This window comes from Williamsia phyllosphaerae, assembly GCF_014635305.1.
Lineage (GTDB): Bacteria > Actinomycetota > Actinomycetes > Mycobacteriales > Mycobacteriaceae > Williamsia_A > Williamsia_A phyllosphaerae.
Genome location: NZ_BMCS01000002.1, coordinates 632,673 through 690,343 on the forward strand (window position 1 = coordinate 632,673; position 57,671 = coordinate 690,343).

The 57,671-nt window shown below is 63.5% G+C and carries 57 protein-coding genes (1 of these 57 only partly in view); 23 read left to right on the forward strand and 34 right to left on the reverse strand.

The window, feature by feature from the left end; genetic code table 11:
* Positions 1-794 precede the first annotated feature (794 nt).
* Positions 795-3,905, forward strand: coding sequence for an RNA-dependent RNA polymerase family protein (locus IEV93_RS16820; RefSeq protein WP_188491095.1), 3,111 nt, complete (start codon positions 795-797; stop codon positions 3,903-3,905).
* Positions 3,906-4,141: 236 nt separating this feature from the next.
* Here IEV93_RS16820 and msrA read toward each other — a convergent pair whose 3' ends face one another.
* The 4 genes from msrA to IEV93_RS16840 form a co-directional block, all read right to left on the reverse strand.
* Positions 4,142-4,687 (reverse strand): peptide-methionine (S)-S-oxide reductase MsrA, encoded by a 546-nt coding sequence (gene msrA, locus IEV93_RS16825; RefSeq protein ID WP_188491096.1) that lies wholly within the window; start codon positions 4,685-4,687, stop codon positions 4,142-4,144.
* A complete protein-coding gene (gene msrB, locus IEV93_RS16830) occupies positions 4,684-5,169 on the reverse strand; it encodes a peptide-methionine (R)-S-oxide reductase MsrB (protein WP_188491097.1) in 486 nt (161 codons plus the stop codon). The genes msrA and msrB overlap by 4 nt, the downstream gene beginning before the upstream one ends.
* Positions 5,170-5,249: 80 nt before the next feature.
* Positions 5,250-5,588: a DUF1801 domain-containing protein gene (locus IEV93_RS16835; protein WP_188491098.1), complete on the reverse strand. Its 339-nt coding sequence runs from the start codon at positions 5,586-5,588 to the stop codon at positions 5,250-5,252.
* 56 nt (positions 5,589-5,644) lie between these two features.
* Positions 5,645-6,091: a helix-turn-helix domain-containing protein gene (locus tag IEV93_RS16840; RefSeq protein WP_229705255.1), complete on the reverse strand. Its 447-nt coding sequence runs from the start codon at positions 6,089-6,091 to the stop codon at positions 5,645-5,647.
* A gap of 207 nt (positions 6,092-6,298) precedes the next feature.
* Here IEV93_RS16840 and IEV93_RS16845 point away from each other — a divergent pair, with 207 nt between their 5' ends.
* From IEV93_RS16845 to IEV93_RS16855, 3 genes are all read left to right on the forward strand, one after another.
* Positions 6,299-6,763 (forward strand): hypothetical protein, encoded by a 465-nt coding sequence (locus IEV93_RS16845; RefSeq protein ID WP_188491100.1) that lies wholly within the window; start codon positions 6,299-6,301, stop codon positions 6,761-6,763.
* Positions 6,764-6,861: 98 nt separating this feature from the next.
* Positions 6,862-8,079, forward strand: coding sequence for a TY-Chap domain-containing protein (locus tag IEV93_RS16850; protein WP_188491101.1), 1,218 nt, complete (start codon positions 6,862-6,864; stop codon positions 8,077-8,079).
* Positions 8,069-8,845 carry a hypothetical protein gene (locus IEV93_RS16855; protein WP_188491102.1) on the forward strand — a complete coding sequence of 259 codons (777 nt, stop codon included), beginning with the start codon at positions 8,069-8,071 and terminating at the stop codon, positions 8,843-8,845. The genes IEV93_RS16850 and IEV93_RS16855 overlap by 11 nt, the downstream gene beginning before the upstream one ends.
* A gap of 646 nt (positions 8,846-9,491) precedes the next feature.
* Here the strand turns inward: IEV93_RS16855 and IEV93_RS16860 are convergent.
* Complete coding sequence (locus IEV93_RS16860; protein WP_229705256.1) at positions 9,492-10,133, reverse strand: GNAT family N-acetyltransferase; 642 nt, start codon at positions 10,131-10,133, stop codon at positions 9,492-9,494.
* 381 nt (positions 10,134-10,514) lie between these two features.
* On the opposite strand from IEV93_RS16860, the gene IEV93_RS16865 reads away from it, so the two are divergent.
* The 3 genes from IEV93_RS16865 to IEV93_RS16880 all read left to right on the forward strand — a co-directional run bounded on the left by IEV93_RS16865 (position 10,515) and on the right by IEV93_RS16880 (position 13,597).
* Entirely contained in the window at positions 10,515-11,228 is a 714-nt protein-coding gene (locus tag IEV93_RS16865) for a PAS domain-containing protein (protein ID WP_188491103.1), read from the forward strand.
* Positions 11,229-11,382: 154 nt separating this feature from the next.
* Positions 11,383-11,535, forward strand: coding sequence for a hypothetical protein (locus IEV93_RS16870; protein WP_188491104.1), 153 nt, complete (start codon positions 11,383-11,385; stop codon positions 11,533-11,535).
* Between the two features lie 760 nt (positions 11,536-12,295).
* Positions 12,296-13,597, forward strand: coding sequence for a DNA cytosine methyltransferase (locus IEV93_RS16880; RefSeq protein WP_188491106.1), 1,302 nt, complete (start codon positions 12,296-12,298; stop codon positions 13,595-13,597).
* Here IEV93_RS16880 and IEV93_RS16885 read toward each other — a convergent pair whose 3' ends face one another.
* Positions 13,598-14,299 carry a KpnI family restriction enzyme N-terminal domain-containing protein gene (locus IEV93_RS16885; protein ID WP_188491107.1) on the reverse strand — a complete coding sequence of 234 codons (702 nt, stop codon included), beginning with the start codon at positions 14,297-14,299 and terminating at the stop codon, positions 13,598-13,600. It lies immediately after the preceding gene.
* Between the two features lie 141 nt (positions 14,300-14,440).
* On the opposite strand from IEV93_RS16885, the gene IEV93_RS16890 reads away from it, so the two are divergent.
* From IEV93_RS16890 to IEV93_RS16910, 5 genes are all read left to right on the forward strand, one after another.
* The gene (locus tag IEV93_RS16890; RefSeq protein ID WP_188491108.1) at positions 14,441-15,850 is read left to right on the forward strand and encodes an SPFH domain-containing protein; all 1,410 of its coding nucleotides are present in this window, start codon (positions 14,441-14,443) and stop codon (positions 15,848-15,850) included.
* Positions 15,847-17,679, forward strand: a complete 1,833-nt coding sequence (locus IEV93_RS16895; protein WP_188491109.1) for a DEAD/DEAH box helicase — start codon at positions 15,847-15,849, stop codon at positions 17,677-17,679. Before IEV93_RS16890 ends, IEV93_RS16895 begins: the two co-directional genes overlap by 4 nt.
* Positions 17,663-18,496, forward strand: a complete 834-nt coding sequence (locus IEV93_RS16900; RefSeq protein WP_188491110.1) for a protein NO VEIN domain-containing protein — start codon at positions 17,663-17,665, stop codon at positions 18,494-18,496. Before IEV93_RS16895 ends, IEV93_RS16900 begins: the two co-directional genes overlap by 17 nt.
* Positions 18,497-18,740: 244 nt before the next feature.
* A complete protein-coding gene (locus tag IEV93_RS16905; protein ID WP_188491719.1) occupies positions 18,741-20,609 on the forward strand; it encodes a DUF2075 domain-containing protein in 1,869 nt (622 codons plus the stop codon).
* Positions 20,610-20,690: 81 nt separating this feature from the next.
* Positions 20,691-21,557: an HNH endonuclease gene (locus tag IEV93_RS16910; protein WP_188491111.1), complete on the forward strand. Its 867-nt coding sequence runs from the start codon at positions 20,691-20,693 to the stop codon at positions 21,555-21,557.
* 88 nt (positions 21,558-21,645) lie between these two features.
* Here the strand turns inward: IEV93_RS16910 and IEV93_RS16915 are convergent, their stop codons facing one another.
* Together IEV93_RS16915 and IEV93_RS16920 are read right to left on the reverse strand one after the other, a co-directional pair.
* A complete protein-coding gene (locus tag IEV93_RS16915) occupies positions 21,646-22,341 on the reverse strand; it encodes a GIY-YIG nuclease family protein (protein WP_229705257.1) in 696 nt (231 codons plus the stop codon).
* Positions 22,328-23,131, reverse strand: a complete 804-nt coding sequence (locus tag IEV93_RS16920) for a hypothetical protein (RefSeq protein WP_188491112.1) — start codon at positions 23,129-23,131, stop codon at positions 22,328-22,330. Before IEV93_RS16920 ends, IEV93_RS16915 begins: the two co-directional genes overlap by 14 nt.
* Before the next feature lie 156 nt (positions 23,132-23,287).
* Between IEV93_RS16920 and IEV93_RS16925 the strand changes: the two genes are divergently transcribed.
* Complete coding sequence (locus tag IEV93_RS16925; protein WP_188491113.1) at positions 23,288-24,574, forward strand: hypothetical protein; 1,287 nt, start codon at positions 23,288-23,290, stop codon at positions 24,572-24,574.
* Positions 24,571-25,641: an HNH endonuclease gene (locus IEV93_RS16930; protein ID WP_188491114.1), complete on the forward strand. Its 1,071-nt coding sequence runs from the start codon at positions 24,571-24,573 to the stop codon at positions 25,639-25,641. The genes IEV93_RS16925 and IEV93_RS16930 overlap by 4 nt, the downstream gene beginning before the upstream one ends.
* Positions 25,642-25,726: 85 nt before the next feature.
* Here the strand turns inward: IEV93_RS16930 and IEV93_RS16935 are convergent, their stop codons facing one another.
* The 6 genes from IEV93_RS16935 to IEV93_RS16960 form a co-directional block, all read right to left on the reverse strand.
* Entirely contained in the window at positions 25,727-26,137 is a 411-nt protein-coding gene (locus IEV93_RS16935; protein WP_188491115.1) for a hypothetical protein, read from the reverse strand.
* Position 26,138: 1 nt separating this feature from the next.
* Positions 26,139-32,252, reverse strand: coding sequence for a putative T7SS-secreted protein (locus tag IEV93_RS16940; RefSeq protein WP_188491116.1), 6,114 nt, complete (start codon positions 32,250-32,252; stop codon positions 26,139-26,141).
* Between the two features lie 9 nt (positions 32,253-32,261).
* Positions 32,262-32,798 carry a hypothetical protein gene (locus tag IEV93_RS16945; protein ID WP_188491117.1) on the reverse strand — a complete coding sequence of 179 codons (537 nt, stop codon included), beginning with the start codon at positions 32,796-32,798 and terminating at the stop codon, positions 32,262-32,264.
* A gap of 53 nt (positions 32,799-32,851) precedes the next feature.
* Positions 32,852-33,214 carry an SseB family protein gene (locus tag IEV93_RS16950; protein WP_188491118.1) on the reverse strand — a complete coding sequence of 121 codons (363 nt, stop codon included), beginning with the start codon at positions 33,212-33,214 and terminating at the stop codon, positions 32,852-32,854.
* 79 nt (positions 33,215-33,293) lie between these two features.
* Positions 33,294-33,575, reverse strand: a complete 282-nt coding sequence (locus tag IEV93_RS16955; protein ID WP_188491119.1) for a hypothetical protein — start codon at positions 33,573-33,575, stop codon at positions 33,294-33,296.
* Between the two features lie 622 nt (positions 33,576-34,197).
* Complete coding sequence (locus IEV93_RS16960) at positions 34,198-35,385, reverse strand: hypothetical protein (protein ID WP_188491120.1); 1,188 nt, start codon at positions 35,383-35,385, stop codon at positions 34,198-34,200.
* Positions 35,386-36,288: 903 nt separating this feature from the next.
* Between IEV93_RS16960 and IEV93_RS16965 the strand changes: the two genes are divergently transcribed.
* The gene (locus IEV93_RS16965; RefSeq protein ID WP_188491121.1) at positions 36,289-36,657 is read left to right on the forward strand and encodes a DUF4234 domain-containing protein; all 369 of its coding nucleotides are present in this window, start codon (positions 36,289-36,291) and stop codon (positions 36,655-36,657) included.
* A gap of 252 nt (positions 36,658-36,909) precedes the next feature.
* Here the strand turns inward: IEV93_RS16965 and IEV93_RS16970 are convergent, their stop codons facing one another.
* Positions 36,910-37,665, reverse strand: coding sequence for an SIR2 family NAD-dependent protein deacylase (locus IEV93_RS16970; protein WP_188491122.1), 756 nt, complete (start codon positions 37,663-37,665; stop codon positions 36,910-36,912).
* Positions 37,666-37,803: 138 nt separating this feature from the next.
* Positions 37,804-38,010, reverse strand: a complete 207-nt coding sequence (locus IEV93_RS22550; RefSeq protein ID WP_229705258.1) for a hypothetical protein — start codon at positions 38,008-38,010, stop codon at positions 37,804-37,806.
* 4 nt (positions 38,011-38,014) lie between these two features.
* On the opposite strand from IEV93_RS22550, the gene IEV93_RS16975 reads away from it, so the two are divergent.
* Together IEV93_RS16975 and IEV93_RS16980 are read left to right on the forward strand one after the other, a co-directional pair.
* Entirely contained in the window at positions 38,015-38,608 is a 594-nt protein-coding gene (locus IEV93_RS16975; RefSeq protein WP_229705259.1) for an RsiV family protein, read from the forward strand.
* Between the two features lie 49 nt (positions 38,609-38,657).
* A complete protein-coding gene (locus IEV93_RS16980) occupies positions 38,658-38,981 on the forward strand; it encodes a hypothetical protein (protein WP_188491124.1) in 324 nt (107 codons plus the stop codon).
* Positions 38,982-39,015: 34 nt separating this feature from the next.
* Here the strand turns inward: IEV93_RS16980 and IEV93_RS16985 are convergent, their stop codons facing one another.
* Positions 39,016-39,498: an HD domain-containing protein gene (locus IEV93_RS16985; RefSeq protein ID WP_188491125.1), complete on the reverse strand. Its 483-nt coding sequence runs from the start codon at positions 39,496-39,498 to the stop codon at positions 39,016-39,018.
* Complete coding sequence (locus IEV93_RS16990) at positions 39,479-39,952, reverse strand: hypothetical protein (protein WP_188491126.1); 474 nt, start codon at positions 39,950-39,952, stop codon at positions 39,479-39,481. The genes IEV93_RS16985 and IEV93_RS16990 overlap by 20 nt, the downstream gene beginning before the upstream one ends.
* 122 nt (positions 39,953-40,074) lie before the next feature.
* Between IEV93_RS16990 and pnuC the strand changes: the two genes are divergently transcribed.
* Genes pnuC through IEV93_RS17005 form a run of 3 tightly spaced genes read left to right on the forward strand, consistent with a single transcriptional unit; the run spans position 40,075 to position 42,496 of the window.
* Positions 40,075-40,713 (forward strand): nicotinamide riboside transporter PnuC, encoded by a 639-nt coding sequence (gene pnuC / locus IEV93_RS16995; RefSeq protein ID WP_188491127.1) that lies wholly within the window; start codon positions 40,075-40,077, stop codon positions 40,711-40,713.
* Positions 40,714-40,715: 2 nt separating this feature from the next.
* Positions 40,716-41,804, forward strand: a complete 1,089-nt coding sequence (locus IEV93_RS17000; protein WP_188491128.1) for an AAA family ATPase — start codon at positions 40,716-40,718, stop codon at positions 41,802-41,804.
* Entirely contained in the window at positions 41,801-42,496 is a 696-nt protein-coding gene (locus IEV93_RS17005) for an NUDIX hydrolase (RefSeq protein ID WP_188491129.1), read from the forward strand. The genes IEV93_RS17000 and IEV93_RS17005 overlap by 4 nt, the downstream gene beginning before the upstream one ends.
* A gap of 11 nt (positions 42,497-42,507) precedes the next feature.
* Here the strand turns inward: IEV93_RS17005 and IEV93_RS17010 are convergent, their stop codons facing one another.
* Positions 42,508-42,789 carry a hypothetical protein gene (locus IEV93_RS17010; protein WP_188491130.1) on the reverse strand — a complete coding sequence of 94 codons (282 nt, stop codon included), beginning with the start codon at positions 42,787-42,789 and terminating at the stop codon, positions 42,508-42,510.
* A 172-nt stretch (positions 42,790-42,961) separates the two neighbouring features.
* Between IEV93_RS17010 and IEV93_RS17015 the strand changes: the two genes are divergently transcribed.
* Positions 42,962-43,381, forward strand: a complete 420-nt coding sequence (locus tag IEV93_RS17015; RefSeq protein WP_188491131.1) for a nitroreductase/quinone reductase family protein — start codon at positions 42,962-42,964, stop codon at positions 43,379-43,381.
* A 9-nt stretch (positions 43,382-43,390) separates the two neighbouring features.
* Here the strand turns inward: IEV93_RS17015 and IEV93_RS17020 are convergent, their stop codons facing one another.
* The 7 genes from IEV93_RS17020 to IEV93_RS17050 form a co-directional block, all read right to left on the reverse strand.
* On the reverse strand, positions 43,391-44,836 hold the full coding sequence (locus IEV93_RS17020) for a signal peptidase I (protein WP_188491132.1): 1,446 nt from the start codon (positions 44,834-44,836) through the stop codon (positions 43,391-43,393).
* Between the two features lies 1 nt (position 44,837).
* Positions 44,838-45,410, reverse strand: coding sequence for a hypothetical protein (locus IEV93_RS17025; protein WP_229705260.1), 573 nt, complete (start codon positions 45,408-45,410; stop codon positions 44,838-44,840).
* A complete protein-coding gene (locus IEV93_RS17030; protein ID WP_188491133.1) occupies positions 45,407-46,003 on the reverse strand; it encodes a signal peptidase I in 597 nt (198 codons plus the stop codon). Before IEV93_RS17030 ends, IEV93_RS17025 begins: the two co-directional genes overlap by 4 nt.
* On the reverse strand, positions 46,000-46,566 hold the full coding sequence (locus IEV93_RS17035) for a hypothetical protein (RefSeq protein WP_188491134.1): 567 nt from the start codon (positions 46,564-46,566) through the stop codon (positions 46,000-46,002). Before IEV93_RS17035 ends, IEV93_RS17030 begins: the two co-directional genes overlap by 4 nt.
* Positions 46,567-46,568: 2 nt before the next feature.
* Positions 46,569-47,105, reverse strand: coding sequence for an alternate-type signal peptide domain-containing protein (locus IEV93_RS17040; RefSeq protein WP_188491135.1), 537 nt, complete (start codon positions 47,103-47,105; stop codon positions 46,569-46,571).
* 241 nt (positions 47,106-47,346) lie between these two features.
* Positions 47,347-48,117: a hypothetical protein gene (locus tag IEV93_RS17045; protein ID WP_188491136.1), complete on the reverse strand. Its 771-nt coding sequence runs from the start codon at positions 48,115-48,117 to the stop codon at positions 47,347-47,349.
* Positions 48,118-48,248: 131 nt separating this feature from the next.
* A complete protein-coding gene (locus IEV93_RS17050; RefSeq protein WP_188491137.1) occupies positions 48,249-49,232 on the reverse strand; it encodes an NAD-dependent epimerase/dehydratase family protein in 984 nt (327 codons plus the stop codon).
* Between the two features lie 64 nt (positions 49,233-49,296).
* Between IEV93_RS17050 and IEV93_RS17055 the strand changes: the two genes are divergently transcribed.
* Complete coding sequence (locus tag IEV93_RS17055) at positions 49,297-50,046, forward strand: alpha/beta hydrolase (protein WP_188491138.1); 750 nt, start codon at positions 49,297-49,299, stop codon at positions 50,044-50,046.
* On the opposite strand, the gene IEV93_RS17060 is transcribed toward IEV93_RS17055, so the two are convergent.
* The 7 genes from IEV93_RS17060 to IEV93_RS17090 form a co-directional block, all read right to left on the reverse strand.
* Positions 50,026-51,246 (reverse strand): kynureninase, encoded by a 1,221-nt coding sequence (locus IEV93_RS17060; RefSeq protein WP_188491139.1) that lies wholly within the window; start codon positions 51,244-51,246, stop codon positions 50,026-50,028. The genes IEV93_RS17055 and IEV93_RS17060 overlap by 21 nt on opposite strands.
* 73 nt (positions 51,247-51,319) lie before the next feature.
* A complete protein-coding gene (locus IEV93_RS17065) occupies positions 51,320-52,195 on the reverse strand; it encodes a ParA family protein (protein ID WP_188491140.1) in 876 nt (291 codons plus the stop codon).
* Positions 52,196-52,287: 92 nt separating this feature from the next.
* Positions 52,288-52,875, reverse strand: a complete 588-nt coding sequence (locus tag IEV93_RS17070; protein ID WP_188491141.1) for an ATPase — start codon at positions 52,873-52,875, stop codon at positions 52,288-52,290.
* Positions 52,872-53,246: a TA system antitoxin ParD family protein gene (locus IEV93_RS17075; protein WP_188491725.1), complete on the reverse strand. Its 375-nt coding sequence runs from the start codon at positions 53,244-53,246 to the stop codon at positions 52,872-52,874. The genes IEV93_RS17070 and IEV93_RS17075 overlap by 4 nt, the downstream gene beginning before the upstream one ends.
* A 70-nt stretch (positions 53,247-53,316) precedes the next feature.
* Positions 53,317-54,570: an FAD-binding domain-containing protein gene (locus IEV93_RS17080; RefSeq protein WP_188491142.1), complete on the reverse strand. Its 1,254-nt coding sequence runs from the start codon at positions 54,568-54,570 to the stop codon at positions 53,317-53,319.
* A 2-nt stretch (positions 54,571-54,572) separates the two neighbouring features.
* Positions 54,573-55,094, reverse strand: coding sequence for a GNAT family N-acetyltransferase (locus IEV93_RS17085; protein ID WP_229705262.1), 522 nt, complete (start codon positions 55,092-55,094; stop codon positions 54,573-54,575).
* A gap of 4 nt (positions 55,095-55,098) precedes the next feature.
* On the reverse strand, positions 55,099-56,103 hold the full coding sequence (locus IEV93_RS17090) for an aldo/keto reductase family protein (protein ID WP_188491144.1): 1,005 nt from the start codon (positions 56,101-56,103) through the stop codon (positions 55,099-55,101).
* A 341-nt stretch (positions 56,104-56,444) separates the two neighbouring features.
* Here IEV93_RS17090 and IEV93_RS17095 point away from each other — a divergent pair, with 341 nt between their 5' ends.
* Entirely contained in the window at positions 56,445-56,699 is a 255-nt protein-coding gene (locus tag IEV93_RS17095; protein WP_188491145.1) for a WhiB family transcriptional regulator, read from the forward strand.
* Positions 56,700-56,708: 9 nt separating this feature from the next.
* Here IEV93_RS17095 and IEV93_RS17100 read toward each other — a convergent pair whose 3' ends face one another.
* Positions 56,709-57,671, reverse strand: the end of a protein-coding gene (locus tag IEV93_RS17100) for a DEAD/DEAH box helicase (RefSeq protein ID WP_308691328.1). The gene runs 2,433 nt beyond the window's last position; only the last 963 of its 3,396 coding nucleotides appear in the window; its start codon lies beyond the right edge, outside the window; the stop codon is at positions 56,709-56,711.

The following is a 57,671-nucleotide window of genomic DNA, read 5'->3' on the forward strand; positions in this document are numbered from 1 at the left end:
CGGAATGTAATTGACGTCAGGATGCAAGAAATACCTGCACGGTCCCTAGCGAACGAGCCCGAGGACGCCTGCGCTGTAGCAATCGAAAGGCGATGCCACAGACGCCCGGACTACGTACGCGGCTAAATGATCTGTGGACTTCGGCTGGGCGAGAGCACCTCAGTCCGCCCCCAATGCTGGACTCTGCGAAAGCGGGACGCGCAGCGTCTTCAGGTCACAACCGCCCTGGGTGGCGGATCCGGTCTGGCAGGCAACTGACAAGGTTGGATTAATCAAACCAAGAGGTTCACCTGCGGCAACCCGCCGACGGGGCTGCGCGAGTTCGGGCAAGTAATCAGTAGACCGTCAGACGAGCGCGAGGCGCCCGTTCTCCGCAGCGGCTTCTGACTGGAATAGGCAGCGTGTCGGCATCGGCCTCAGCGGAGATACGGGTCTCCAGCGCCTCAGCGCGTCCGATGATTCGGAGAGTGGCCCTGCTCGCCATGGATCACGAACGCCCCGACAGGCAGTCATGGGGCGAGACCGTTGGGCCGGCCTCACGTCGTCGGCCGACGTTGAACCGGTAACATTGGCGATGCCACGCGACCACCATCAAAGCTTCGGTAGGCGAAGATTTCATTCTCGAGAAAACTCCGAACCCTCGAAGTAATCTACTTCCATGCAAATCAAAAGCAATGCATGCCTGCCGCGTGAATGGCCGGTAATCAAATTAAGCGCGCAACCTTGACAAGACTGGGAATCGTCGATCAGCAATCAAAACTTCCATTCCCTCTAGGCTGAACGGACAGCAAGTTATGGCCGAACAAAACAATCTATCACTAGCCGACCTGGTTCTCGCATACCGCAAATCGAAGATCGATATGTACTACTCCACAAATATCCGTCGACAAGATATTGCTCTATACGAAATGCAAATCGAAGCAAACCTCACCAATTTAATGTCTCACATCGTCGATAGTGATGTTAAGTGGTTCTCTGACGTTGACTTCTTGGGATCATATTCCGTAGTTCCCAAAAGCCTCTGTTTTTCCGCGCCCGAACACGAATTCTTTTACTCCAGCGGGCCACGCAGTTGGCAAGCAATTGTGTCCGCCAATAGCCCAAAGAAACCAGTTGCCGACTTTCGAATCATGTCAAAGTGCAGCGTCGACCTTCACGTGCTTTCTACTTTATGGATGGAACGGATCGGAACGAAGTATGACGCCCTCCTCGGACGCAGCGCACATGGAGGACGCCTTCGTAAGAGATTGAGAGAAGACCAGCCGGATCTGAGGCTCGGGAGTTTTGTGCCTTACGCAGCAGGATACCGTGAGTGGCGAGACTCCGCCATGTCTGTAATGCAGGACGCGGTAGACGCCGATCAAGAAATTATTGTTATGACCGCGGATGCCAAAGGCTATTACCACAACTTGGACGCAGGATTCATGCTCGATGAAAAATTCGAGGACGAGGTCGGCGCTGTCCAGCTGGACACGGTGGATTATCAGCTACATAAACTCTTCATCGGAGCACTGCTCGCATGGTCCGAACTAGTGGGCCAGCAACTTGGAGTTTCTCGCGCCGGCCTTCCGGTCGGACTGCCCGCGTCCGCAGTCGTAGCCAATATGGCATTACTCGGATTAGACAACCTTGCGAGGGACCACCTCAAGCCGATGCACTACGGCCGATACATCGACGATATAGTCCTTATCATTCAAGCGAGCCCAAATATCGCGAATCCATCAAACCTTCGAGATTGGATCGTTGAGCGCTCCGGGTCGAACATTATCGTCGACACTGAGAATGGTAATAGCTATCTGCGCTTCGCGCCTACCTACCTGGATGCATCCAAAGTTATTTTTTCAAACACAAAGAATAGGTCTTTCCATCTAGAAGGACAGTCGGCCCAACACCTCATTAGCACAATTAAAAAAACCATCACAGATCGAAATAGTGAGTGGAGATCCCTCCCGGAGATGGCCCCCGACCTAAAATCTATTGGCGCAGATATCGCATCGGTGACGGCTACCGACGGGAACGAGGCATCCACCATCGGTGATGTCAGCGGCGTTACCGCGAAACGAGCCGAATTTGCTATTCGATTGCGAAACTTCGAGACATATGCGCGCGATTTGAACCCTAACGAATGGGCCGAGCAGCGCGGCGCGTTTTTCTCTACTGTAGCGCTGCATATTATCTCGCTTCCAAATACGTTTGACTTTTTCCAGTATGTTCCCCGGTTAATCAAACTTGCGGCAGATTGTGGCGATATCAGCGCACTACAGCTTATCGTGGAGAGTGTGTGTGAATCTATCGACCGTGTGGCTCAGGATTGCGAGATCACAATTTCGGGTCTGCTGGAATCTTCAGATCAAGCCATTGCACAGACATCTGAGATCAAGAAAGGCTTTCGGTTAGCCAGTTTGTCCGGCGATTGGTTTCGCCAGTTCGTAAAAGATTTCAACGAGAATCTAGCTGCCGGATACGATGGCCCGATTCAGGATGAGGTGCTTCAACGCTTCCAGGCCCACATGCGAAGAAATACCTGCGCGCTTGAGGAGCGAGTCGACGTGTTCTCAAACGAAGATCTACTCTTTTGGCACTCTCAATTCTATCTCCGCGATCTTGCCCATGTGCCATATCGCTATTCAGTTCTCCCAACTGAGATACAGCCGCATTCGCGACCCGCTGCTGGCGAAGTCTCTTCGAAGGGATTTATAGTGACGCTTCCGCTTTACGAGAAGCATCGCCTGGGGTCGAATCTTCTGTTCGCAAATTTAGGCGGCGATACAATCGCAAGGGTCAGTCCCGATCTGTTCAAGACATGTATTATTCCAAGTCGTGCTATCGGATTCATATTTCCAACACGCCCCGTTAATCTACTCGAGACATGCTTAATTTTCAGCCAGAGCAGCGAATCCGTCGTAGGAATTCCGTCGCAGCAAGCAGTCTCGAAGGTCTTGGCCAGTATGCGGGGAAACGCCAACCACCCTGGATTTCCTTCGATCATTAAACAGAATTCTGGGGAAGTCACTATCTCGATCCCGCGGTCCGGGCTCGAAAAACACGTGAAAGTTTCCGTAGCTATGGTGATGACAACCTTCCAAGACTTTATTCGCGCCGCGCACGAGAAGCCTAATGTTAGCTACGCCCGTTACAATGAATTAACTGCAGCCATGAACGAAGCGATGACCCCGGAGAAACGCGGAGATTATCTAGTAATGGGTGAGTTAAGTTTCCCCTCGCGATGGTTCCTCTCATTTGCGGCGCGTTTAAAGACTGTCGGAGTGGATCTTATCGCTGGCGTCGAGTACCAAACCTATTGCAAGAATATTAAAAGAAACCAAGTCTGGGCAGCGCTGAGTGTCGGCCGCACGGGCCCCCATCAACAGCAAATTGTCTATCGCCAGGACAAGCAGACGCCAGCGATGTTCGAGGAGCGTGTATTGCGAGAGCAAGTTGGAGCTCGGCTAGAACCCCAATTCGCCTGGACCTCCCCGCCTGTAATCTCGCATGGCCGATTCAGCTTCGCGATACTGATCTGCAGCGAACTGACGAATATCAGCCATCGAGCGTCGCTTCGCGGACGTGTTGACGCGGTTCTCGTACCGGAGTGGAACCAAGATCTCCATACCTTCGACGCATTGGTCGAATCGGCGGCAAACGATATCCACGCATATGTAGTGCAGGTCAATAATCTGATGTATGGGGATTCGAGGATTCGAGTACCGAGGAAAAAACCCTACGAGCGCGACGTTGTTCGGTTGCGTGGAGGTCTACACAACTACGTTGTAACCGGGCAGCTTGACCAGTTGGCGTTGCGCGACCACCAATCGCGCCATCGTTATCAAGACGGAGATTTCAAACCCGTTCCAGACGGCTTCGTCATACACGAAAGCCGACGCTTCCTATTTGGTGAGGACTAACTATCCGGTCAGCGTCCGAGACCATACATACCGAATACTCGATAATAACGACAACACTGTGCCGAGCAACCGACATCGTCGGCCCCCTACGACTGCCGACCCTGCATGTTCTTGGCATCGCTAGCTGAATCGGCATAGCCTGCACCAGATGGGATTGTGCGGCCCCGAACCGACGTGGACTGCACTCGCCGTCGGCAGCCACCGATCCGGAGAATCGGTGGCGCCGCGGATAGGACCTAGTTGCCGGCCTCGGCGCGCTTGGGGAGAACCCAACCCGGCCGCACGAAGTGGCAGGTGTATCCGCCCGGGAAGTTGAGCAGATAGTCCTGGTGCTCCGGCTCGGCCTGCCAGAACGGGCCCGCGGGCTCGATCGTGGTGACGGCCTTGGCGGGCCACAGTCCCGACGCGTCGACATCGGCGATGGTGTCGCGTGCGACGCGCTCCTGCTCGTCGGTCACCGGGAAGATCGCCGACCGGTAGCTCGACCCCACATCGTTGCCCTGACGGTCCTTCGTCGACGGGTCGTGGATCTGGAAGAAGAACGCCAGGATGTCGCGGTAGGTGGTCTGCGACGGGTCGAACACGATCTCCACGGCCTCGGCATGGCCGCGGTGGTTGCGGTACGTGGCGTGATCGTTGCTGCCGCCGGTGTAGCCGACTCGGGTGTCGAGCACACCGGGCTGCTTGCGGATGAGGTCTTCGACGCCCCAGAAGCACCCGCCGGCCAGAACGGCGGTCTCGGTGCCCGGGCGTGAGGTGATCTGTCCTGTGTCAGTGGTCATCGTGAATGCTCCTCGGTGGTGGTCGAACCTGGGGTGGTCGCGTCGAACAGGGTGCGGTACTCGCCGTAGCCCTGGGCCTCGAGCTCGTCGACGGGGACGAAACGCAGCGCCGCGGAGTTCATGCAGAACCGCTGGCCGCCGGCATCGCGGGGGCCGTCGTTGAAGATGTGCCCGAGGTGGCTGTCGGCACCTGCCGAGCGCGCCTCGGTGCGCTTGATCAGCAACTTCCGGTCGCTCTTGGTGGTCACCGCGTCGACCTCGATGGGCCGGGTGAAGCTCGGCCAGCCGGTGCCGCTGTCGTACTTGTCGAGCGAGGAGAACAGTGGTTCGCCCGAGACGACGTCGACGTAGATGCCCGACTCGTGGTTGTCCCAGTACTCGTTGGAGAAGGCGGGTTCGGTCCCGTCCTTCTGGGTGACGCGGTACTGGACGGGTGTCAGCCCATTCACGGCGTCGGCGGTCTTCTGGTATTTCGTGGTCATCGATACCTCCCTTGACGCCGCTGGCTGCGACATCAATTACTCCAACGCACGAGCGCCACGATTTGGTCCCGAGACGGGGCTCAGCTCCGGTTGGCGGCCACGGCGGCGCTGATCAGAGCGGTGAACGCGTCAGAATCGAGCGAATCCGATTCCTTGATGTCGATGGCTCGGCGCGTGCCAGCGGCGAGGCTGGCGTTGAACAGCGACTGCGGGTCGGGCAGCGACGCCCCCTTCGCGAACGTGAGCTTCACCTTGTCCTTGTAGGTCTCCAGGGTGCAGATGAGTCCATCGAGCGAGAAGGTCGGCACACCGTCGGGGTTCGACGGTTTGCGCCACTTGATCTCCTCGACGATGCCGTCCTCGGCACCCAGGATCAGGCCCCGCAGTTTCTCCACGGTGTCTTCGCGCCAGTCAGCCATGCCGGGTGACGATACTCGCGTGGGAGGACACGTCACGGGGTCTCACGGCCGTTTACTCAGGTTGTCTTCTTGCTCTGCGCCCTGTGCGACGGCCCCTTCGTCGCGATTTGCGCCGCGATCACCACTGCCCTGTCGGCGTCCTGCTGGGCGGCCTTGTTCGATGTCGCGAAGGCACGGATGATCATGTCGACCGACGCCCGCTGCTCCTTGGTCAGCAGCGCTGACACAGCCGGCGGGCTGTAGGGCTCCAGTTCGGCCCACGCAGCGCCGGCCCACTTCCCCAGCTCCTTCGCCGGCTTGCCCAGCGCCTTCGCCAGTGTGGCGATGACGTCGTGGGTCGGCCCCTTGAGGTTCTGACCCTTGATGATTCGCGAGATGGTCGATACGTGGATGCCAGTCGCCTCCGACAGCCGGTTCATGCTCGGCGTGTCCCATGGGCTGATAAAGCCGGCGTCGGTCAACGCGGTGGCCCACGGTTCAGGGATTCCGTGTTTCAAGTTCACCGACCAAGCTTCTCTCATGAGACATGCAAAATCAAGGGTCGGGTCGTTTGTCAGACCCTGCCGCTACCGTCACCAGTGAAGGGTCAAGATCAGCGGCGGACGACTCGCCCGCTCTCGCTCGCACAGAGCCGAAACCCTTTCCATCACTCGCTCCGACCCTCGTTTGGGTGCGCGCGAGCGTGCCCGCTCAGCGAATCAGGAGGAGCCATGAACGGATCCCAGACAATCGGTCTCGACGAGCTCGTCGACGGCTATCTCAAGACCCGGGACGTCACCAGCGAAGAGCACGACTACTGGAACGAATTCGTCGACGCCGTAGCCGGCGAACTGACCGGCATCGATGGTTCGCTCGAGCTTAACCTTCCGCCGATGTCGGAAGAACGCATGCTCGACGACGCCATCCGGGACGCACTGGCGGCACTCCCCGACCGCCCGTCCCCGTGGGCCGGATTCGCCGAGGCGCCCGAGTGGGCGATCCGCCATTCCCAGACGCACGGGCGCGAGATCGCTGCCGCGCAGACGGTCCTCGAAGCGATTGTCGGCAAGTACCTGAGGACTCTGCTGATCATGCGCTGGCCGGGTATCGAGTCGCGGCGGGTCAGTTGGTCTGAGCTGCAGCGACTCGGCATCGAGAGCGAGCCACCACCGCCCCGCGAATGGGACGAATGGTGACCGGCTCGCCTCCCCGAATCTGTCACACCCCAGCCGTACTCTTCCCTCCCTACCGGTCGACCGAGCTGCTCGCCGACCGCCCAGCGAAAGGAGCCGCCATGCTCACCGATTTTGATTTCGACGTGTCCGTCGAGGACGCCTGGCGCGCCTTTCGCATCGATCTGGCCGACCAGCTGTCGCAGCTCGACCAAGGTGATGAGCACACCGTCGTGCAGTCCACCGACGAGTTCCCCGACGGCCCGCACGGGAAGCTGACGTTCACAGTCACCGGATCACGCCGGGTGCGCTGTTCAGTGGCCGTATCGGACCTGCACACCACCGACGACTGCCGGCTCGACCAGATGAGCCAACTGTTCGGAATGGGGTTTCGTCCGCTACAGGCCCGCGACCGGCCGATCATCATCGAGTGCGGTCGACGGCGCATCGACGAACTGGCGGCCACCGCGGTGCGCGCGCTGCGCGAGATCTGGGAGGTTGTCCACCCGACGTTCCTCGTGGGTGGTGAGCGGGTGGGTGGCCGCGAGCCGTCGATGCCGGTCGGCGTCACGCCACACGATCCGGATGACCTCCGTCGTCTGGTGCTCGAATCGCTTGCGCGACAGGTCAGTCACCCCGTCATCGTCGACGACGACGGTGACATCCGTGTCCCCACCGGCGAGGTCTCGTCCTGGATGCGCATGTGCACCGACGAGCCGGCCATCGAGTTCTTCGCGTGCATCGTCTCGTCGGTTCCGGACGCATTCGAGGCCGCGCACTTCATCGCGACGCGGGCCGCGCGCTGGCCCTGCATCACGCTGCGGCTCATCGAGAGCAATGTGTACGCGTCGCTGCGCCTGGAGTGCTCGGTGTTCTACGACGCCAACCTCACCTCGGCCGCGAAGAAGTGGATCGCCTTCGTCATCGACGACGTCCCGCAGATTCGTGAAGAGCTGGCCACTCCCCGACTGGCGTGGAAGCCCGAACCCGCAGCCGACGAAGAGGATTCGCCGGCTCTGCCCGATCAGTTGATGGCCGTGCTGCATCTGATCGACGACGGTCCGACCACTCCGGACGAGGTCGCGCAGGTCTGCGACCTCAACCGGCGCACCCTCATCGACTGCATCAAGGTCTGCAACCGCGAACGCGGGAAGTGGGGCCGGTTTGGCGAGGAGGCCGACGATCCCGATGAGGTCGAGGCGTGTTCCCGCGAGACCGACAAGTGGTTGTCGACGATGAAGCTGCTGCTGGCCGCGCTGCGGCTGGTGTTGAAGTTCGATCGTCGACGCCGTTACTACGCCGAACTGCAGGCCAGAAAGGCGGCGACCAATGACCATTGATCCGCACAGGCCTGTCCACGTCGTGTTCGCCGCACCGTGGGAGGCGGTGTCGCGGAATCGCGACACCGGGGAAGAAGATCGCACGTGGTGGTCGTTCCCCGACCACGTCACCGACGGCGACACCGTGATCACGGTGGTCGATGCCCGCGAGCCCGCGATCGTCGACGTGTCCGTCCTGCGAATGGCTTCCGACGATGATTGGGATCTCTCGCCTGCGGAACCACATCTGTTCGAGGCGATCGCCGTTGCCGCGATCGAGAAGCGCGTCGAGTTCCCGTTCTCGATCGATCCGCGCACGCTGCATCGGACCGAAGGCGCTGCGGTGCTGGAAGCCATTGACGCTGAGTCGAAAAGTCCGACGCCCTGGTACGACGTATCGAATGCGTGCTCCGGCGCCGACCGCATGGACACGACTCGGGAGGGCCGTCTCTGGGGATGTACCGCCTGCGGAAAGGACTGGGAGGGCGGCTTCCGACCGCGGCACCAGCAGCACGTGAGCGCGGGCTGGCCGTTCGACGCCGAGGACGAGCCGGTGGTGGTCTGTCCCAGCTGCCACGACATCCTGCACCAACCGCTCGGCCCGACGTTCGACGAGTTGATGTTCAGTCACCGCCCGGCCTGCCCGAGGTGCAACGCTCGCCGGACCTACAAGCGGTTGATGGGGATGCCGCCTGGCCCGCCGCCATACGGCACCATCGCCGACGGCTGCGTCGTCACCGGCGAGGATGATCGGTTCCTCTGCGGAGTCTGCGATCACGGGTGGTGAATATCAGCCGGCTCCGATAACAGCGCGAGCATCGCGGTCGGAGGCCACTGGTTCGACATTCTTACCGAGAAGGTGTCCAGCACTTCCAGGAGTAGGCGTTCCAGCGGTCGTAGAGCATGGCCCATGCCGTCGACCCGTACTGCCGCCTACAAGCGGCGTCCATGTTCACGTTTCGGGCCGGCACACCGAGGTAGGTGCACTTCCAAGTCAAGGCATCTTTCGGGTTCACGGTGGTACCGACTGCGTAGGTCGCCGAGAACTGGGATTTGCACCATCCCTGAATGTCGACACCCCCAACCGGGTAGGCGTTGGCCGTAGGCGCCTGGATCTGAGCGATCGTTATGCTGACAAAGATCGCGGCGGCCGCAATCATTCCTCGTGACGTCTGCCTGAAACTCATACTGATGCACCCCTGTTTTGAATTCAAGCTCCCAACCATGTTCGACAGCTTGACGATTCGCACACTTTGACATGAAAAGCTGGTCGAAGTTGACTCGTGGCGCCAGAATCATATGTTTGGAGGACGTTACGTCGACTAGGAGCAAATGCGTTGTCGTGCTCCAAAATTCGAACACAACTGCTTAGTGTTCAAGATCAACTTGCTGGCGCAGAGCCGGCGCACGGATAGACATGTCGGATCAGCTGATCACGCGAGGCGATTTGGACGGTCCATCGACCACAGCGGGACACCCGAGGCGAGTGCGAACTGGTCGGACACCTCGAATCCGAAACGGCGATACAGCGCAACGTTGTCCGCTCGGGTGCACACGAGATGGGCTGGGAGCGGATTCGCGTCGATGTGAGCCAGCCTGTGCTCGAGCAGCGTGCGTGCGTGACCCTGCTTCTGCGCGACCGTGGCGACACCCAGGTTGACCAGCGTCCAGTGCGGATCGGTCGGCTCGTGGTCGTCGAGGCGTTGCCGGACGCTGATCCCGGACAGGAGCCGGCCGCGTAGTGCGCCGAGCATGCCGGGCGCGGCTCGCGCTGTCCGGACGAGGCCGGCCACCGTGCCGCCACGATTCGGGCCGTCCCACGCGGCGACTGCGATCGGGTGCCCGGCATCGTCGACGAGGTAGTCGACCACGCCGATGCGACTGTGTTCGTGACGCATCGACGCCGTGAAGTACCCGACGAGCGCGATGCGGCGGCGCTGGTCGTCGGGCCATATCGACGCCATCAGCGGGTCTCGCGCGAACGCCTCGGCAAGCACACGTGCGCAGGCGTCGAGCTCGGAACGGTCAGTGGCGGTGCGCACCTGCAGATGGGGTCCGGGCGCAGGCGTCGTCACGGTGCAGATTCTGCCGCAGCCCGCCGCGGGTGCGGAAGCCCAGTCCACGTCGCGATGCCGTAACTTTTAGCCATGGTAAGTAGCGACGGGTGGACGTTGGTGGACCTGCGGGAACCCGGGTCTCCGACGGTCCTGTTCCGAGGCGGTCGCGTCCGACAACGGACGTCGTTGAGCCGCGCGCTGGTCGATGCCGTGGGCACCCGGCGGGCCAGGGAGATCGCCGGCGCAGTCAATCGATGGGCCGACGCAACAGCAGACACGAGTGCGCTTGATCTCGAGGTTGATGGCATTCGGTGCCGCCCCGTCGCCGGGCCGGCCGGTCGGTTACGAGCAGCGTGGTTGTCAACCGAGGATGCTGCCGACTCGGATCCCCCGTCCGCAATGGCTTTCGACTGGGATACCGACGAGCGCGTTTTCTGCGTGCCGGATGGCGCGGGGGCTCTGGTCGGTCGGCCGCAGGTCGAGGTACGCGAAGCGGGGATCACCAGCGCCGACGCGCTGCGGTTCGTCGAGGTCGACGACACCCTGGGGCTGGTCCAGGCGATGCTTGCCGATGTACCGACGGAATGGTCGGGTTCGGCAACACTGCGTCGTCCTACCGGCCCGGTCGCCGTCGTCGCGAATCTCATCCCGGCAACGGAGCACCGGGGTCTGTCGGGCGTGCTGTTCGAGGTGCCCGGCGCGCCGGCGACGGCACCGGTCGAGTCGGTGGCGATGTCGACGGTGGCGCGGATGTCGAACGTGCACGTCGTGGTGATGGACGTGTCGAAGATGCGTCTGCTGCGGTGGCTGACCGATCCGCCGGCGGGTGTCGCGTGGAAAGGTCAGCGCGACAACCGGGATACTCCGCATCCCGACGATGTCGCGCGGATCTTCGCGGTCGCTGCGGCCGTGCTAAATGGATCCAGTCGACGCGGCGACCTGGACGGCATCCGGCTGCGACGGCAGCAGGGTGGGTGGCTGGTGGTTGACGCCGTCGGAGAGTTGGTCGAGGGTTCCGATCCGCCGTTGCTGATCATCTCGATGATCGAGCGCGGGACGTCGGACGAGCCCGACCCCGTCCCTGTCGACGATGACGGGCATCCAGGGCTGTGACACTCGCAATATCCTTTGCGATGCCGCAGCCTGCCGTCTTACGGTTGTAGACCCTTCCCGGTGCCAGTCCCCGACGGCTCGGACGACACGATCTGCTCGACCACGCCACCGGTACCGATCCGGCGGCGTCCGACATGCGATTCGAGGTCTACCGATGTCCACCGCCCTGGAAACCCGCACGGATGACTGCAGCGACGACACCGAGGCCACAGCCGAGTACGTTCGCCGACTTCGGCTCGCGCTGACAGCGCTGCACGCCGACCCGTTGTCGATCGATGCGGCGCGAGACGTGTCCGCGCTGCTGTAGAGGCTTACCCGAACCGTCCGCGCGTCACAGCTACAGCCGCGAGGCGAGCTCGGGTCCACCGACCTCACGCACGAACTCCGGGTCGCCGCAGATCACCAACTGGTCGCGGGCACGCGAAAGCCCGACATACAGGCGTTCTTTCGATCGGTCGCGCGGCGTGGACTCGTTCAGCGCAAGGATGATGACCCGCCGTTCGAGTCCTTTGAACCCAAGGACGTGTCCGTAAAAGATGTCGTCGTTGTCCAGAACGCCCTCGAGTACGACTCGTTGCCCTCCTCCTGACACTCAAAACGGCATCTCGTCTCGGCTTCCCGTGAACAGCGGCGCGATGGCCTCGCGGCCTCAACCGACGTCGGACACTTCCTCGACCTGGTCCTCGGGGACTCCGAGTAACCGGTCGACGATCGGGCAACGAATCGCATGTCGGTTCCGTCTCCGCTAAGCCGCTGCATCCGCTCGCCGACCAAGAACCGAACGTCTCCACGAACTGCTCCAGTATTGCGAGGCTCTTCGCTAATCTTCGGCTGGGCTCGTCATCCGATACAGGGGATCGGACAACGCCGACGTTAAATGGGAGCAAAGTTACAAGTGCGGAGCCCGGGCCTCCCTGAGCGGGACGACCTCGGTCGTCGCAACCGAGGAAGACGTGGCGGCGCGGACAGACACCCACGGTCAGATCCGCGCGCAATGCCCCCTGGAACCCACCAGGAGGCGTGTCGTCTGAAGTCCCTGTCATGATGGACTGATCATGGAGTTGGAGATGGCTACGAAGGACCTGACTACGGTCGAGATTTGCGCTGGCGCCGGCGGGCAAAGTCTCGGACTTCATCTGGCCGGTTTCCGGCACACTCTTGCAGTTGAGCTGGACCGTGACGCCGCTGGGACGCTAGAGCGAAATTTGGCGCGGCTCGCGCGCACAACGGGCCAAACCGCACCGGTCGTCGCCGTCGGCGATGTTGCTGACCAATCTGTATGGGAACCTAGCGACCACACTGGCATTGCTCTCCTAGCCGGCGGTGTTCCATGCCCACCGTTTTCAATCGCGGGTAAGCAATTAGGCTCGTCCGATGAGCGTGACCTGTTTGCGTGGGCTGTTGAGACGGCCGGTGTCATGCAGCCCAAGGCAGTACTTCTCGAAAACGTTCGTGGTCTGTCCATGCCACGCTTTGCTGGCTATCGCCAGGCTGTGCTCGATCGCTTCGCAGAGCTGGGGTATTCCGCAGATTGGCAACTGCTAGAGGCGAAGGATTTCGGAGTACCGCAGCTCCGCCCGCGATTTGTTCTAGTTGCGTTGCAGGAAGAATACGCCCCCTTTTTCCGGTGGCCCGAGCCAATAGGTGGTGTCAATACCGTTGGCGACGCATTATACGAGCTTATTTCAGCTAATGGCTGGACGGGCGCTGCAGCCTGGGCCGAGCGAGCAAATCGTGTTGCACCCACGATCGTTGGTGGGTCGAAGAAGCACGGAGGCCCCGACCTCGGACCGACGCGCGCCAAACGCGAGTGGCGCTCCATGGGCGTCGATGGACTTGGGATTGCGGACGCTGCGCCCGGTCCGGAGACACACCACGACGCCCTGCCGCGCCTTACAAATGAGATGGTAGCGCGCCTGCAGGGGTGGACGGGTGCGGAATACGCTTGGGAGTTTCAATACGGAAAGGGGCACAAGACATCGACGTATCGTCAGATCGGAAACGCCTTTCCCCCGCCAGTTGCCCGTGCAGTCGGTCTGGCGATCGCGGCCGCACTCCGGCAGGACGCCGCGGCAACCGGGCGGACCGGCTTTAAACCTGAATTTCACGACGAAGTCTACCGGGCTCTCCGAAGCCATGGCGGTTTTATATCCGTGATCCGCCTTCATGAAATTCTCGGCGGCGCCCTCTCGGTAGATGACATCGCGCGTCGCATCAACTTCATGACCAGGGACTTCGAGATGGAAGTACGCGTTCGTGCAGGTGTCGATAGTTACCGACTCGGTGAGTGGCGCGCGTTCAGAGGTCAGGATGACCACGTCCGGCATGAGGCATTCGCCGCCCCGCAGAAGCGTTCTAAGATCAGCTGATTAGGTTGCGCTCGCGGGCCCATCTCGAGTTGATGCGGATGTGCCTTCTTTGAGCCGGTTGACAGCGTCCTGCCGCAATGCCACGGGCAACCGGAGGTAAGCACTCCAAACACGATCGATTTCAGTTGCGCCTCGTCGACCCCTCACTGCCCATCGAAGCAGACGACGTAGATCGCTCGGTGAAAGATCCAGTCCCTTCTCTATGAACTTAGTAACGTTACTGTCGCTGTCATTTCGGCCGGCTCTGCATCGCTTGCACTCGGTTATAAGCTCCTGCGCCTCACTCCCGTCCAGATGAGTAGTGTGGATACGTGTAACGGCCACAACAGCCGTCATTAGCGTGTCGTCCGGGTACTCCTCACCCCCGGAAATGCCGCAGAGCGTGCACATAAAACTGTCGCGCTGGAGAACGGCCAGTCGTTCCTTGTTGGTGACAGACTTCTGAGGCGCCGCCTCACGCCGCGCTTTCGTATCCCACACGGGGGCACCAGCCTTGACGAAGCGCTGATCCTCAGCGAGTAGGCTGGCGTCTTCGCTGTTGGTGTACAAGACCCACCCGTAGTCCCTGAGGTCGCGAATGCGCCGATCGACCTGGGAGATGTTCGGGAAGGCGTTCCGCAACTCGTTCTTGGTGAACGTGTTGCCAACGCCCACGACTTGGAGCAACCACAGCGCCCCTCTCACCATCGTTCCTGCAGACAAGGCCGGATCGTCCCATCTGGGCTGCTGCAACTCGAATCCTCTCGTAGACTCACTAAAGAGTACAGATGTACATCCAATGTCGGGGGAGTTTGCAATAATGAACTCGCTCGACCCCCCGGCTGCTGTCAAAGGATCACATACATGTCGAACTTCGGAATACCGCCGAAAGGCGAGGAAATCAGGGGCGTTATCGAACAACGCCTCAAACAAGCTATGCGTGAGAACGGGGCCAAGGTAACGATCGACTGGCGCGGCGAGCCGCGGCACCTCTATGTGATAAAGATGCCGGTCGAGATGTTGTATCTGAATCCTGACACTCACAGGATCCGCGCACAGCGGACGCTAGATGCGGATCGAAATAGAGCAATAGAAGAAAATCCATGGGGCCAGGAGGCTCAACAGTACCTTCACGATCTCCTGCGCCAGCGCCCCGCTAATCCGGACCAGACCGATCCCGACTACACCGCGCTCATGGACGAATTAGACGATGCCGGCCAACGCGAGCCCGGTATTGTGAGCCCAGACGGTATCCTGGTCGACGGGAACACGCGAGCCGCCGCTCTTATTGATCTTGGGGAGCAGATAATTAAAGTCGGGGTTTTACCCGACGACACTTCGCGACGGGACATAAACGCGGTTGAGCTGTCGCTTCAGCTAAGAAAAGATCGGAGGCGCGACTACTCCTACATAAACAGACTGATTGCGATTGACGAGGAGCTAAGTCGAGGACGCTCAGAAAGCGACGTGGCGAAAGACTTCAACATTAAACCGACTACTCTACAACGAGATAGGTGGGTTTACGCGCTGATACTAAACGCGATCGATCGTAGCAAAGATGCCGAGGGCGCTAGCCTTCGATTAATAGACTTTGAACAGCATCAAGAGAAGCTGCGCGAACTCCATCGCGACTACGCAACCCTCGCTAAGACGGATTCGGAGGCCGCCAATCGATTGCTGCAATCGCGTCTGGCAATGGTTCTCCTCGACTATCCAAAAACATCGCTTCGATTAGCTGAATCGGATTTCTATTCGCGGTATCTTGAAAGCCGTCTCCCTGATAAACTCAAGAATCCTGCTTCTGTCCAAGAAGAAGAACTCGGCGTTCCGGGAATCTCTGAAGCAGTTTTACCCGCTAAGAGCGGCGACTCCGCGGCTGCTGAAGCTCTTACTAGTCAGCTTCTGCGCGCAAAGGCAATTGCCGGCGATAAAGAATACGGCACCCCGGAACAGGTCGCCGAAGCCTCCTCAATTATGAAGCACGCCCGGACTACATTCGACATCGCGGTCAAGCTGGCCGGCCAGAATGCAGAGCTGGTGAAAAGGCAAACTGCCGTGCCAGAACGTCTCACTGACGCTGCCGATTATATAACGCAGTGCGGTAATGAATTTTCCGAAGCTCGCGCGAAACGCGCCCTCGACGATGAAGCTTTCGACGATGCACTTATAGTGCTCCGAGACAGTCTGGAAACACTTGCACGAAGAGCTGGTCGGGTTTACCCTGCCCCAGGCGAGGGGGTCGCGTGGCTACTCGAGGCAGCCCGAATTAGATGACTACGACAGAAGAGCCCAGCCTAACACTAACGCTTTCTGCCGATGCATCCTCCGCACGACTGATTGCGCGACGGGGGCTCGAGAATGATCTACGTCGACTGGCCGTAAATTTCCAGTCGAGTATTCAACCCTCACCCGGCATAGTTGAGGTCGCGCTTGACGACCTGCTGACAAACTTACATGTACTTCACGGGTGGCCTTTTAAAGCAGGCAACGACGTTGCCTGGGAAGACCCACTCAGGTCGCTAGTAGTCGACTCACTCGAGGACGCGAAGAGCATAACGGAGCGCTTGGAATCGTCCGACGAGCCAAAAGAAATAGATTTTGAGTCGTTACCAAAGATTTTAGGAGCCGAATGGATTGGAAACCTTACGGCATTTCAGTGTCGCGATGTTGGCAAGTTGTTGTCGCTTAAACACGGGGCCAATTTCTCCGTTCCTGGTGCAGGGAAGACCAGGGTTGCCTTAGCGGTCTATCATATCCTGCGTCGCCGCGCGGGTCTGAAGCGTCTCGTAATCGTTGGACCTAAGTCGAGTTATTCCGCCTGGCGGGACGAGAATGAAGCTTGCTTCCGGTATCCGCTTTCTATGAGAGTAGTAGAGGGTTCGCCAGACCCTGACTCAGAGGCGCTAATCGTCAACTACGAACGCCTCCCAGGTATGGTGAATTCTTTGTCTAGGTGGCTGACAGCCGAGCCCTCAATGATCATCCTGGACGAGGCGCACCGAATGAAGTTAGGTGCGAACGGTGCCTACGGGGCTGCCTGCCTCGCGCTCGGACCACGCAGCAACAGACGACTGATCTTAACGGGAACGCCTGCACCAAATGGCGTGACGGATCTCGAGAACCTGTTCGGATTTGTGTGGCCAGGAACAGGGCGTCAGAGCGTTTTGCGAGCTGTGAATGGTGGGGAATTGGCTGAGGCAAGCCGTGCGCTTCGGCCTCTTTTCACACGAACCACCAAAGACGAGCTTGACCTGCCTCCGGTAGAGACCGTGCTGAGGTCAGTCGATCTGCCACCTATTCATTCTGAAATATATAAGGCCCTTGTCGGCCAGTTTTCCAGCCGAGCCGCGGGTAGCGAAGGTGATTTTCAAGCCCTCGGGCGGATTATGGTCTACATGCTAATGGCGGCCACGAGTCCCGCTCTCTTGGCAGTCGGCACAACTCGTTATGAGCCGCTCTCCTACCAGGTGCCGCCACTCCCGGTACCCGAGCGCTCTTCTCTATACCAGTTAATGCAGGATCTCCCCGCATACGAAACGTCGCCGAAGTACAGCGAAGTACTCTCACTTGTCAAACAAAACGCCGCCAAGGGCCGAAAGACCTTAGTTTGGTCGACTTTCATTCGTAGTTTGAACACCTTGTCGCGGTCGCTGGCACCATATCATCCAGCGTTAGTCCACGGCGGCACGCCCGACCGGGAGGATCAAATACGTCGCTTTCGTATGGATAGTGATTGCATGGTGCTTCTATCAAACCCGGCAACACTTGGCGAGGGTATAAGTCTTCACCATGATTGCCACGACGCAATTTATGTTGACCGCGATTTTGCCGCGGGACGGTTTCTTCAGAGTTTGGATAGAATTCACCGCCTCGGATTGAGCCCTGACGTCACTACACGGGTCACGGTACTTGCGTCACGGGGAACAATAGACGAAGTGGTAGCATCGCGACTTGCAGCAAAGCTAAACTTCATGGGCGGGATCCTGGATGACCCCGCGGTGCAGCAGCTTGGCGACCTGAACGATGAACCCGCTTCAGGCATAGAGCTCAATCAGGCCGACCTGCAGGCCATGGTGGACCACTTACGTGCGCCTTCCACCTGAACCCACTCTACGAGCAGCGAAACGCTGGCTGGAAGTTTTACCGACCAGCGGCGGAATTGCTCGTGCGCAGGCGTTGTTTACCACCCATAACCGGTACAGCGATCTAACACCCACCCAATACGCTGCCGCGCTTTCCTTGCTCCGAGACCTAGGTCTTCTCAGTACAGAGCGCTCACCAATTCCCCCTGAAAATCGCATACTCGCCGCCATTTTTGAGGCCACGCCTCAGCCGTGGGTAAAAGATGCCGATTGTCTCGTTCAAACACCCGGCGAGTTGCCCGCGGACATTCTGGCGCTTGGTTCGGCTCTTGGTCTTGACGGCACCGCAGTTTTCGAGCAGCTCGTGACAACGTGGGGGAAGGTTGATACTTCTATCCGCGAGATTGTAGGCGCGTCAGGAGAAGCTGCGCTTGTGGAGTTACTTCGACGGCACACGGCAGGCAGAGTCGATCACGTTTCAAATTGGTCGGACGGTTTTGGTTACGACATCGGATTTAATCAGGGGAGGACGGTCGCCCACCTTGAGGTCAAGAGCTCAACAAGAAGTAACCGCTTTACCGCATACCTTTCGCGTCACGAATATAACGTAATGCTGCGTGATGAGCATTGGGTGCTCGTTGCACTACGCATGTCGCCCGATCTAGAGATTATCGGAGTAGGTTCTGTTCCCGACCATTGGATTAGATCGAATGCACCCCGCGATACACATAGTTCGGGCAGCTGGGCGGTGTGCAAGCTGGAGATTCCATCCGAGGTGATAGAGAGCGGTATTCCATTGTTGCGAGGTTCCGGCGAAGTACATCTTCCTGCGTGGTGAAGTGTGTGGTTGACCCGGTGGGTTGCGTTTCTTCACAACTAGGACGACCGCAAGCCCTCGAGCCCATGGTGTTTCGGCGACTGCGGCAACGTGCCGGTTTGGCGTGTCGAGTGCTCAGCTGCGGTATTAGAGCACCGTAATCGGCTAGCCTGCTCAGGCGGACCGACGGACTTCCGTTCGGGCTGGCCCAACGGACATGTCCCCCACCGCACGAATCCTTTCGTGCTGCCTTGGGGACATCTACGTGACTTTGCTTCGGACCACCGCCGAACGTGTGGCGATCGCCGATCCGGACTCTCTCGTGGAGCAACTCTTGGAACAGATGCTGCACCAACGGGGGTACCTGCCAGCGAAGGCCGAGCAGCAGTCATGGCGCCGTTCGCTTCCCGTGTTAGCAGCCGACCTCCGCGATGCGGGACTGGGCGACGTCGAGATGCTCGTCGAGTACCACCTACCACTGACGTCCCAGAGAGCCGACGTTGTCCTCGCCGGTACGCACCCGACCACCGGCGAACCCTCGTACGTGGTCGTCGAATTGAAGCAGTGGTCGGCAGCAACGTCATTCGAGGGCAACCCGGAGTTGGTGTCTGTCCCCGGAATGCCGGGCGGGCCAAAGCTCCACCCCGTGCTGCAGGTCCGCGGCTATTGCAACTACATCGCTGACTTCGCGCGAGCGCTCGAGGATCAGCCCGACTCGCTCGCAGGCATGGTCTACCTCCACAACGCCACCGACTCTGCTGCAGTCGCAGACCTAACTGAGGTACCGGTATCGACGACCGGGCGGTTCTTCACTGGGGTCACCCGCGGTGCGATGATCGACTTCCTGCGAACACGTCTGGCGCCACACCCTGGCCGAGCCGCCGCAGACATCCTGCTCAACTCCGCTGTCGCACCGTCGCAGCAGTTGCTGAAGGTTGCCGCAGACGAGGTACGCAATCGCGAACAATTCCACCTGCTCGGGAACCAGCAGCTCGCAGTCGACCTGGTCATGCACGCGGTCGAACAGGCACGACGCGCGAACTCGAAGCGAATCATCGTGGTCACGGGTGGGCCCGGCAGCGGCAAGAGCGTGATCGCGCTGTCGTTACTCGGTGAGCTGTCCCGGCAGGGGCGAACCGTGCTGCACGCCACGGGCTCCCGCTCGTTCACGCAGACCCTGCGCAAAGTGGCAGGTCACCGCGACAAGCGAGTCCAGTCCATGTTCAAGTACTTCAACCAGTTCATGGACGCCGGTGCCAACGATCTCGACATCTTGATCCTGGACGAAGCCCACCGCATCCGCGAGACATCGGTGGACCGCTACACCCGCGCGGCGCTGCGTACCGGTCGTCTACAAGTCGACGAGCTGATCTCCGCGGCGCGGGTACCCGTCTTCCTGCTCGACCAGCACCAGGTGGTCCGGCCCGGCGAGATGGGAACGCGAGAACAGATCGAGGCATACGCCGCACACCTCGGAGTCACCACCCACCACGTGGAGCTCGGCGAGCAGTTTCGCTGCGGCGGCAGCGAGGAATACATGCTGTGGGTCGCGCGGATACTCGGACTCCGCGACGAACCGCCCGTTGCGTGGCAGGGCGATCCCCAGTTCCAAGTCCTGGTCGCGGACAGCCCCGCCGAGCTGGAAGCGATTTTGCGAAACAAGACCGACGACGGTTACTCGGCACGCATGACTGCTGGTTACTGCTGGCCCTGGAGCAACGCCCGCGACGGCGGAACTCTCGTCGAAGACGTTGTTATCGACGACTGGTCCCGCCCGTGGAACAGCAAAAGCGACCGCCGAGTTGGCGATGCACCGCCGGCGCCACTGTGGGCCACGGATGACGGTGGATTCGGCCAGGTCGGGTGTGTCTACACCGCACAGGGCTTCGAGTACGACTGGAACGGCGTCATCATCGGCCCCGACCTGCTCTGGCGCGACGGGCACTTCGTGTCTGTACGGCGCGCGAATCGCGACCCTGACTTCAAGAACACCGTCAAGGTTCCGGACGACCGTTTCGACGTCCTCGTTCGCAACGTCTACAAGGTGCTCCTTACCCGCGGGATGGTGGGCACCGTCATCTATTCAACGGATCGCGAGACCCGAGAAGCGTTGCATCGACTCATAACTGAATAACCAACCGATTTAAGCATCGGCCCGACAGGCTTCCACGCCGGATATGCCTCCACCCGCTGCGACCTCTGAGAGGCGCGCGTAGTGACTGCATGGATTGTGACCGTTGGCGAGGACTTTCCCGACCACGTTCGCTTCGCAATTGACGACGGGTTCTGGGACACCCGACGTCGTCGGGACATACGCGCAGGCGACGAGGTTTTCTTCTGGCTCTCCGGTAGCGGACTCGTGGCTTGGGTGGAGGTGACGTCGGATCTAAGAGACCTGCGAGCCGGCGATCCGCCTGCACATTGGCACGACGCGCGAACAGGTGGCTACCAATTTCGCTTTGAACTGCGCGAACGAAAGGTTGTTAACGTTGATCGAAGTTGGAAGGCGATCAGCGCGGAAACGGGCATCACACAACTACTGAGCAACGGGATGATCGAGGTACCTACGGAAGCAGAGAACTACTTCAGGGGACTCTTTGGGCAGGTAGCGCCGCCTGCGCCGGCGGAGCGGCCGCGAACCGACTTCCAGTTTGATCCGGAGATTTACGAACCGGGCGAAGACACGCGTGAGCGCGCCATGCGGGCGATCACCCTCCGTCGTGGCCAGAGTGCGTTTCGTGACTCACTGGTCGATGCCTACAATTCGAGGTGCGCTGTCTCCGGCTCAACCGTCCTGCCGATTCTGGAGGCGGCGCACATCGATCGCTTTTTCGGCGCTCAAAGCCATCACGTATCCAACGGCCTGCTGCTTCGGTGCGACGTTCACACACTGTTCGATCTCCAGCGACTCACTATCGACGACGAGCTCAAGGTGCGCGTCTCCCCCACGCTGCGCAAGACGGAATACGCGTCGCTCGACGGAAAGGCGCTACGCCTGCCCAAGGACCAGTCGGCCTTTCCCAACCAAGACGCGCTTCGTCGTCACGCTGAGGGCTGTCTCTGGCTGTCGACCACGCCGTAGAACAAAGCCCATGTCCAGACCTGGTAGCAACGTTCGTACGACGAAAGTACTTACATGACGTATCCCGCTGGCCCTGCCACGAGCTACCTCACACGACACCGAGGTTGTTCGCATTCACCACTGCTTCACGCCTGATTTCGGACAGGACCGGGTGGAACGGGTGACGTCGGTTTCCCTGGAGGTTCAGTGGCAGGTCAAGATCTGCGATCAGCTCATCCTCGAGTACCCACGGCTCTGGGTGCTCGATCCAGGACACGAAGGCGTTGGCGGTCATCCACTGAGTCAGTAGCTTCTCCCCTGCGTGGAAGGTCCGGCGATTACCTGAACCCACGCGGCGCAGCTCGATCCCCAGCTCGTTTGACAGGAGACATCCCAGCGTCTTTCGAAGCGTTGATCCCTCGGCGTTCCCCCGATAGTGGGTTCTAATGCGACGGCGGATGTTCTGCCTACTGGCCGGCTTCCCGTTCGTCGGTGGTCGGCTGGGGCTGATCCCCGCGTAGAGCAATGTCAGACCATTCCGTGTTTCACAGGCCTCCGTGTCGATCTCCGGGTGTGGGATCGCACCGAACCACCATCCGTAGACACCGGGGCTTGGTGGGATGGGACTTGGACGGGTGAGTGCCTCTTCCGCCGTGAACGGTGGTGCGGTGAGGTAGGTGGTGCGCCTGTCGATCAAGATGCCTTGCCTCTTACTCGGTGACGACGTTCTGTCGGTGTCCAAACCGCCATAGAGCGCCGTCAGCTGTACGAAATCGTTCGACGGTGCAAGGTCAGCCGTGGTCAAGGTTCGACGATTTGATCGCCGAAGCCACATTCAGCTGCCCCTCCGCTGAAAGTTGCTCTTGGAGAAACGTGTTCATCCGAAGTGGGTCTGACTGAAGGCGTTCGGCAGGCTGACGTTCATCCCAAGTTTCGAAGTCTGCCGCATCGTCGAACGTGATGACACCGATTCCATGCTCCGACGCGGCAGCAATCACTGCACCGATCTCATCTCGCTTTGTGTCGGCCAGGACGTCTGGCACGTGGAAAAGTGTGTACGAGTGAGTCGCCGAGCGGCTGTGTGATAGCGCCTCGTACACCGCCAACACGTTGATGTTGTCGACTGTTTTCACCTCGAAAGTGACCACCTCAAATCGTGCTGGCACGAGTTCGAACCGTCGAAATCCCACAACGACCAGGTCTGGGCGACTCCAGCGCCCGCCAGTCAATCGACCTCCCCCAAACGCTGTGTCCTCGTGCGCGAGCGCCGAGAGGCCGCGGTAGTCGCTCCACTCCGCTCCCAGCGTCTGCAGCAGCGGCTTGTAGAGGCTCGACTCCGTGACCGGTGCCGGGATCGATACCGTCTTGCTTGATGGGTCAGATTGAGATGGCGCAAAAGCCCGGCGCAGCGTTCCCCCGCGGCCAACGCCGCGAATCACCAGGTGCTTGTCCAGCAGACCCTGGCGGGCCCTCCCGTAGCGAGGGCGACTCCATCCGATGCGCGAACGCAGCGACCCGTTCCCAGCCGCGCAGCCATCATCGGGTACCTCGCAGAACAGCTGATATTCATCCTCGTTTAGTTGAAGGTCCGTCACTCCCTAAGTCTTCCTCCGCAGCTGTTTTCTAGGGCTGGTTTCGCGAGTTCGACGCCTCGCCGACGCGATAGCTCGCGATACGGCGATCGGGGTTGCCAACGAACGTGACGTCGTTGGACCGCACGGATGTCCGAGCGATCTGCAATCATCGGTTTCATGGAGAACTTGCCTGAGACGACGGACCCCTCTGCTGACTTGTCGATCGACGTCGAGGACGACGGAGTACTTGTGATGGGGACACCGGAGCTCATTGACTCCTACATTGCCCGTCTTCGCGAGGTCACCAACAACGAGGTCTCTGATTCTGCGATTTCCAAGAGTGACCTCGGGACGATTGCGGGAGTAGCCGCCGGCGCCGCCAACGCCACCGCCCAGCACGGGCGTTACGTGAAGATCGCAAAAGAAAGCATGAAGCTCGTGCAGGCTAGCAAGATGGTCCCCGCAAAAAACGTACCGGGGAACTACTTTCGCGCAACGACCGTCGGCGCAGGTAACAAGTTCTCGGGTCAGATCGTATGGAAGCCATTGGTAGGCAGTCCCGCTCGGTTGGCGTCGATTCAGATGATCGCGATTCAGATGGCTCTGACCACCGCGCTTGCCGACGTCCAGAAAGCCGTGGCAAAGGTTGAGGACAAAGTCGACGACCTGTTGGCTCTGTCCAAAGCTCAGATGGTCGGCGATATAGTCGGCAGCCACAGCTACCTGAAGCGACTGGTGACAGAGGTCCGGACTAACGGCAGTCTCCCCAACTCTGATTGGGAGGCAGTCGCGTCTCTCGGTCCGTCGCTCGAGAAGGGGTTGGAACGAATCCGGTCGTATGTCGGCGCGACCGTGGGAAAGCTAGACCCCGAGATGTCAGTCAGCAAACGCGCAGCTCGAATCGAGACCGCTGTCGCCGAAAACCGCTTGGGGGAGTCGCTACAGCTGCTGATCGTTGCCGAGCAGACCTTGTACTACTGGCAACACCTGCGCCTCCGACGCGTCATGGATACCGAGCCCCAGCATCGGGAGTCCGTCCACTCTTCCGTGCAAAGCATTCTCACCACTCAGGGGCGCCTGGACGCAGAACTCTGGTCGCAGCTCCATACCCGACTCAACGGATTCGACAAGGTCAAGCCGCTGGAGATCGGCCGATTCTGGGACATCAGCACCCTGAAAACCAACACCGTTCGACTTCAAGCCGATCTCGAAGACTTCCGGCAAGCACGTGCAGGCCAGCTCCAAGAGTGGGACCGATACGACACCCCCGGAATCGGAGATGCTATGAACGAGATCGGAACAATCGCGACTCACGCATGGAATCGCGGCTCGACACTGACAGCTAGTGGCCTGCGAGGTCTCGCGGACCTGCTCGATAGTCCTGAGGACAAGTCCGAGAAGGTCATCGTCCAGACCGACTCTGAGGTGGGAACCGCACCGCAGACTAACCAGAGGGCTGAGTGACTCAGTCACCTCCGGAGGACCCGCTTAGCCTGGGGCAGAAGCTAGTCGCCGTTCTGGAGGGTGGTCGACGCACGTCCACGTACAAGCTGGCCACGATACTTGCGCTGCTCGATCTGGCTGTGGAGTCAGTTCCTGAACACCCAGATGATGCGGTCGACATCGATCTCGATGCGCTCAGCGAGCGGGTCCTTGCGATGTACTGGCGCCAGATTCGACCCATCGAGGGCGTACAGATCAGGCAATCGTCAGACGGCCGAAGCGCGATCCTCGCCATCGTCGAAACGCTGCGTACTTCCACCGGGATTCGCGAACGTGTCGGATCGCCCGCGGGTGCCGAAGCGGCGGACCCGAATGGGTATCGGGAGGCTGTCGAGGCCATCAAAGTCACCCTCGTCCGCTACCCGCTTCAACTTCTGCAGCGGGTGAACAACGCTGAGTACGAGTGCTTCCTCTATAACGACTCCTGGATGAACACCACCTCGTTGAGAATCATCGAGAATGATCACGGCAACGCTATTCGGCTCCTCCCCGGGGTAGCCAATGCGCTCGCCCGCCTTGCGCCGCTTCTCAGGCCCGCGTTCCAGCTGGCGTGGATCACCGACGTCCGCAGGATGAACGCGTGGCTGCAGGAAGATGGTCCCGACCTCGCGGCGCACCTCTTCGGCAGCGACCGCATATCGCTGACTCGCGTTCGTGACGTCCTTCGAGAAGGGTTTGGCTCGCGATGCTTCTACTGCGACAGAACAATTTCTGACGTTCCGCAGGTTGATCACGTGCTGCCTTGGTCGCGGGTCCCCATCGACGGTCTCGCGAACTTGGTTCTCGCCTGCCGACGCTGCAACGGAGACAAGTCCGACCTGCTCCCGATTCCGGACCACCACCACCGGGCCATGGCGCGCGGACAGGCAACGCTCGACGAACTTGCGTCTTCGATCAACTGGCCCAGCCAATATCGACGCGCTGAATCCGCCGCGCGTGGCATCTACGCGACCACGCCGGCCGGAACGCCAATGTGGTGCGCCGCGAAAAACGTTCGTCTCAGCTCACGCGCTGACTTCGCTTGGTGAATACCAATCGTCCGGGCATCCACCAGTACAGCAGCCACGCAGCTCTACACCGATGTCGGTTTTTCGTCTTGGCTCAGAGTTCACTTTAAGGCCTGCCCGGAAACATACGGCTATTCTGCGCTTCCGCCAACTCGTGCAATGCCAGTCGAGTCTCATCCCAGAATTCGGTTGAAAAACAGCGTTCGATCTCGTCTAGATGGTTTTCGACAAATCGGGCGTACTCGGCGTCAAGCAAGCTGCTATCTCTGCGCGTGTCATCTATGAGTAGCTCGTAGACGAGATGCACACCAAACCAATTGGAATCATCGTCAGAGACCACAGGCTGAAAATCCAGAAACATCTCACCTTTGTCACGTGTCAGCGATATCCGGAGGTCGCCCGAGACCAAGTAGAGGGCAGCACTACCCAACCCGCCGAACGAGCGTTGGATCGCATACCGGCCGTCAACCCATAGAAAACCCATATGTAGCACTAAAAACTTCAAAATTTCGTTCACGCTAGCCTCCTGGGGGGTGCATAAGGAACCTGTCGGCCCAGGTGTAACCGTGGTCAAGCAGATAGTCTATCTCCCGCCTCAGGTAGGAGGTAGGAGGAATCGTCACACCGTCTTTCGGAGCTATGATCATCCGATCACCCGCGGCGATTCTATTATCCAGAAAGTGCTCGTTCAGCAACCAGGGATCGATACCGTCAGCGATTATCTTGTCCCACATATCTCCGACGCTGAAGTAGCTTGCGTCGTGCTCAATCGCGACCTTGATGTACTTGGGGAAACCGCCTAGCACGGTTGTACCGTTATTGGTTATGTGTTGCTCGGCAAGCTTTTTGAGGTCGTCGGGGAGTGGGTCCGGGGCGGCGCCATCGCAGTCCACAGGAATCAGCCCCAATGGATCACACGCGGTGGCTGGGTTTGTTGGGTATGCGTAGGGGTTGGGCGCCGGCGCCAAGCCGAGAGGATCTGGGGTGAGGTACCGCCCGGTGCCGGGGCTGTAGTACCGCATCAGGTTGTAGAACAGGCCCGACTCTTCATCCGCGTACTGACCCGGAAAGCGCAACGGCGTCGACTCGCCGGTCCAGGCGGACTGTCCCCACAACGTATTCGTGGCGCGACCAGCGAAGGCACCCGTATCGGGATCGAGCAAACCGACCGGCATGCCGATCTGGTCGGACACGATTGCGTAGAACCGCTGATCCACGTCGCTTTGCGACATCGTCGACGTGGATACGTCGGTTTCGAGGCCCGCCATGTCCAGCAGACCACCCGACGACGGTGCAGGCCGCGCCTGTCGCGAGACGGTCAGCTGTGCGAGTGGCGTCAGCCCACCCGGCGCGTAGACCCACGCCAGGCCGTCACCCGTAGCCTCGTCGACCTGCTCGACGAGCTGCGTCCCCGACCACGCGAAGGACGTTCGCGACCCGTCGTCGGCGACCTTGGCGACGCGCCGACCCATCGGGTCGTACTCGTACCCCCAGCGCCGACCACTCGGGTCGACCACCTCACGCAACCGGTCCCAGGCATCCCAGCGGTAGCGCCACACATCGGGCTTGCGGCTCAGCCTGCGCCGCACCACCTGGACCACACGCCCGGCACCGTCGTACCCGTACGACGACCGCCCGTCGTCCATCAACCGGCCGTCGCGGTACTCCCACCCGGCCCTCTCTCCCCCGTCGTCCGCTCCCCCGGCGACGATGTTGCTGCCGGCGTCGTAGGCGAACGACTCCACCAACGCACCCGCGGCATCGGTCACCGACCGGACGCGGCCCATCGGGTCCAGGTCGAAGCGCGCATCGCGAGCGACTGCCTTGCCGGCGGGACCCTCACCCGTCACCGACAGCAACGCACCATCAGCCCGGTAGGCGAAACCGCTCGACGCCGCAAGACGTTCCGGCTCCGGATCGCTGAGTCCGAAGTTGATACGACCGGGATCGGTCAATCCGGCCACCACCGACCGGCGCGTCAGCCGCCCCGCAGCATCCCACTGCGAATCGATCGCCGACGTGCCGAACGCCCGCCTGGTCTCCCGCCCGACGGCATCCGTCGCGAGGTCAATGATCCGGTCGCCGACAGCCATCCCGGCGAGCACGCCTCGCGCGTCGTAGCCGTATCCCGCCGCGGTACCGGCCGGCGTGATCCGCTCGGTCAGGTCACCGCCGGCACTCCACCGCGACAGAACCGCGGCCGCATTCCACGACTCCGACACCGTGCGGCCCACCGCGTCGTACCCGAGGGCGAGTTGTCCAAAGGCATTGCTCGCCGACACCATTCGTCCCGCGGCGTCGTACCCATACTCGACCACCTCGTCGCCAGAGCGTTCCGAGATCAGCCTGCCCACCGCATCGTAGGAATAGTCGATGCGCTCCCCCGCGCCGTTCGTCTTCGACGCGAGGCGCCCGGCGTCGTCGTAGGTGAACGTCGTTTCCGCACCCGCGAAGTCGACCTCACGCGCCACCCGTCCGTCGGCGAAATACTCGTAGCTCCAGCGCCGACCGAGCGGGTTGACGACACCGATCAGACGCCGCGCGCGGTCGTACTCGAACGTCGTGCGTGACCCGTCGTTGTCGATGCGGGCGACGGGCAGGTCGTAGAACCCGTACTCCCACGACGTGACAGCGCCGACAGCATCGGTATGCGACAGCCGGTTTCCCTCGCCGTCGTAGGTCCACGTCTGCGTGCCACCGTCCGGGGCGACCTCCGCGAGTACCCGACCCCCGAGGTCGTAGCGTCGCTGCGTCACTGCACCGTCGGCGGCGACAAGCCGCACCGGTCGCCCGAAGTCGTCGTAGTCGACGCTGGTCGTGTTGCCCTGGGGGTCAATGACACTGGTGGGCAACCCGGCCGCGTCGGCGGCGAACACCGTTCGACGACCGTCGGCGTCAGTGGACTCGCTTGGCACGCCGGAGTCGGAGTATCCAACGGTCCGGACCGCGCCGGCCGCGTCGGTCACCGACACCGGGTTGAGGTCGTCGTCGTATCCGATGGTCTGAACCGTGCCGTCCGCGGCGACTACCCGCGACGGCCGACCGGGCGCCGCGTATCCGATGGTCGTCGAGGCTCCGGTCGGGTCTGCGATCCGGACGAGATCGCCCTCGTCGTTGTAGTCGTAGGTGGTGACCGCCCCGGCGGGATCGGTGGAGCTGATCGGGTTGCGCCGCACGTCCCAGCGCGTGAAGGTGGTGCGGCCCATCGGATCGGCCACGCGCTGCGGCCGTCCGTCGACGTCCATCCCGTAGAACGTGGTGGCTCCGACCGCGTCGGTGTACGCGGTGACACTGCCGGTGCCGTCGCCCAGCTCGCGGTAGTCGAACCGACCGGCCCACACTCCGTCGACGCCGGACTGGTACACGATCCGTCCCTGGTCGTCGTAGACGTTCTCGTAGGTCTGCCCGATCGAGTCGCTCCACGACACCATCCGGTGATCGTCGTCGTACGCGAACCGGGTCGTGGCGCCCTCGGCATCGGTGACGGCAACGAGATCGCCCTCGTCGTAACCGAATTCGCGAAGCGTCGTCGAGGTGACACCCGCATCGGACATGCTGATCGCTCGATACCGGATGACGCGTCCGCCAGTGGAGTCGATCGCGAGCCGGTATCCGCCGGAGTGTTCGACCGACACCGGCACACCCATCGCGCTGTAGCCGATGATGATGCGGTTGCGATGACGGTCGGTGATCGCGGACAGCGAAAATGCCTGCGCAGCAGTGTCGGCACCACCGAGCTGCGGCTTGGGGTCGAACCACAGCGAGCGATCGCCGGTGCGGTCGGTGAGGAGGTAACCGCCCCGAGGGGTGCGGCGCAGACGCCACAACCGGCCGACGACGGGGTGAACCTCGCCGTCGCCGTCGACGGGTGGGAAGCGCAGCACAACACCGTCGGGGTCGATGGTGGTGACACCGTCGTCGTCGGCGACGACCCGCGCGTCCAGGGTGCTCGACCAGCTCGGACCGAACCAGTGGCCACTGCGGTACCCGGAGCGGTGGCACCGGACCATCGTCAGCGGGAGGACGCCGGGTAGCGCGACATCGGTTGCCGGCAGGAAATATTCACCGGTCGCGACATCGACCGGCTCACCGGTGGACGTACAGTCCTTCGGCTCGGTCGCCGCGTCTGACAGATCACCATCGGGCTTCGAAGTGTTGACGTAGTGATCGTCGTGCGGGTCGGTTTGACCATCCGGCGAATCCGTCGCCTCGGATTTCCCGCCGCCGACCTCGCGGGCGGGCGCAGGTTCAGCGGGTCGACCCCCTGCCGGCGTCACTGTCTCGCCCGGGCGGGTGGCCACCGCGGCCGCCGCACCCGGATCTTCTGGCTTGTTGTGTGCCGTGTGCGACGGCCCGCGAGGGTCAGCCACCGTCGATGGTTTGACCGGCTGCGCAGGCGCATCGGCGCCCGGACCATGCCGCGGGGGCAGACCGGGGTCGCGCGGCACCGACGGCGGATCAGCTCGACCGCCCAGGACATCTGGCTTCGGTTGTACGGGATCCACCCGGCCCTGGGGCTCCACACGGTTGGACGGTTCGACGCGCTGCGGTGTCGCGTCATGGGTGGGCCGCACGTCGTGCGCCGGGGACGGCGCATGCGACACGGGGGCAGGCGGATCCACCGACGCCGATCGGGTGGGTGCCGGTGACGGCGGTGTTCGATCGGTTGCCTCACCACCGCTGTGCTGCGGCGACGATCCGGGATCGCGCGACGGGACATCGTCGGCGTGCGACGGAACCGTATCGGGTTCCTTGGTCGGGAGCTCATCGTGCAGGCGCGGCGGCGGGTCGGCGTTCGGAGCGGTCGGCTCCTCAACCTTCGACACCGGCGCGACGTCGTGGTCCCGCGGCGTCACGGACGGCTCGTCGGCTTTCGGTGGGGCGACATCGTGGTCTTGCGGCGTCGGGGACGGCTCATCGGCCTTGGGCGGAAGATCGTTGTGGATCGGTTCGGGATCTTTGGCCGTCGGCGCATCAGAGCCGTCGGGACGGTTGACCAGGTTGGGGTCATCCGGCCCAGGCTTGTCCGGGGCGACGGGATCGGCGGGCTTGTCTGCCGGGCCGGTGTCGGCGGTCGGGCGGTCCGCTGCGGGCGAGTCAGCTCCGTCGTGAGGGGCGGACGAACCGTCGGCGGGCTGATCGTGGGGCGCCGAAGTGTCGCCACCGGGGCGCTCCGGTGTCGGTGCAACGGCGTCGCTGTCAGGGTCCTTCGCGGCCGGGGCTGCCGAATCGCGTTCGGCTGCAACCGGCCCCTCGTTGCGTCCCGCATCTGCGCCGCGACTCTCTCCGGCGCCGGCGGACTCGGACGCGCGAGGCGCCTCGGAGGGGTGCGATATCGGCGGCCGAGCACTCGATGCCGCATCGCGCGCACCGGCACCGACATCCCGCGACACCGACTCCAACCCGCGCGCGCCACTCGTGGCCACGGTGCGTGACGCGGTGGCGGCCTCGCGGGTCGCCGCGCTCGCCGCCGTCGCCGCCTCGCGTGCTCCGGTGGCACCGGCCCGGGTCGCACTCGACAGCGCTCCGGCCCCCTTAGGACCGGGCGCGGCGAGCGACATGATGTTCGCGGTCAGCGAGCCCGCAGCCTGAGCCGGGTCCTTGTCCCACCCGTTGCCGAGAAACGCCTTGCCGAACTCCTCCGGATGGGCGGCCATCGACGTCAGGCCTGCACCGAGAGCCGTTGCGTTGCGCGCGTACTCGGCCGGGTGGGCCATGTTGTACGGATCCGACGGGTTGACGGTGCGGACCATCTTGACGGTGTCGGTGACCACGCTCGCCGCACCGACCGCGAAGTGGTCTTTCATGATGTTGAACGTCGTCGACGCATCGTCGAGGGTGTCGGCCAATCGTGATGCGGCACCGGCCAATTCCGGCGCCTTGTCAGCTGCGCCCTTGAGTGCGCCGGCAGCGCTGTCGGCGGCGGAGTTGCGGTGCTCGCGCGCCGAGCGCAGCACCCGGTTGGCCTCGTCCTTGAGCGCCGGGCCGGGGTCGGGGCCGAACGTCGGCATCGACGGCTTCACGTCGGTGGCGCCGCTGTTGTAGCTGTTGGCGGCGGAGTTGTAGGCATCGGTGCGCCGGTTCTTGTCGTCGGCCCACGCATCGTGTTGGCGCTTGGCCTCTTTCCAGAGTCGCACCGCTTCGGCAGCCTGCGTCTGCGACCACGTCACCGCGTCGGCGAGACCGTTCAGCGCGGTGCCGGCGGCCTCACAGGCGTCGGCGGCGGTGAACCACTTGGGGAACTCGGCGGCCGTCTTCGCGTCGTACCCCTCGGACGCCTCACCGCCCCAGTCCCCGACCGAGATGCCCCGCAGCCCTTGCCCGCCGGTGTCCAACGACCCCGACATCGTCGACAACTTCCCGGCGCGGTCGTGCATCGCCCCGGGATCGCCGTGGACCAGTTCCTTGGGATCCTCGGTCTCGTCGAGCGACTTCTCGTCCGGGGTGGCGCCGAGCTGATCGGCGAGAGTGTCGCCGAAGTCCTCGACCGCATCGGCCGCACCGTCGAGTCCGACGGCGCGCATCCCGTCGGCGAGGACGTCGGTGCCGGCGTCGACGACGTTGCCAACAGCCTTCTCACCCGCATCGAGAGCGTTCTCACCGAACGAGACGACATCGTCGAGAAAGCCCACCGGCGCGGCCTAGCGTCCGGGGATCGGGCCGGCGCCGCTCGCCACGCCGCCGAGGTTGCTCGCGGCCTGCGGCAGATCGTTCTTCATCGAGTCGAGATTGGTGTTGATGTCCTCGCGGACCGCGTCGAACGACTCCTCTGACAGGTCCGGGTTGGCGAGGCGGTCCCTGTTGTAGTCGACAAGGTCGCCGGCCGACATGTCGTCGGTGCCGCGGGTGATGATGTTGCCGTCGGCGTCTTTGACGCTTTCCTTCTGGAGGCTGGGGTCGCCGACGAGGTCGTTGCCGAAGTCCTTCAACGCGTTGGCGGTGTACTGCTCCTGCTTCTCGTACATGCCGGCGCCGAGGTGGAGTTTGTGGGCGATGTCGTTGGCGGTCTGCACCAGGGCGCGCATGCCCCATTCCCAGCGTTCGCAGAAGGTGTCCATAGCCGACTTCGCCGACTCGCGGCTCATCTGACGTCCGGACAGCTCGAGGTCGTTGAACCCGCGACCGGTCTGCCCGGCGTACGAACCGATCACCGGGGCGCCCGACAACCCGTCGATCACCCCGTTGATGCCGGTTGCGGCCTGCTGCAGCGCCTTCGGATCTGCGCGAACGTCTATGACGACCCCCGAGAGTCGAGTGCTTCCGGCGGAAACACCATCACGTCGGCCTGGTGCGCATCGATGACGAGCCCCGTCGGCACCGGCCCTTGCGTGACGACCTTATCGATCAATGCCGCGCCGGTCACCTCGGACGCCTGAACGGATGCGAGGTCACGCTCGGCCGCGACCGCGAATTCCTGCGCTCGCGCCCAGGTGGTGAAGGCGAGCAACCAGGGCACTTCCCCATACATCAGGGTGAAGTACCGCTCATTGTGGTCGAGCGGCACGTAGAGCACCTGGTCACGCAGGGCCTCGAGCAATGCGGGCGGTTGACCGTATCCACCGAAGAACGCGGCACGTTCCTGCTCGAAGTCCATGCCTCCCCCGTCGTCATCTAAGCCACTACCTTCGACGTGTCGTAGCGCTAGATGATACGGACCACGAACTCAGTCCAGATCAGCGCTGTTCGCGATCGAGTTCCGAACGGATCGAGGCAATCAAGTCCTGGCGGGCACGTTCTGGCATCGCGGCCGACCACCCATTGTCTTCGTGCCACAGCGTCATCTCGTGCTCCAGCCTGGACGCCAACTGCTCGTCGTAGTGAGCGGCGCTTGTGTCTGCATCGTCGACCGATGGACCCCAGGTCTCCATCTCTACATAGTGACTCTCGGCCGTCCTCTCGAGCGAGGCCTCCATATCTGAAAGACCGCTCGTCAACTTATCGAGTGCGGTCTGCACCGACGGAGATGACGAATGGCCGGGCCCGCCTACCACTTCAGCCCCTCGAGCACTTTCGCAACTTGCTGTGTCGCGGGTTGGCAGCCGGCGAATCGGTCATCGTAGGTTCGCAGTCGATACTGCAGCAGATAGCCCGCCGGAGTCTTGTCGCTGCTCACCGACGCCTGGCAACTATCCAGGAGACCCGGCACAGTCACGTAACCCTTCGCGGAAGGTCCGACCGGAAAGGTCTCGGTCGCCGCCTGGCGCAGCGCCTCCGCATCCACTGGCTTTGTAACGCTCAATTCGAGGTGACTGTCTCCGGCGCCGAGGGACCAATCGCAACCGGGCAGACCGTCCTGCGTCTCAGGTGATGACTCGACCTCGCCCGGCGGAACACTCAACGGCCGTAAGTCATTTGCAGTCAGGAGTCCGCAAAATTGTTCACTCGAAAGGGCGATTGCCGGGTCGACACTGGACGACTCCCCTGCGTCCGACGTCGCGGTCGTGGTCGCCGTTCCTCCCGCGCTACTGACGAAGCTTCCGGCATTGTTTCGAGGCGCACTGTCGTCGCTGCATGCAGAGACAGCACCCGCTGTCAAAGCAGCGAACGCCAGTACCGTAACGATTCTTCGGATGTACCTCATGGTGCGTCCTCCCACGGCGCCTCACCGGCACCGGCTTCGTAGCGTTGTTTCGGCGCGTCACGCGCGCGGTTCACGTCCGCTGTGGTTGCAAGATCCTGCGTGTTCTGTGCTCGCTGCTCTGCGTCGTCGATGATCTTCTTATACGGGGCCAGCTTGTCGTCGATCTTTCCACCCGCGTAACCCATTGGATCGCTGACGAATTGGAGAAACTCTTCAACGGTGTCTATGGCTTTCTTGATGTCGGTCAGCATCGTATCGACGGTTTTGTAGATGTCGTAGATGATGCGCGTGACCTGGTCAATGGTCTTCTCTGTACCCAGACCGGGGATGAGCTTCAGGACGGTATGCACGGCCCCGGAGAGATCGTGGAAGTCCACGAACCGTTCCAGTGACCTCATCAAGAGATCAAGGACACGCTTTACTGCGTCCTGGATCTTCCGTGAAGCAAGATTCAGGCCTTGTTGAATGAGTCGGCCCGTGGCCGCCTCCCATTCCAACCCGCGCGACAAGTTGTTGACATAGTCGCCGAACGCCACTGCCGCCTTGCCGTCCCAATGCGGGTCGAGGCGACTATGTACTGAAGACAGGTCGTTTCCGACGGTGCCCAAGGCTGTCCCAGCCTTGGCGTAAGCCTCCCCGATCGTTTCCAAGGCCGCCCAGTTTCCGGCGATCGGTTCGAGCGCCGCCTCGATGGGGCTCCAGTTGATGAGAGAGCGAATTTTACCGTCCACTTCACCCACCCATCCCATCGAAGCGTCGATCAAGCTCCGCGAATCGGCCTGGCGGTGTTCGGGCTCATCGATCTGGATCGGAGTGGGGGCACCGTAGGAGACCTCGCCTGACATCGAATCAACCGACACGATCTTGCCACCGTCAATAACCGTGTGTGCCAACGACGTCGCGTTTTTTCGGTCCTGCGCGTGATAGTCCCAAGCGCCCTGCTTCATCTCGTTACCGGTCCCCGAGAGATCGTCGATCAGAGGCGCCTGACGGGCCTTGGTCGCCTCGGCCAGCGAGTTCACCGCGCCCTCGAGCACGCTCATCAGACCTGTGAAGTCCTTGCCCTGGGGCGCGGCACACTTGACCGACATTTTTGTGGCTGAATCGGCGTGCTTCGCCAGTTCTAGTACATAGGAGCCAGCTCCCGCGAGCTCGGTGGGCTCAACTTTGAATTTCTCGGACAAGCGCCCTCCCGCTAGTTGTCGCGATCCGCCACCAACGTCCGTGCCGTTAGCGGTCCGAATCAGTACCGTACCGGACAGGTGCACAAAACCGAACCTCTTCGTTGCCGGCGCACCAAGCGTGGGAACCGCCCCTGCACGGCCATGGCAACGCGGCTCGCAACGGACCGACGGCCTTGCAGGGAAGGTGAGATGGTGGCGCACTTGATGGAAGGCCCGGACGACCGGCGGCGTCGCAACAAAGCTGCGATCACTCCGCGAGGATGACTTCACGGGAGATGGCGATGGTCACCGACGCGAACGGCTCGGGGCAGGATTGCCGATGATCGTTACCGGCACGGTGGCCAAGCGCCCCCCACGATCCGCCTCTTGTGGACCGTCACCGCGGCGGCGACTATCGTTGCGTGCGTTCTTTGCTCCGTCCAGATCGGTTCCGGTGTCATGCTGGCACGCGAATTGCGCCGGACCTGCGGCACCCACCCACCGTTGCTGATCGCCCAATACTTCTGGGTAACCATGCTGCTGTCTGCGGTGGGCCTGGCGGCGGCCATCGCGGCGATGGTCTCGTCGCCCCGGGGAGTCGCACGCTGTGCTGCTGCAATATCTGGGCTGGTGTGCGGAGCAGTGTTGGTGCCGAGTTAGTTCGTCTTCACCGCTCGTCACAACTTTATTGGCCCTCTGTGCAGCAGCCTGTGAGCCGGTCGAAGAAGTGCTCCACCGACAGAGAGCGCTTGGTGGCGTTAGCTTTAACGGTCCAGCCGCGAGGCAGCCCGTGAAACAGCGCAGCCAATGAGCGGGGGTTGATCGATTCCGTCGCTTAGCCGTTGTAGTCCGAACGTATTACGTGCGTTGTCGCATGATCCGATACATCGCGCGGCCGCGCTGTGTTGAACCTAGAATCTGCGCATGATTCGCAAACAAGGCGCATGGGGACTGTGGTGGCTAACGATCATCACGCTGAGCATCTACTACTTCATCTGGTACGACCGCATCAACGGCGAACTGGCCGCGGCGGTCGGAGTTGAGAGGACCGCCTGGACACGCTGGTGGTCACAGCTCATCCCCATCTACGGCATCGTCGGCCTCCACCGGACGGCCAAGCGACTGAACCAGGCTCACGCTGCAGTCGGGTCGAGCACCCATGTGTCGCCGTTCGTGACATGGTTCTGGGCCGCAGGATGGTTCGCCTCACACACGCGTTACCTCCAGCGACGCATCAACATTCTGGCTGATGTTCATGCCGGACGAAATGCATATCAGCCCCGCGCCGCGTAGCCAGATCGCGCTGTGCGGTCACTGAATGAATGCAGACATTGGTGTCAAACTCACGCGTTCGGAGCAGTTCACTACCACGCATCGCCCAACGAGCAGATGCCACCGAAGGCCCGCATCGTCTCTGGGCGTTTGACTTACACCGTCGAAAGGCAGAGCCCCGCCAAGGCGACGTCGGTCGCCAAAAGTCCCCGACCGCGAGTCGTAACGATCACGTCAGGCTCTCGCTTACGTCATTTCGAGCTCGTTCGACCATCAACCGTCTGATGCAAGCACGTCGACGAGCCCGGGCAGAGCAACCGCGGCCGTCGACCGGATGGTGATGTCACAGGCATCGGACAGATCCGTCTCGTCCGGATTGATCTCGATGATCGTCGCGCCGGCGCCGCGAGCGATGTGCGGCAGACCAGCAGCTGGGTAGACGACACCTGACGTCCCGACGAGGATGAACACGTCGCACGCCTCGGCACGGGCTGTCGCTTCTGTGAATGCGTTCTGCGGCAACATCTCCCCGAACCACACGACGCCCGGTCGCACATGTCCGCCGCATTCGCACTGCGGTGGCGGTAATCGATCGCCCTCGGGGTCTGACACTTCCGCGTCGTGCTCGCGGCCACAGGTGTCGCACCGGCACGCGAACAGGCTGCCGTGGACATGGATCACGTCGGAGCTGCCTGCGCGCTCGTGGAGGTCGTCGACGTTCTGGGTGACCAGCCGTACGTCCGCGAACTGCGCCCAGGTGGCGAGCGCCTGATGCCCGGCGTTGGGTTCGACGGCAGTGAGCATCGCACGACGTCGCTGGTACCAGGCCCACACCAACGCGGGGTCGTCCTCCCAGGCCTCCGGAGTCGCCAGGGTCATCGGGTCGTACTTGGCCCACAAACCCGTCTGCACATTCCGGAACGTCGGCACACCGCTCTCCGCCGACATGCCTGCGCCGGTGAGGACGGTGACCGTGTTCGCCGGGCGAAGGGTCTCGATGGCGTCGCTTGTCGGATCGGTGGCGCTCATTTGTTGCCTGCCTCTCTGGTCACTCGCCATCGCGACTGACGACGTCTGTTCGTTCCTTCGAATTGTCCTCGCCGCCGCCGGCTGCGGGGGTGATTGCCGCCAGGCCGATCAGGGTCTCGACGTGGGGTCGTCGGCCTGTTAGGCATAGACGATGAAGCGCTCGGGTCTGGTAACCCTGTCAGCCGTGGTGGCCGTCGTCGCCCTGTCGGGTTGCTCGTCCACAGACGGCAGCCCCTCGTCGCAACCCACGACGGTCGTGACCGTCACCGAGTCAGCCTCGGCGACCGCCGCCCCCACGTCGACGACGACAACAGCGGCTGCGAGCCCGTACACACAGACCAGCATCCGGGTGACAGGAGCGTCGGGCCGGGCCACCTACGACGTCACCATCCCGCAGTTGAGCGGCGGCAACCCGGCGGTCACCGCCGAGTTCAACCAGTCGATGCGTGCGGCCCTCCAAGACCTGATCGACGATGACAAGTCGCCGTACGACGGCTTCAAGCTGAGCAACGGCTACTCGAAGGGCCCGTTCCACATCGGTGAGCGGGTCATCAGCGCGGAGCAGATCACCGGGTGGATCGCTCAACCCCCTGGTGCGCACGGCGACTCACTGCTCTCGACGGTGACCATCAACGCCGACACCGCGAAACCGATCACGTTGCAAGATGCGTTCGGAGATCTCGGCGCCGGTCTCGCGCGGCTCTCACAGGAATCGGCACGCATCCTGCCGACGACCAACGTCGGGGACCGGTACGTCCGCGAGGGCATGGCACCCAAGCTGGAGAACTTCGCCAACTGGACCGCGTCGCCCGCCGGAATGCTGATCCACTTCGGCGACTATCAGGTCGGCGCGTACGCCGACGGGCTCGTCACCATCACGATTCCGTGGTCATCGTTGTCCGACGTGCTGGCACCCGGCATGCAGGACGTCCTGAGCAGCTGAGTAGAAGTACGGATTCTATGCGGAGGCCGGCCGCGATGGAATGGTCCTCATGATCGAGACAACGCAGATCCCCGGACCGATCGAAGTCGTGCGACCCAAGTATTCGGGCGGAGCAGCTTTCGCCACCGGGCTCGCATGGGCGCTCTTCTTCATCGTTCCCGCGCTCTACCTGGCAGCGTGGCAGGAGTCCGGCAGCGGGCCGGACGACAATTCCACGTCGATCTTCGTCATCACAGCCGTCTTCGCCTTCATCTCTGTCATGTCTGCCATCTTCGGGGCGGTCCGCGGCAGCGGCGCGACCCGGAACGCCTGCCTCTTACTTCTGGCTTTGGAGCTGTTGCCCCTCATAAGAGACAGCGGGCTCCTCAATTGACGCGGGCTACCTTGCGATCCAAAGGGATGTCAGACTACCGACCCGCCAGCGCCTCGGCGAGATCATCGCACCCCAATGCACGGTATGCCTTGACATACTTCCCGATCAGCCTCTGCTGCAACGGCTCCGGCAAGCGGCGGAACCGCTCGGGATCGGTGTTGTCCGCAAGGTCAGCCAACTTCACGACGAGTGCGCTGTCGTGCCTCCGGATCGCCGCGTAGTAGTCCTCGTCCGGAATGTCCTTGTTCCGCGTCAGTAGCGTCACCACCTCGACGACGTCAGCGGGCACACCGCGCTCGAGGAGATTCTCCGCGGTGATGCCCGAGTCCTCGACCACGTCGTGCAACAGTCCGGCAGCGACGGCGACCTCGTCGCTCGGGTCGATCCTCCGCGACACCGAGCGCGGGTGCTCGATGTAGTCGACCCCCAGCTTGTCGGTCTGGCCACGGTGCGCCTCCACCGCTATCGCATCGGCCAGTGCCAGCAGGCCCTCACGTTCAGATGAATTCACTGTCATCAATTTCTTCCTCCTCGTGATCCGGCATCAGAGTGTCCGGAAGGCTGTATTCGCAACCCAGATCGTCCGGGGACGCGATACCGCAGGTGTCCCGGAACCAGGCGACCACGGCACCCGCGAGGAGCTCCTGGTCGCGACTGAAGATGTATCCGTCGGTGCAGTCCTCGAAGTGTCCGTTCATCAACCATCGGTAGATGGGCAAGCCGCGCGACCTGAAGTCGACCACGTTGAGCCGCAGCAACATCTCGCGCGAACGGCGCAGCATCACGACACCGTCTTCGAGAATCACCGCCTGAACGCAGGCCACATCTTGATCATGTTCCGCGTGGTAGATGAAGTGCGCCGGCCCGATCTCGAAGATCATGCCAACCGGCTTGTCCGTGAGGGAGGTGGCGATCCACTCCGCCATCGCGCGCCATTCACGTATGCCCGACGGGTTGTTTGTGTGTCCCATATCGGTGACCTCCTGCGACTTTCACCCTGACGGTACCGCCGGGGTCTGACATTGCGACGACGTGCGAAACTCGTGCTACGTTCTTTGTAGTCACTTCGACCACTAAAGTAAAGGAGTCGACTATGACGATCGTCGGCTGGCTCGGATCAACCGCGTTCAGCGCGTTCGGCGCACCTACGTCTTGGGCGGAACTATTGGGCTTCGTCACCGGCGCTCTCTGCGTGTACCTCGTTGCACAGCAAAACATCTGGAACTGGCCGATCGGCATCGCGAACAACGTCGTGTTCATCCTGTTGTTCCTGACCGCGGGGCTGTACGCCGACTCGGCACTGCAGGTCGTCTACATCGCGTTGGCCGTCTGGGGTTGGTATCTGTGGATCGCCGGCCGGGAGGCCGCACCGCGCGCGGTCACCGGGACCAGCCGACCGGAGTGGGCCGCGCTCGCCGTGATCGGAGTGCTGGCCACTGCTGTTCTGACCGCGGTCCTGGCGCTGGCCACCGAGTCGGTCGTTCCGTTCTGGGATGCCCTCACAACGACGCTGTCACTGCTGGCCACCTGGGGCCAGGCCAAGAAGCGTTGGGAGTCATGGCTTCTCTGGATCACGGCCGACCTCATCTACGTACCGCTCTACTTCTACAAAGACCTCGTTCTGACCGCGGTGCTCTACGTCGGATTCCTCGCGCTGTGCGTGATGGGCCTGCGGGCGTGGCGTCGGGACATGTCCGCGCCGCCGGTCGCCGTTCCTGTTCTGCAGAGCTGATCATGTACCGGCACGCGTTGGTCATCGGCAAGTTCTATCCCCCACACGCTGGGCATCATGCGTTGATCCGGTTCGCGGCCAGCGTGGCCGAGGAGGTCACGGTGGTGGCGATGCCGTCGGCCGTCGAGTCCATCCCGTTGGCTGATCGTGTCGGATGGTTGCGGGAATCACACCGCGAGAATCCGTCGGTGCAGATCACCGGGATCGTCTGCGATGCCCCCGTCGATCTGAGATCTCGCGCGGTGTGGGCAGCACAGGTGGCGTGCATGCGCGCTGCCGTCGCTCAGGTGTCGCCCGACCGCGTGGACGTGGTGGTGAGCAGCGAGGGTTACGGACGCGAGCTGGCGACGTGGTTCGACGCCGCGCACGTGTCCTTTGACCCGGATCGCCGGCGACTCCCCATCTCGGGCACACGGTGTCGCGCCGACCTCGCCGAATCGTGGACCTACCTGGACGCACCGACTAGTGCCGGCCTCATGACGCACGTCGTGGTGCTGGGGTCGGAGTCCACCGGCACGACGACCGTCAGCCAGGCTGTGGCTCAACACTTCCGCGACCGAGGCGGCATCTGGGCGTCGACGCGGTGGGTGCCTGAGTACGGCCGGGACGCGACCGTCGAGAAGCTGGCTCAGCTACGGACCACGTCGGCCGAGGCCGACATGAATGACGTCACGTGGTCCGGCGACGACTTCGCCCACATCGCGCGCACGCAGCAGGGCCGCGAGGACGCGGCGGCACGCGACGGATCGCCACTGCTGGTCTGCGACACCGACGCGTTCACCACGACCATCTGGGAGCGGCGATATCTCGGCCCACACAGTCACCGCGCGGCGCCCGAGGTCCGTGACACCGGCAGCATCTATCTCGTCACCGACCACGAGGACGTCCCCTTCGTGCAGGACGGCATTCGCGACGGTGAGCACGTCCGCGCAGAGATGACCGGATGGTTCATCGATGCGCTGACGCGCAGCGGACGGTCCTGGGTGTTGCTGACCGGTAGCCTCGACGAGCGGATCGCGCTGGCCGTTCGAGTGGCCGACCAGGCGCTGGCCACGCGGTCCACGTTCGCCGATCCGCTGGGAGTGTCATGACCTACGACGCGTCGGAGTTCCCGCCGTTCGCGGTCACCGTTGATCTGGCGGTGCTCACCCTCCGCGAGGGAAAGCTGTGCGCCCTGGTGATCACCCGCGGCGAGGACCCCTTCCGAGGAAAGCCGGCACTGCCAGGTGGATTCGTGCACATCAGCGAGTCGACCGACGCGGCGGCAGTTCGCGAACTCGCCGAGGAGACCGGGGTACGAACGTTCCCCGGGCACGTCGAACAGCTGGCCACCTACAGCACTCCGGACCGCGACCCGAGAATGCGCGTGGTGTCGGTGGCCTACGTGGCGTTCGCGCCGGACATGCCCGAGCCGGTGGCCGGCACCGACGCGGCGGATGCGACGTGGCTCGCACTTGGCGACCTCCCGGACGATCTGGCGTTCGACCATCGGACCATCCTCGACGACGCGATCGAGCGGGTGCGGTCTAAACTCGAGTACACCACGCTCGCAACCCAGTTCGTCGGTGCCACCTTCACGCTGCGTGAGTTGCAGACGGTCTACGAGACGGTCTGGGACGTCACCTGGGATCGCGCCAATTTTCGACGAAAGGTGCTCGGCACCCCCGATTTCGTCCGCCCCGTGGACGGCGAGACGGTCGCCACCGGTACGCGGGGTCGACACGCACAGCTCTATCGCGCCGGCGAGGCCACGACGCTGCATCCGCCGATCCTGCGCTGGTAACGCCGATCAGGTCAGCAACCGCCGCCCGAATCGCCACCGCCACCGGAGTCGCCACCACCGAAGTCACAGGAACCACCGCCGTTGTCGCCGCCCGACCAGCCGCCACCATCGGACGAACCGCCCCAAGCAAAGAATCCAGCGGAGCCCCCGGCGTCCATCGTGGACGAGCGCTTGTAGATCGGGGTGATGCCCTTGCGTACCCCGCGTTCGGCTTCCCGGTCGGCCTCGGACTGACTGTGCGCTTTCAGCAGCGCGGCGCCACCGATCACGAACGCCCCGAGAACAATCACCATCAACAACACACTCACCACCGCCTCTCCAGGCCCCATCGGCTTACAGGGTGGTTCATCATCGCGGGCGGATGCGCCCCGCGCAAGAGACCGTTCGCGTGATGGTGGGCGGGCGTTTACGTGATCGTGGGACCAATTCCTTCCGCATCGATCGCAGTCGCGGCATCATCGACCCATGACTGATTTCAACGAGACCATCATCAACGAGTTCCGCAGCAACGGCGGTCATGTGGAGACAGCAGGTTTCGGCGACAAGCTCGTCATCCTGCATTCCATCGGCGCCAAGAGCGGCGACGTGCGCCTCAACCCGCTCCTGGCCCTGTCCGAGGACGACTCCTGGCTCATCGTCGGCTCGGCCGCCGGATCCCCCAAGGACCCGGCCTGGGTGCACAACCTGCGTGCCCACCCGGCCATCGACATGGAGGTGCCTCGCGATGGCGAGGTCGCGACCATCAAGGTGAACGTCTCCGAGGTGCCCGACTCCGTTTGGGCCGAGAACTGGAAGAAGTTCACCGACTTCTCCGACGGCTTCAAGGAGTACGAGAAGACCGCCGAGGGTCGTAAGTTCCCGATCTTCCGCTTGAACCCGGCCTGACCGTCCGCGTCAGCCGGCCGGTGCGGTCGCCGGGGTCGAGCCCGACGCTGTCCAGCTCCCGTCCGTACGGCTGACCGTCGTGGTCGAGCCGTCCGTACCGGTCACGCGCAGCGTGGAGTCGTCGACCCACTCGAGCTTCGTCGCGCGCAGGTCGGCGCGGTACTGCTCCGCGCCGGCGGCCTTGTCCCGGATGACGACGGTCCCGTCGGTCGCCGTCGCGACGTAGGTCCCCCCGGGCGAGTTGGTGTCGGACACCGACGCGGCAGCCGGTGCCGGTGCTGCGGTGGTCGTCTCGGTCGGAGCGGTCGCCGTCGGGGCACTGGTTGTCGGAGACGATGTGGTCGGAGCGGGTGTGCTGGACGACGGTGCGGCCGAGGTCGAGGGTGTGGATGTCGCCTGTGCCGGCGCCGACCGAGCGTTCGCCTGAGCAGACTGAGTCACCGTGCCGTTAGCAGATCCACAGGACAGCGCGCCGAGGAACACACCGATCGTGATCGTCGCGCTACCCGACGACAAGAAGTTTCCCACCTTGCTTCGCAGCTCAACTGTGTACGAGCCCACCAGCGTGCCCAGGAGGCCGCTGAGGTCGCTTGCGGTGACCCGAACAATTCTGGGGTCCGCAGCAGAGCCGGCCACGACCGTGACGGCACTCGCCCCACCGCTTCGGGTGTAGGTCAGCTGATAGTCGTAACTCCGGTGGCTGACGGGATTGGGCCAGGAAAGGTTCACATCAGCGCCGACTCGCGCGCAGTTGAACGCCGTCGGCACCTCGGGGCGACCCGCCGAGACCGTGCCGGTGGCCGTGGCCGAATCGGTCAGCGCGGCCAGCGTGCCGTGAGTGCGCGCGAACCCGGCGACCGCAGTGGCGACGACAACCACGACAACCGCTGCCTGCACTCCGATCGCTGCGTACCGGGACCGATCGGACGCCGCCGGCGCGGCGTGTCGGCCGCGGTCGGTACGCCGAAAACGCTTGTCGGGCCGGAACGCCGCCCACAACAGACCGAGCGTGAGCAGCGTGGCGATGGCCCACGAGAACGGGTTGGCGAACCAGCTCAGCACGTAGCCGAGCTTGGGGATGTCGAAGACGACCCGGTCGACCGAGGTCACGGTGTACGGCGCCGAGTCGACGACGTTGTTCGCGTCGCCCCGCAGCGTCATCGTGGTGGAGTTGCCGACGCGGGAGTCGACCGACACCACCCGGTGGGTGATGCGGGTGCCGTCGGCGCGCGAGACGCTGACGACGTCGCCGACCGAGACGTCCGACGCCGGCACCGACCGCGCGATGGCGACATCCCCGACGTTGATCGCCGGCGACATCGACTCCGACCGGAACACCAGGGGCGACAACCCGAATGACACGCCGACCACTGCGGTGACGACGCACAACAGACCGGCGATCGCGCCCACGGTGAGGGCGATCTCGGTGGCGATGTTCTTCGTGCGTTCGGACACGTCAGACACCCGCCGTCGCGGTGAAGGTGAAGAGCACCGAGCCCGACGTGCCGGCCAGACCGGCGGCGGCACCGATCGGGAGGTTGAGCTGCAGGCACAGGTTCTCGACGCCGTTGGTCGCAGCGAGGGGGCCGCGATTCGACGCGAACGTCGTTGCGCCAGAACCGATCGTTGTACCGGTGGCCACTGACGTTCCCGTTCCGCACACACCGTTGGTGGCGGTCGCTCCGGCGACGACGGTCAGCATCATCCCCTGCCCGAGTGCGCTGGAGCTCTGCACGGCGGCCGAATAGCTGAAGGCCGCGGTGCCGGTGTTGGTGATGGCGACGACCTTGGCGGCGGACTGGCCCGGCAGCAACCCGGTGGGCGAGAACGCGAACGACGCAGCCTTGGACGCGTCGGCCTGGATGTTGATGGTGGCGGTCGTGAACACGCCGGACTGGGTGTTCACGCTCGTCGACCACAGCGCGAGGGTGCCGACGACGCCGATGCCGATGACCATGCCGATCGACAGCAGGGCACGGAACCGTCGACTGATCACCGCGAGCCCGGCGGCCCGCAAATAGGCGGTCACGGTGTGCGTTTCGCGGCGCGACGGTCGCGGACCGAGCCCGCGAACTGCAGGACGGCGTACAGGATCAGTCCACCGGCGATCACGTAGACGACGATCAGTCGGGTCGAACCGGTGATCCAGTTGTTGACGTAACCCAGGTACGGGATCGAGTACCAGAGCTTGCCCCGCACCTGTTCCGCTTGGACAGGTCGTTCGTCGGGGACGGGGACGGCGTCGCCCTGCGTGGTGAGCAGTCGGTTGCCCTGCTGGTCGAAGGTGAAGCCGACGACGCGGTGGGTGATGACTCCGGGTTCACCCGATCGGATCTGATAGGTGACGACGTCGCCGATCGACAGCGTCGAGGCGTCGACCTTGCGCACGACGATCAGCGTGCCCGGCGGGTACTTCTGCTTCATCGACGAGGTGAGAACCGTATAGGGCTGGGCGCCGCCGATTTTTGGCACGACGATGGCTGCGAGCAGGATGCCCACCAGGAACAGCAGAAGCAGCCACGTGACGATCTGGAACACCCACCACAGCGGACCCGTGCGCCGAGCGGTGTCCGCGGGCACGTCGGGCGTCGATGCCGGCGCTGCGTGGCGTCCTGCGGTCATGATCTGGTCTGCTCTGTTCCGAAGGTGAAGAGGATGGAGTACGTCGACGAACCGGCGCCGGACACCGCCTTGAGTGCGCTGCGGATGCACCAGGTCTCCGACGCGCCCTTGGCGAGTGATCGCCACACACCGGCCGTGGCGGTGCCGGCCGCGGACGCGTCGACCGTGGTGAACGCCGACGTCCCGGTGAGCGGGCCGGTGCCACAGCTACCGCCGACGGCACCCGAGAGGGTCACCGTGACAGCGGAACCCGAGGTGATCTGCGGCCCCGCGGCAGTGAGTCGATACCGGAGCGGGGTGTTGCCGCCGTTGGAGATGACCAGCGGCGCCTGACTTTGTTGACCCGGCAGCTGACCGGTCCCCGCGAGACCCGGGAACTGATAGGTCGACCCGGTGCCACCGCCGGCCACGAGCCTGAGTTGACCGGTGGTCGCCGTGGTGGAGGTGGCGGTCTTGCGATCAGACCACAGGGCATCGGTGGATCGCACTGCCGCGAGCGACAGTGCGACCACCAGACCTGCGATCCCGACGATCAGGAGCCGGGTGAGACCCGACCGTGTCATCGTCAGGGACGAACCTGGTTCAGGTTCACCGACATGTTCGACACGTTGACCGCGGCGTTCTGGCTGGTCTGGCCGGTGACGTCGGCGAACGCGACGGTGACCTTGACGACCACGACGTGCGGTGCGTTCGGGGTGATGGTGACGATGCTGCCGCTGGTGGCCGCGGCGCCGTCGACTGTGGCGACCGGGGTCACGGTCACGCCGGTGGGCAGCGCACCCGCGGTGCCGGTGTTGACGGTGACCTGGGCCTTCATGTTCTTACCGGTCGCCGACGCGTTGTACGTCGTGGTGTACTCCCAGGTGTCACGGGGGACGAGGAAGTCGGTCAGCGGGTTGACCACGGTGCCGCCCACGATGCCGTCGGCGGAGACGTCCTTCCAGGCCGGGGTGCCCGAAGCGGTCAGCTTCAGCTCACCGGTGGTGACGTTGCCGGGAGTGTTCGTGGCGGAGTCGCTCCACAGTGCGTAGGAACCCGCACCTCCGAGCAGTACGACAACAGCGGCTCCGGCGGCAATCGCGCCCTTGGCATTACGGTTCATCTTCTCAACCTCGTAAAAGTGCAGGCAGCAGGTCTAGCCGCCGATCGGATCGGTGGTGAGGTCATTGGCGTGTGAAATCGGACCTCTGCCGCGATGTTGCACCAGACGAACGCTCGTGTCCTGAGTTTGCCTTACTCAATCCAAACTGGACTCACATGAATCTCGTTGTGTACTTCGTCCTGACCGGTTCAGGCGTTACACACCAATCTCAGATGTCACGCCTGGGCCTGTGACCTGCAGGTCAGCGGTTTGATCCCCCCAGTTCGACACCAACCGTGAGCTGTACAGAAGCACCTTCCGGGACATCTTTCGGGGGTGTAGCGGTCATCATCGCCCTGATCTCCCACGGCGAGACCTGCCGCCCGATCGATGTCCACACGCGGATCTGGTCCACCGCGGACACGACCGCGTTCGCATCCAGACCGGAGGCCGCGCGGGTCACGGTGACCGTTGCCTCGCCACCGTTGGCATCCGCCGCTGCGTCGACCTCGACGATCGGGTCCCCGCCGGCGGTGGCGACGGCGAACCGGTGGGTGTCGAAGCGGAACGCCTGACCCCGTCGAAACGTCATTCCTTGCGCCGTCACCTCGATCGGGCCTCCGAACCGGACCGCGAACACGAACAGCGCGACGGCAGCGACGAGAAGTCCGGCGCCGGCGACCAGGACCAGCGGCGTGTCGATCTCGCCGGTCGCAAACTGGATCGCGATGGCCACCCCCATCACGGCCACCGCGACAGCGGTCCACACGACGCTGTTGCGACACCACCGCTGTCGGTGGAAGACCACGGTCTCACCGACGATGTCGCCGCGCGCCTCGGGCGGGATCAGGAACGTCAGGCGGGATGCAGCGAGAGCGAGGGCGAACAGCGCACCACCGGGCCGTCCGAACGCGACGAGGGCGAAGGCGACGAGCACGCCGGTCACGGCCCACGGGCTCGCGGCTCGCGTCGCGGACTGAGCACGCGGTGCCATCTGCCGCCAGGTGAACGTCACCGACTGGACCTGATTCACGTCTGCCTCTCCGTCGCGCCACGCGGGGTGTGGTGCTTCACAGAGTTGGAGAACGGTGACGGGGTCGAATGTTCCCGGGGTCGGCGCCGTGTGCGTCCGAAAACGGACAGGATCTGGTTTGATCCGCGCGATCACTCCAGCGAGTAGGCCAACGCACCCAACGTGTCCTGGGCGGAAAACTGCGGCCGCCAACCCAATACGTCGTGCGCCTTCGTGGTGTCCATGACGACCGAGGTACGCCCGATGTGGATCCACTCGGCGGCCGAGGGCATGAATGGCAGCCGCTTGACCGCCTCCGCCGCGACCTTCACGCCGATCTTGGGGAACGGGACCGGCCGGGCGCCGAGCGCCTCACCGATCTCCGAGAGACTGACCGTGCCCTCGCCGGCGATGTTGTAGGCGCCCGCGGGCGCGTCCGTGGTCGCGCACAGGGCGATCGCCTGCGCGACGTCGTCGTGGTGCACCAGCTGCACGGGCACACCGTGGTCGGGCATCGGCATCTTCAGGATCGGCACTGCGCCGATCACCGACTGCGCCACCCCGGGCAACGCGCGCCACGGCATCGCGTCGGCCAGGGCGGGCGCCTTGGGTCCGGCGACGATGCAGGGGCGCAGCATGTACAGCTCGAGGTCGGTGCCGTCGACGATCTCGGCGATCGCGTCCTCGCAGTCTGCCTTCTGCGCGGAGTAGTAGTGCTCCTGGCTGCCGCGGATCGGGGTGTCCTCGGTGAGCGGCAACGGGTTGTCGGAGTGATAGCCGTACGCGACGACCGATGAGGTGTAGACCATCCGCGTCGGCCGCTTCGCGTCGACGGTCGCCTGGAACACCGTCTTCGTCCCGGCCAGGTTGATCCGCGCCGCCTCGTCGCGCGAACCGATCACGATGAACGCCAGATGGATGACGACGTCGGCGTCGGCGACCAGCGCGTCGACGGCCTCACGGTCGAGGATGTCGCCCTGCCGATACTCCGTCTTGGTCCAGCCGTGCTCGCTCGGGTCAAACGGTCGTCGGGCCATCCCGATGATCCTGTCGACCTTCGAGTCGGCCTCCAAGGCCGTCACCGCCGAGATACCGATCTCACCTGTCGGACCTGTCACCGCCACCGTCAATCCCATTGCACCACTGTGGCACGAGGCCGGGGACCTCGTCGGCATATCAGGCGGCGTGCACACTCGAGGGGTGACCTCGACACAGAAATCCGTAGGCCCCGACCGGATCGTCCGCTACGGCGACCACCCCGACCAGCACATCGCCGTGCGCACACCCAGAGCGACGCCCCGATGGACCGCGGTGCTCGTCCACGGCGGGTACTGGCGCTCGCCGTACAAGCTGGATCTGATGGACCCGATGGCCGACTCGCTGTCAGCGCACAACGTGGCTACCTGGAACGTCGAGTACCGACGACCCGATGAGCACGGTTGGGCGGCCACGACGGCTGATCTCGCAGCGGCGCTTCAAGCGGTCGAGGTGGACACCCCGATCGTGGTCATCGGTCACTCGGCGGGCGGTCAGCTCGCGCTGCGCGGGGTGGCCGACCTGCCCGTCGGGTCGCGTCCGACGCTGGCGGTGTCGTTGGCCGGGGTCATCGACCTCGAGCGGGCGGACCAGTTCGACATGGGCGACGGCGCCGTCGCCAACGCGCTCGGACACCACTGGAGCGGCGACTCCCCCGACGACGTCGCGTCATCACCCCGACACCGCCTGCCGCTCGGCATCCCGCAGATCGTCGCCTGCGGCCTCGACGACGACCCGCACCTGCTCGACTTCAGCCGCGACTACTCCGCCGCAGCTCTGACGGCCGGGGACGTGCTTACCGAGATCCACTCGGCAGGGGACCATTTCGACATCATCGACCCGGTCGCACCGTTGTGGGCCGAGGTCCTCGCCGGCATCGAGCTCGCGCTGGGTTCAGGACGCGTGGACGCTTAGTTCGTCGCGGATCGCCTCGATGCCGAGGCGGACCTCGTCGAACGTGGTGCTCAGCGGACTGAGTCCGAGTCGGATGCCGGTGGGACCACGGAAGTCGGGAATGATGCCGCTGCGCCAGAGCCGCGGGGTGATCGCGCGGAACGCCGGGTGGTCGATGGTGATGTGACCGCCGCGTTCGGCCGGGTCCCGCGGCGTGGACACCTCGACGTCGAACGGCGTGAGCAGCTCGTCGACCAGTTCGAGAGCGAACGACGTGAGCGCCACCGACTTCGCGCGGACGGCCTCGACCCCGACCTCCTCGATCAGATCGAGCATGTCGGCCATCGGGAGCATCCCGAGGACCGCCGGGGTGCCGCTCAGGATGCGTCGGATGCCCTGCGCGGGAACGTAACCCTGTCCCATCTCGAACGAGTCGGCGGCACCCATCCAGCCCCAGATCGGTTGGACGATGTCGTCGAGATGTCGCTGGGCGACGTAGGCGAACGCGGGCGCACCCGGACCTCCGTTGAGGTACTTGTAGGTGCAGCCGACGGCGAGGTCGACGTCCCAGCCGTCGAGGTCCATGGCCACCGACCCGGCGGAGTGGCAGACGTCGAGCAGGACGAGCGCGCCGTGGGTGTGGGCGAGCCCGGTGATGGCCTGGGCGTCGAGCAGATGCCCGGACCGGTAGGCGACATGGCTGATGAGCACCAGCGCGGTTCTGTCCGAGATCACCTCCGCCACAGCGTCGGCCGTGACGCCACCGTCGAACGGCGGGTCGATCCATCGGAGTACCGCGCCGGTCTCGCCGGCGATGCCCTCGGCGAGGTAGCGGTCGGTGGGAAAGTTGCCGCGGTCGAGGACGATCTCGGTGCGGTCGGCGCGCAGCGCGAGAGCCGCGCGCATGAGCTTGTAGAGCAACACCGTCGTGGAATCCCCGACCACGGTCTGACCCGGTTTGGCGCCCAGGGTGACGGCGCCGATGCGGTCACCGAGAGTGAGCGGTAGCTCGAACCACCGTTCGTCCCACCCGCGGATCAGACGGCCACCCCACTCGTCGTCGACAAATGTGCGCATCCGTTCCGCGGTCACCCGCGTGGGCCGTCCGAGCGAGTTGCCGTCGAGGTAGGCCTGCACTCCCCCGCCGGTGACGAAGCGGTCGACGAAGGGACGCAGCGGGTCTGCGGCGTCGAGGGCGGCGGCTCGGTCCTCGGTGGTCATCGATACTCCTCATCGGGCGGTGATTTTCACCGTACGTGCCCAACTGGCGGATGTACGTGCCCAACTGGTGGGTTTAGGTGCCCAACTGGCGGAGTGGGAGCTTGTCGTCGGCCTCGACCATGATCGTGCGGGTCAGCTCGCGGAACTGGTCGAACTGTCCGCGCGACCCGTACTTCGCCCGCAGCGACGCATGCGACCCGAATTCGGCTGCGGCCGCGATCGAATTCGCCTCACCCAGGTACCCGGGCAGGACGTTCTGGATGGTCGAGTCACGGCGGAGTCGGGTGACGGTCTCCTTGTGTACCGACGAGTTGGCCTTGAACTTGGTGATCACCACTCCGAGTTCGACGATTCGCCTGCCGATCTCCTCGCCGAAGCGCCCGATGTAGGTCTGCACCTGCGGGATGCCGTAGGTGGACAGCACATCCGGGATGGTCGGGATGATGTACCCGTCGGCCATGGCCAGACCGTTCAACGTCACCGGACCCATGTTGGGCGGGCAGTCGATCAGCACGTAGTCGTACTGGTCGACCACCAGCTCCAGGGCGTCGCGAAGTGCTGATACCCCGGCGAGGGTGTCGTCGCGGCGAACCCGCATCGCGCTGAGTTCCTCAGTGACCTCGATCAGGTCGAGCGACGACGGGATGAGGTCGAGTCCGGCGACCCCGGACACCGTCGACACGTCGCGCTGCAAGGTGTCCGGCAGTGAGAACTCCGACGTCTGATCGACCGCGTCGGCGAACACAGTGGCGAGCGTGTGTCCTGCGGCGTTGAGCTTCACCCAGCGTTCGTCGCCGAGGAACATCGTCGTCAGGTTGATCTGCGAGTCGAGGTCGACGACGAGGACGCGACGGCCGAACTCGCCGGCCATGAACTCGGCGACGCCGGCGGTGACCGTCGTCTTCCCGACGCCGCCCTTGAGGCTGATCGTCGCGATCACCGAGGTCATCGAGCAGTCCGCTCGGCCCGACGTGGTCGCATACCGTCGAGACTAAATACGACATCACGTCACCGCGACCGGATCGTGCAGACTCGGCTCGCTCAAGCCCCTCGGCCGTCGATCAACTCCGGGGGCGTCCATGTCGGCCAATCGGGGTACCCGGTGAGGCGACCGTGCGAAAAGTTCGCGACCACACGGAATGGGTGCGCCGCCCTCGTGTTCTCGTAGACGTTGGCCTGGTCGGACTCGTCGATCGCGGTACGTACCAGAGTCCACAATCGGCCGAACCGCTCGCGAACCTTGCCCTCAGGTACCCAGTGCCCACCGTTGGTCACCCGATCAACCACGCGAGCGACAGCCAACTCCTCCGGGATCAACACCACGTGCAGCGTCACCTGGAAGCCTGCCGTGTGGGCAGACCTGATGAGCATCAGCTTCGATTCGTGTGAGAACACTGTCTCTGCGACGAACGAGAGGCGCTCATCGATGCGACGCTGTCGTTCCCGCGAGGCCAACGTAGCGGCTTCATAGGCGTGGGCAGCGGCGTCACCGGGCCAGAGCTCTGCTGCAATGATGTCGGCATTCACAAACGGAAGATCGGTCACGGGACGCAGGATCTCGTCGTGGAATGTGGTCTTCCCTGCGCCATTTGGTCCGACGATGAGGTGCAGAACGGGGTCGGAGGTCAAGCCTGTCGCGAATCCTGATCGCGAGCGGGATGACGAACGACGTTGCCGTCATCGTCCAATTCGACGTACGACCGGCCTTCACGATCGAACTTCTCGGCCAGGTTCAGATCTGTACGGCGTTCAGCGGTACGTTCAGCCCATTCGGCTCGGACGACCGCTTGTTCGTGGACAGTCAACTCGTCGTACTGTCGGTGACCGTCGAGCACCTCGGCGATGTCTCGGTGCGCAACGGTCGGAGAGGCCTCCAGCTCACGTCCGATGCGCGCCCAATGTGCGATTTGCTGTGCGGCGCTGCGGCTCATCACCCCGCCTACGAGCTTTGCGGAGGTGTACAACTCGTCGTCGACTCGTGTCGGAGATGTGGTTGCCATGTGATGTCGCCTCCTTGATTCAGCAAGTGTAGCAATCTGCAACGGGAGGAGCGTCTGTTCTCGAGACCCCTCAGTTCACCCGACCGGGCGCACCCACCGATTTGCGCCATGCGCTGAACGAGCGGACCGGCGCCCGACCCGGACGGACCAGCCACGGCCACGGGTGGATCTCGACCGGTTCGACGCGTCGGGAGATGGACTGCCATCCCGGTACCGGGGCCCACGTCGCGGCCACCGAGCGGTCGGCGAGTTCGTCGGCGACCACGCCGCGTCGGACCTCGACATCGCGGCGTTGCGCGAGGTCACCCAGGCATTCGGCCAAGAAGACCAACCGTTTGCCGGACAGTCGCAACCGCTGCAGCAGCGGCTCGTCGAACACGAACACCGCGGGCAGCGTCGGGTTGGTGTCGAGGGCGGGGTCGGTGTCGCCGAGGGATTCCGCGGTCAGCCACACCGCGTCGGCGTGACCCGGGCCCTCGACCTCGTCGGGTCCGGCGGGGATGTCGGCGGCGCCGAGGTACGGGCCGTCGACGGACGGACCGGTCGCATCCGACGGCCAGCCCTCGATGGGGCAGTTGTCCGACAGCGAACACTCCCGGCACAGCGCGGGCGCCCGCTTGTTCACCTGCCAGCGACTGAACCCGTACGGCTTGCCGGAGCCGGTCCCGATCGTCCACTGCCAGCCGAGCCGGTTGGCCGCACGCGACCCGTCGAGTAGGTGCGCGAACATCTCGTCCTCACCGTCGCGCCAGGTTGCCCCGGCGCGCACGGCCCACTGCGACGACAGCCACATCCGCGTCTGGTTCACCAGCCACCCCTCGGTGTGCAGCTCCCCGACGACGGTCTCCATGCACTTCATGTCGTCGGGCCACGGGTTGTCAGTCCACCGCGATCCCGCGCCGGCACGAGGCTGGTCGCGTCGCAGTGAGGCCCCGAGGTCGCGACCCACCCGGGCGTAGAGGTGGCGGGCGTACTCCTGCCACATCAGCTCGTCGCGGTAGCGACCCTTGTCGCGGCCCGGCGCGTCGGACACCGCGTCCCACACGGTTCGCAACGGCAGCAGGCCGTGGCGGATGTAGGGCGACATCCGGCTCGCACCGCGTCGATCGACCGGCAGCACGGTGCTGCGATCACGCGCGTACCCGGTGATGTCGACACCGGCCAACGCGGTGTCGGCCGCGACCTGTCCCCCGGTGAACCCTCCCGCGGTGATGTCGGTGGGGCTTTCACGAGCGAGGTCGCCGAGGTGCTCGGCGACCCAGGCGATCGATTCACCGTGGTCGGATCCGGACGCGGGCGCGGGAGGTGTGGGCAGTAGAGGCATGTCTATCCCGTGGTCAGTGGCAGGTGCATCACGTGCAGGCCCACCCGACCGTGCCGGGCGCTGTCGAAGGCGCCCGGCACGGTTCCGATGATGTCGAAACCGAGGCTCTGCCACAGCGCGACGGCTGCGGTGTTCGTCTCGACAACGGCATTGAACTGTATGGCCGCGAACGCTTCTTGCCGATGCCAGTCGATCACGTACTCGCCGAGCAACCGCCCGACGCCTGATCCGCGTGCGTCGGGCGAGACCATGAAGCTCGCCGTCCCGACATGCGCGCCGCGCGCGGGCCGGTTCGGCCCCATCGTCGCCGTGCCGAGCACGCGCTCACCGTCGACCGCGACGACGACGTGCGACGTCGGGCCGCCGAGCCACACGCCGCGGGACTCGTCGCTCGACCATGCGGGGTCGAACGCGTAGGTCTCCCCGTCGGCGACGATCTCGGCGAAGAACGGCCAGATCTGCGGCCAGTCGGTGTCGGTGAAGGGTCGGATCGTCACCGACGCCGACGCGCGTGCTGCGGTCACGCCTCTAGACGATGCGCTTTTCGGGGCTCTTGGTGAGCGATGCATCGCGAATGATGCTGCTGCCCAACGCCTCGTCGATCTTCTTCAGCACGTCGGCGTCGAGGGTGACCTCGGAGGCCTTGACGTTCTCGGTGATCTGCTCGGGGCGCGACGCACCGACGAGCGCGGCGGCGATGTTGTCGTTGGCGAGTACCCATGCGATGGCGAGCTGCGACATCTTGATGCCCAGATCGTCGGCGATGGGCTGCAGTTTCTGCACGTTGGTGAGGACCTCGTCGTCGAGGTAGCGCTTGATCATCTCGTCGCCACCCTTGTCGTCGGTGGCACGCGACCCGGCCGGCGGCGCCTCGCCCGGCTTGTACTTGCCGGTGAGCACGCCCTGGGCGATCGGCGACCACACGATCTGCGAGATGCCGAGCTCCTTCGAGGTCGGGACGACCTTCTCCTCGATGACGCGCCAGAGCGCGGAGTACTGCGGCTGGTTGGAGATGATCGAGAAGCCGGCGTCGCGGGCGAGGATCTGGCCCTCCTGCAGCTGCTCGGCGGTCCACTCCGACACACCGATGTAGAGGGCCTTGCCCGAGCGGACGACGTCGGCGAACGCCTGGATCGTCTCCTCCAGCGGGGTCTCGTGGTCGTAGCGGTGCGCCTGGTAGAGGTCGACGTAGTCGGTGCCGAGGCGCTTGAGTGAGGAGTTGATGCCCTCGCTGATGTGCTTGCGTGACAGGCCGGTGTCGTTGGGGCCGAGCTTGCCGACCGGGAAGTAGACCTTCGTGAAGATCTCCAGCCCCTCGCGGCGCTCGCCCGAGAGTGCCTTGCCCAGCACGGTCTCGGCGGCGCCGTTGGCGTAGACGTCGGCGGTGTCGAAGGTGGTGATGCCGGCCTCGAGGGCAGCGTGCACGCACTTCTCGGCGATGTCGTTCTCCACCTGAGAGCCGTGGGTCAACCAGTTGCCGTACGTGATCTCTGAGATCTTGAGACCGCTGTTGCCGAGGTACCTGTAAGCCATGTGGTGCGTGCCTTCCGTTCGCTTCAGTTCGTGCGGGAGCGCTCGAACGCTTCCCCTCCTTCGACTGTAGGCGCGCGGCCGTCGGGGTCGCCGAAGCGCGGGATGACCGCCGCCCAGGACGCGGTCGGCGGCGAGGATGTGGGCGGGGTTCTTCGGACGGCACGTTCGGCGGGTGCTCAGGGCACGTTCGGTAGGTCGTTGCGGCACGATCGGCGGGTGGTTAGGGCACGGTCGGCGGTAGTACGTTCGGCCGACACCGGCTCGTACCTTTGACCGATATTCGCGTCGTTTGTGGCGGAAACCCTTGACCTCGAGCTCGGTTCACACTGGACTGTGGCGTCATGAACCCGACACTCCGCGAGACGACCGATCGCCTCCCCTGTCTGTCGGCGAACGCAGACTGGTGGTTCGACGAAACACCCCGAGCCCTGCACCAGGCGCAGTCGCTGTGCCGGACGTGCCCGGTCATGGAGCAGTGCCTGGCGGGGGCGCGCGAGCGCCGCGAACCGCACGGGGTGTGGGGTGGCGAGATCTTCTCCAACGGCCGCGTGGTGGGTCACAAACGCGCACGCGGGCGGCCTCCGGGCAACGCCTGAGTTCCACGCCTACTCGAGGAGCGCCCGGATGTCGGCGGCTGCGATCGCGGTGCCGAACTCGTCGCCGTCGTCGATGACGGCGCTGAACAGCTCACGCTTGCGGTCCTGCAGGGCAACGACTTTCTCCTCGATGGTGTCCGCCGACACCAGCCGGTAGACGGTGACCGGTCGGGTCTGACCGATGCGGTGCGCGCGGTCGACGGCCTGGGCCTCGGCCGCAGGGTTCCACCACGGGTCACAGATGAAGCAGTAGTCGGCCTCGGTGAGGTTGAGCCCGAACCCACCCGCCTTGAGGCTGATCAGGAACACCTGCGTGGCGCCCGCCCCGAAGCTCGCGACCTCCGCAGCGCGAGCCTGCGCCGTCATCGACCCGTCGAGATAGCTGTAGGCGATGCCCGCGGCGTCCAACTCCGCGCGGATGATCGCGAGGAACCCGGTGAACTGGCTGAACACCAGTGAGCTGTGACCCTCAGCTATGAGTTCGGGCAGCTGCTCGAGCAGGAAGTCCACCTTGGCCGAGGCGATGTCGCGCATCGACTCGTCGACCAGACCGGCGTGCAGACTCATCTGCCGCAGCATGGTCAGCGACCGGAAGATCGCGAACCGGTTCTTCTCCCAGTCGCCGAGGAGACCGAGGACCTTCTGGCGTTCCCGGGCCAGGCGGGTGTCGTAGGCCCGCCGGTGTTTCGGCGACAGTTGCACCGCCAGCACCTGCTCCTGCTTACCGGGTAGATCCGCCGCGACCTGCTCCTTCTTGCGTCGCAGCATCATCGGTTTGATCCGACGACGCAGCACGGCGAGCCGTTCGGGGTGATGTCCGCTCTCGATGGGTTTGCGGAAGTAATCGGTGAACGGCTGGGGCCGGGGGAACAGGCCCGGTGCGGTGATCGACAGCAGCGACCACAGTTCCATGAGGTTGTTCTCCATCGGGGTGCCGGTGATCGCCAGCTTGAACGGCGCGCGGAGACGGCG

Bases quoted from the DNA above. Each gene is read 5' to 3' on its own strand.
- IEV93_RS16820 (WP_188491095.1), top strand. From the start codon at position 795: ATGGCCGAACAAAACAATCTATCACTAGCCGACCTGGTTCTCGCATAC.
- msrA (WP_188491096.1), bottom strand. From the start codon at position 4,687: ATGACCACTGACACAGGACAGATCACCTCACGCCCGGGCACCGAGACC.
- msrB (WP_188491097.1), bottom strand. From the start codon at position 5,169: ATGACCACGAAATACCAGAAGACCGCCGACGCCGTGAATGGGCTGACA.
- IEV93_RS16835 (WP_188491098.1), bottom strand. From the start codon at position 5,588: ATGGCTGACTGGCGCGAAGACACCGTGGAGAAACTGCGGGGCCTGATC.
- IEV93_RS16845 (WP_188491100.1), top strand. From the start codon at position 6,299: ATGAACGGATCCCAGACAATCGGTCTCGACGAGCTCGTCGACGGCTAT.
- IEV93_RS16850 (WP_188491101.1), top strand. From the start codon at position 6,862: ATGCTCACCGATTTTGATTTCGACGTGTCCGTCGAGGACGCCTGGCGC.
- IEV93_RS16855 (WP_188491102.1), top strand. From the start codon at position 8,069: ATGACCATTGATCCGCACAGGCCTGTCCACGTCGTGTTCGCCGCACCG.
- IEV93_RS16865 (WP_188491103.1), top strand. From the start codon at position 10,515: ATGGCTTTCGACTGGGATACCGACGAGCGCGTTTTCTGCGTGCCGGAT.
- IEV93_RS16870 (WP_188491104.1), top strand. From the start codon at position 11,383: ATGTCCACCGCCCTGGAAACCCGCACGGATGACTGCAGCGACGACACC.
- IEV93_RS16880 (WP_188491106.1), top strand. From the start codon at position 12,296: ATGGCTACGAAGGACCTGACTACGGTCGAGATTTGCGCTGGCGCCGGC.
- IEV93_RS16890 (WP_188491108.1), top strand. From the start codon at position 14,441: ATGTCGAACTTCGGAATACCGCCGAAAGGCGAGGAAATCAGGGGCGTT.
- IEV93_RS16895 (WP_188491109.1), top strand. From the start codon at position 15,847: ATGACTACGACAGAAGAGCCCAGCCTAACACTAACGCTTTCTGCCGAT.
- IEV93_RS16925 (WP_188491113.1), top strand. From the start codon at position 23,288: ATGGAGAACTTGCCTGAGACGACGGACCCCTCTGCTGACTTGTCGATC.
- IEV93_RS16950 (WP_188491118.1), bottom strand. From the start codon at position 33,214: ATGGACTTCGAGCAGGAACGTGCCGCGTTCTTCGGTGGATACGGTCAA.
- IEV93_RS16965 (WP_188491121.1), top strand. From the start codon at position 36,289: ATGATTCGCAAACAAGGCGCATGGGGACTGTGGTGGCTAACGATCATC.
- IEV93_RS16970 (WP_188491122.1), bottom strand. From the start codon at position 37,665: ATGAGCGCCACCGATCCGACAAGCGACGCCATCGAGACCCTTCGCCCG.
- IEV93_RS22550 (WP_229705258.1), bottom strand. From the start codon at position 38,010: ATGCTGGTCTGTGTGTACGGGCTCGCAGCCGCTGTTGTCGTCGTCGAC.
- IEV93_RS16980 (WP_188491124.1), top strand. From the start codon at position 38,658: ATGATCGAGACAACGCAGATCCCCGGACCGATCGAAGTCGTGCGACCC.
- IEV93_RS16985 (WP_188491125.1), bottom strand. From the start codon at position 39,498: ATGACAGTGAATTCATCTGAACGTGAGGGCCTGCTGGCACTGGCCGAT.
- IEV93_RS16990 (WP_188491126.1), bottom strand. From the start codon at position 39,952: ATGGGACACACAAACAACCCGTCGGGCATACGTGAATGGCGCGCGATG.
- pnuC (WP_188491127.1), top strand. From the start codon at position 40,075: ATGACGATCGTCGGCTGGCTCGGATCAACCGCGTTCAGCGCGTTCGGC.
- IEV93_RS17000 (WP_188491128.1), top strand. From the start codon at position 40,716: ATGTACCGGCACGCGTTGGTCATCGGCAAGTTCTATCCCCCACACGCT.
- IEV93_RS17005 (WP_188491129.1), top strand. From the start codon at position 41,801: ATGACCTACGACGCGTCGGAGTTCCCGCCGTTCGCGGTCACCGTTGAT.
- IEV93_RS17010 (WP_188491130.1), bottom strand. From the start codon at position 42,789: ATGGTGATTGTTCTCGGGGCGTTCGTGATCGGTGGCGCCGCGCTGCTG.
- IEV93_RS17015 (WP_188491131.1), top strand. From the start codon at position 42,962: ATGACTGATTTCAACGAGACCATCATCAACGAGTTCCGCAGCAACGGC.
- IEV93_RS17030 (WP_188491133.1), bottom strand. From the start codon at position 46,003: ATGACCGCAGGACGCCACGCAGCGCCGGCATCGACGCCCGACGTGCCC.
- IEV93_RS17035 (WP_188491134.1), bottom strand. From the start codon at position 46,566: ATGACACGGTCGGGTCTCACCCGGCTCCTGATCGTCGGGATCGCAGGT.
- IEV93_RS17040 (WP_188491135.1), bottom strand. From the start codon at position 47,105: ATGAACCGTAATGCCAAGGGCGCGATTGCCGCCGGAGCCGCTGTTGTC.
- IEV93_RS17050 (WP_188491137.1), bottom strand. From the start codon at position 49,232: ATGGGATTGACGGTGGCGGTGACAGGTCCGACAGGTGAGATCGGTATC.
- IEV93_RS17060 (WP_188491139.1), bottom strand. From the start codon at position 51,246: ATGACCACCGAGGACCGAGCCGCCGCCCTCGACGCCGCAGACCCGCTG.
- IEV93_RS17065 (WP_188491140.1), bottom strand. From the start codon at position 52,195: ATGACCTCGGTGATCGCGACGATCAGCCTCAAGGGCGGCGTCGGGAAG.
- IEV93_RS17075 (WP_188491725.1), bottom strand. From the start codon at position 53,246: ATGGCAACCACATCTCCGACACGAGTCGACGACGAGTTGTACACCTCC.
- IEV93_RS17080 (WP_188491142.1), bottom strand. From the start codon at position 54,570: ATGCCTCTACTGCCCACACCTCCCGCGCCCGCGTCCGGATCCGACCAC.
- IEV93_RS17090 (WP_188491144.1), bottom strand. From the start codon at position 56,103: ATGGCTTACAGGTACCTCGGCAACAGCGGTCTCAAGATCTCAGAGATC.
- IEV93_RS17095 (WP_188491145.1), top strand. From the start codon at position 56,445: ATGAACCCGACACTCCGCGAGACGACCGATCGCCTCCCCTGTCTGTCG.